We start from the raw sequence: 57,671 nt of genomic DNA on the forward strand, positions 1-57,671 counted from the left end.
GCCGTTCGCCGGGCGATGGAAGTGCTGGAGGCCGAAGGAATCGTCTGGCGGAGGCAAGGCAAGGGAACCTTCATCGGACGTCGTCCCGCCATCCAGCCTTTGCTCGTCGGCAATCTCGCTGACCGAACCAATCCGCTTGAAGTGATGGAAGCGAGGCTTCAGATCGAACCGGCGCTCGCGCGTATGGCGGCGATCCGATGCTCTGCGGAAGACATCGACGCACTGCGCCGCCTCGCACAGAAAACATCGTCCGCGCTCGACGATGACGGCTGGGAGCTGTGGGACAGCGCCTTCCATCGACGCATCGCCGAATGCGCCCGCAACGGCCTGCTGCTGTCGCTGTTCGATGTCGTGCAGACCATCCGCCGCGAGCCGGATTGGCGGGCCCTGCGTGCGCGGGCGCGCAACGATGAACGCCGCGACAGCTCCTTCCGCGAGCATCTGGTGATCGTCGAGGCGATCGCCGACCGGGATGCTCCGGCCTCCGAGCGTGCGATGCGGCGCCATCTCAACGCCATCAACGCCAACCTTCAGTCGATAGCGCTGGGTGACGACGAGGAAGGTCGGGCGGAAGCGCAGATCGACGAAGCCGAGGAACTGAACGTGAGGACGAGAGCATGAGCCGGCCGCAAGCCCTGGATAACGGCACTACGCCGTCAGTCTCGCCGGTCATGGAGCCTGTTCTTGCCGTCAAGGACTTCTCGTTAACGTTCAAGGCGGGCGCCGAGACCAATCTTGTCGAAAGCGTTTCCTTTTCCGTGTCACCTGGCAAGACGCTCTGCATCGTCGGGGAGTCCGGTTGCGGCAAGAGCGTGACTTCGCTGGCGCTGATGGGGCTGCTGCCGTCGCCGCCGGCGCGGATTGTCTCGGGCACTGCCGAGTTCAACGGCCGGAACCTGTTCGCCATGCCGGAGCGGGCCCGCGCGGACCTGCGCGGCAACGAAATGGCGATGATTTTCCAGGAGCCGATGACGTCGCTCAATCCGGCGTTTACGGTCGGGCAGCAGATCGCCGAGGGCATCATGCGCCATCGCGACGTCTCGAAGGCAGAAGCGCGAGCCGAGGCGCTGAAGATGCTCGAATGGGTGCGCATCCCCGCGCCCGAGAAACGGCTCGATGCTTATCCGCACCAGCTTTCCGGAGGCATGCGGCAGCGGGTCATGATCGCGATGGCGCTCGCCAACCGGCCGAAGCTCCTCATTGCCGACGAGCCGACGACGGCGCTGGACGTGACGATCCAGGCGCAGATCCTCGCTCTCGTGCGTCAGATCCAGGCCGAGACCGGCACGGCGATGATCCTCATCACCCACGACCTTGGCGTTGTCGCGGAGGTGGCCGACGATGTGGCTGTCATGTATGCCGGGCGCATCGTCGAAAGCGGCCCGGTCGAGGCGATCTTCGGCGATCCCCAGCATCCATACACGATCGGGCTTTTCGGTTCGGTGCCGTCGCTCGGGCGCAGACAGGGCAGGCTCGCAACCATCAAGGGCGCCGTGCCGCCTTTGGACCTTATGCCGAAAGGTTGCCGCTTCGCACCGCGTTGCCCCCTTGCCGACAGCCGCTGCCACGATGAGGTCCCACCGACCGTGCCGTTCGGCGACGGGCATAGCGCGGCCTGCTGGTATGCGCCCATCGAGCAGACCATGGAGGCGCGGCAATGAGCGCTGCGACGGCAGAAGCGCCGATCCTCGAGGCGCGTGGCCTCGTCAAGCGCTTCGGCGGGCGGCGCGGGTTGTTTGAGTCCTCGCCGACAGTGCATGCCGTGAACGATGTCTCGCTGCAGATACGCCGCGGTGAGACCTTCGCCATCGTCGGCGAATCCGGCTGCGGAAAATCGACACTCGGCCGCCTTCTTCTGCGGCTGATCGAGCCCAGCGAGGGTGACGTACTTTACGAGGGGCAGTCGATCACGTCGCTGCCGTCGCGGGACATGCGCCGCCTGCGGCGCGACCTGCAGATCATCTTTCAGGACCCGTTCGCGTCCCTCAATCCGCGAATGACGGTCGGAGACATCGTCGCAGAACCGATCCGCCTGCACGGGCTGGCGCGCGGCGCGGCGGTGCGTGCCCGCGTTTCCGAGCTTCTCGGTATTGTGGGACTGCGGCCCGAATATGCCGATCGTTACCCGCATGAGTTCTCCGGCGGACAGCGCCAGCGCATCGGGATTGCCCGCGCACTGGCGGGCGAGCCGAAGCTCATCATTGGCGACGAGCCGGTGTCGGCGCTCGATGTCTCTATCCAGGCGCAGGTGATCAACCTGCTGGAGGACCTGAAGGAACGCTTCGGTCTGACACTGGTGATCGTCGCGCACGATCTGGCGGTCATCCGCCATATGAGCGATCGCGTCGCCGTGATGTATCTCGGCGAGATCGTCGAAATGTCGCCCGTCGACCCGCTCTACGAAAAGCCGCTGCATCCCTATACGCAGGCGCTGCTTCGGGCCATCCCGGCACCCGATCCGAAGGACAGGGTCGCGCCTCAATTGCTGCAGGGCGACGTGCCCAATCCGACGGACCTTCCTTCCGGCTGCCGCTTCCACACGCGTTGCCCGCATGCGCAGCCGCGCTGCGCGCAGGAGCACCCGGCGCTCGAGGACGCCGGCGACGGGCGGCTGGTCGCCTGCCATTTCTGGCGCGAGATCGGTGAGGCCGAACCCGGCATCGGGGTCGACGACAGCGCGGACACCGCGCTCAGCCGTCGCCTCGAAGTTTATCGCGCATTCCAGGCCCGCCGCGAGGCGGAGCCGTCGACACCGGAGATCAACCAACAAGGAGGCCAGACATGAAAAGACTGCTGACACTGACACTGGGTGCGATGCTGATGGCGAGCGCCGCATCGGCTGCCGATCTGCGGATCGCGCTGCAGGACGATCCGGACGTGCTCGATCCACATCGCGCGCGCACTTTCGTTGGCCGCATCGTCTTCACCTCGCTTTGCGACAAGCTGGTCGACATCGACGAGAAGCTCGCCATCGTGCCGCAGATCGCGACCGAATGGTCGTGGAACGATGACAGCACCGTGCTGACCATGTCGTTGCGCGAGGGTGCCACGTTCCACGATGGCGCGCCGATCGACGCGGAGGCCGTGAAGGCCAATCTGGACCGCGCCCGTACGGACGAGGAGAGCCTGCGCAAGAGCGAGGTCGCGTCCATCTCGGATATCGCGGTGGTCGACGCTCAGACCCTCCAGATCACGCTGTCGCAGCCGGACGCCGGGTTCCTTGCGCAGTTGACCGACCGCGCCGGCATGCTGATGTCGCCCGCTTCGTTCGAAAACGATCCCGGCCAGAACCCGGTCTGCTCCGGCCCCTACAAGTTCGTCGAGCGGGTGCAGAACGACCGCATCGTGCTGGAGAAGTTCGCCGAGCACTGGAACGCGGATGCCTATGCCTTCGACAAGGTCACCTTCGTGCCGATTCCGGACACGACAGTGCGCCTTGCCAATCTGCGCTCGGGCGACGTCGACATCATCGAGCGCGTCGCACCGTCGGATCTCGCAACCGTCGAAGGCGACGACAGCATCAAGCTCGCCTCCGTCACAGGTCTCGGCTTCCAGGCGATCGAGGTCAACATGGCCAATGGCGACCGGGCCGATAATCCGCTCGGTCAGGACAAGCTGGTCCGTCAGGCCCTCGACCTTGCCATCGACCGCAACGTGATCAACGAGGTCGTCGGCGCCGGCACCTATCAGCCGGCCTATCAGGCATTCCCACCGGCAAGCTTTGCCTACAACCCCGAGACTGGCGGTGACGGCCGCAATGTCGAGCGGGCCAAGGAACTGCTTGCCGAGGCGGGACACGAGCGTGTCGCCTTCGAGCTGACCTTCGGCAACAACACCGTCATGCAGCAGGTCTTCGAACTGGTGCAGGCCATGGGTGCGGAAGCCGGTTTCGACATCACGCTGCGCCCGACCGAGTTCGCGGCACTTCAGTCCGCGCTCAAGGCCGGCGACTTCGAGGTTGGTCAGTCGGGCTGGTCCGGCCGCGTCGATCCGGATGGCAACATTCACCAGTATGTCACCTGCGAGGGCAGCCTCAACGATGCGAAATACTGCAACGAGGAGGTCGATCGGCTGCTTAACGAAGCGCGTACGGTGACAGGCGAGGCGGAACGCAAGGCGCTCTACGATCAGGCGCAGGAAATCCTGCGTGACGAGATGCCGATCATCTACCTCTTCTATCTGCCCTGGCCGTTCGTGCACCAGGCTTCGATCGAGGGCTTCACCGCATATCCCGACGGGATGATCCGGCTCGCCGGCGTCACCATGGCCGAATAGGCCTCTTTGGGAGCCGGCCCGGCCGGCTCCCCGAACTTCTGACAAAAAAACACACAACAGGGGAACGTCATCATGAAACTGCTATTATCATCCTTGCTGACGACAACGATGCTGCTGGCCGCGGGTGCTGCCTCGGCGCAGGAGTTCCGCATCGGGCTTCAGGAAGACCCCGACGTGCTCGACCCGCACAAGTCGCGCACTTTCGTCGGCCGTCTCGTCTACGCATCGCTTTGCGACAAGTTGATCGATGTCGATGCCGAGCTGAAATTCGTTCCGCGCGTCGCCACCGACTGGAGCTGGAACGAAGACAATACCAAGCTCACCTTCACCATCCGCGACGACATGACCTTCCATGACGGCACGAAGCTGGACGCTGCTGCCGTGGTTGCAAATCTCGAACGGGCGCGGACGCTGCCGGACAGCCTGCGCAAGAGCGAGCTCACTTCGGTAACGGGTGTCGAGGCGCCCGATGCCACGACCGTAGTGCTGACGCTGGCGCAGCCCGACGCGACGCTGCTCGCGCAGCTTTCGGATCGTGCCGGCATGCTTCTGTCTCCGGCCACTTTCGAGAGCGACATCGGCACGAACCCGGTTTGCTCCGGCCCATACAAGTTCGTCAGCCGTGTTCAGAACGACCGCATCGTGCTGGAAAAATTCGCCGATCATCCGGATGCGGACGACTATCATTTCGAGCGGCTTGTCTTCCAGCCGATCCCCGATTCGACCGTGCGGCTCGCCAACCTCCGCGCCGGCGACCTCGACATGCTCGAGCGGCTGAACCCGTCTGATGCGGCTGCAGTGCGCGAGGATGCGAACCTGCAGTTCATGCCCATCGCCGGGCTCGGCTATCAGGGCATCACCATCAACACCAGCGGTGAAGGCGATGGCGACAATCCGCTCGGCACGGACAAGCGCGTGCGTCAGGCGCTTCAGCTCGCAATCGGCCGCGACATCATCAACGAGGTGGTGGGCAATGGCCTGTTCGAGCCCGCGCAGCAGCCGTTCCCGCCGGCGAGCCCCTACAACAGCGACGACTATCCGGTCGTCGCCCGCGACGTCGAGGCGGCCAAGGCGCTGCTTGCGGAGGCCGGCCATGAGCGCGTCGCCTTCACGCTCAGCTTCGGCAACAACACGACAGCCACGGCGATCAATGAGCTGATTCAGGCTATGGCGACCGAAGCCGGTTTCGACATCAGCCTTCAGCCGACCGAGTTCGCCGCCATGCAGCAGGAAATGCAGGCCGGCAACTACCAGGCGGCGCAGATCGGCTGGTCCGGTCGCGTCGACCCGGACGGCAACCTGCATCAGTTCGTCACCTGCGAGGGAACCCTCAACGATTCCAACTACTGCAACGAGGAGGTCGATCGCCTTCTCAACGAAGCGCGCGAAACGCCGGACCCGGAGGCGCGCCTGCCGCTTTACAACCAGGCACAGGCGATCCTGCAGGACGATCTGCCGATCATCTATGTCTACCACCAGCCCTGGCCGTTCGTGCTCGCCTCGAACGTCGAGGGCTTCCAGCCCTATCCGGACGGCATGTTGCGCCTCAAGGGCGTGACGATGGCCGAATAGTCGAAACCGGGCGACGGCGGCCTCTGCGCCGTCGCCCCTGCATTGCGTGAGCCAAACCGGATGCTGAAGATCATCGCCAGGCGCGTTTTCGTCGCGATCCCCACGCTGGTGCTCGTGACACTGATCGTGTTCGGGCTTCAGAAGATACTGCCGGGCGATCCGCTGCTGACCATGGCAGGCGAGGAGCGGGACCCCCAGGTGCTTGCCTTCCTGCGCGAAAAGTATCGCCTCGACGATCCGTTCCACGTCCAGTACCTCGCCTGGCTCGGCAACGTCCTCACCGGCGATTTCGGCAATTCGCTGCGCACCGGCGTCCCGGTTTCGACGCTGATCGCGCAGAAGCTGCCGGTGACGCTGCAGCTTGCGGTTATGGCGATCATCATGGCGATGCTGATCGGCATTCCAGCCGGCATCATCGCGGCGGTGCGGAAGGGGACGGTAACGGACTATGCCGCCAACGCCGTCGCATTATCCGGCATGTCCATTCCGAATTTTTGGCTCGGCATCATCCTCATCATGATCGTCTCGGTGCAGTGGCGGCTGCTGCCCGCGTCCGGCTACGTGCCGCTGACTGAAGACCCGCTGCAATCGCTGCGCACGATGCTGATGCCGTCTTTCGTGCTTGGTACGGCGCTGGCTGCATATCTGATGCGGCATACGCGCTCGGCGATGCTCGGCGTGCTGACCTCCGATTACATCAGGACAGCGCGGGCGAAGGGCCTGCTGCCGAAGACGGTGATCCTCAAGCATGCGCTGCGCAATGCACTGATGCCCATTGTGACCCTCTCGACGCTGCTGTTCGGCGAGTTGCTGGCCGGCGCCGTGCTGACCGAACAGGTCTTCACCATTCCCGGTTTCGGCAAGCTCATCGTGGACGCCGTGTTTACCCGCGACTATGCCGTGGTGCAGGGCGTCGTCTTGTGCACGGCCGTCGGCTTCATCTTCATGAACCTGATTGCCGACGTCCTCTACATCCTCATCAATCCGCGTCTGAGGCATCCGCAATGAGCGTCCAGGCAGAAGCCATCGCGCCGCGCCGCAAGCTTGGGCGTACGGCGACCAAGTTCCTCTCCAACCGCAGCGCCGTATTCGGCGGTGTGCTCGTTGCAACCTTCATCCTGCTCGCGTTGTTCGCGCCGCTGCTTGCCGGGTACGATCCGTTTGCGACCTCGTTCACATCTATCCGCAAGCCGCCTTCGGCCGAGTTCTGGCTGGGTACTGACGAACTGGGTCGCGACATCTACACGCGCATGCTCTATGGCGCGCGCGCCTCGCTCATGGCGGGCGTGGTTTCGGTCGCCATCGCGGTTGCCGTCGGCGTGCCGTTCGGTCTGCTTGCGGGTTATTATGGCGGCTGGGTGGATGCCACCATCTCGCGCGTTACCGAGGCGCTGCTGGCGATCCCGTTCCTTATCCTGGCCATCGCGCTTGCCGCGTTCCTGGGCCCGAGCCTCACCAATGCGATGATCGCCATCGGTCTGTCTGCCACCCCCATCTTCGTGCGCTTGACGCGTGGCCAGACGCTTGCGGTCAAGACGGAGGATTATGTCGAGGGCGCGCGCGCCATCGGCCTGCCGAACGTACTCATCATCATCCGCTACATCTTCCCCAACGTGCTGCCGCCGATCGTGGTGCAGGCGACGATCACGATCGCGACCGCGATTATCGCGGAGGCGAGCCTCTCCTTCCTCGGCCTCGGGCAGCAGCCGCCGAACCCGTCCTGGGGTTCGATGCTCAACACTGCAAAGAACTTCATGACCCAGGCCCCCTGGATGTCAATATTCCCCGGCGGCGCGATCTTCCTGGTCGTGCTCGGCTTCAATCTTCTCGGCGACGGGCTGCGCGATGCGCTCGACCCACGCGACAACTGACCAGACCACGGAGCAGCATCCATGTTCACTACAAGGCCCGAGATCCTCGGCACGTTCGGCGTCGTCACCACCACCCATTGGCTCGCCTCGCAATCCGGCATGGCGATGCTGGAGCGTGGCGGCAACGCCTTCGACGCCGCGGTGGCAGCCGGGTTCGTGCTGCAGGTGGTTGAACCACACCTCGTCGGCCCCGGCGGCGAAGTTCCGATCGTCTTCCACTCGGCAAGAACCGGAAAGACCGAAGTGCTGTGCGGGCAGGGCACGACGCCGGCAGGCGCTACCATGGAACACTACAAGGGGCAGGGGTTGACGCTGATCCCCGGTAACGGGCTGCTGGCGACCGTGATCCCGGGTGCTTTCGACGCCTGGATGCAGCTTCTGCGCGATCATGGCTCGCTGCCGCTGGCCGATGTCATGGCGCCTGCGATCCACTATGCCGAGAACGGTCATCCGATGCTGCCGCGCGTTGCCAACACCATTGCGGGGCTGAAGGACTTCTTCACCCGCGAATGGCCGACCTCGGCGGCCTTCTTCACGCCCGGCGGCCGGTTGCCGGAAGCGAAGAAGCTGTTCCGCAACGAGGCGCTGGCGAACACCTGGAAGCGCGTCATCTCGGAATCGCAGGCGGGCGGCGGCGGCCGCGAAAAGCAGATCGAGCGCGCCCGCGACGCGTTCTATCGCGGCTTCGTTGCCGAGGCGATCGACCGGTTCGCGCGCGAGAACGAGGTGATGGACGAAAGCGGCTCCCGCCATCGCGGCGTGATCACCGCCGACGACATGGCCGGCTGGCAGGCGACCTACGAAAAGCCTCTGACCTATGACTATCATGGCTATCGCCTGAACAAGATCGGCCCGTGGGGGCAGGGGCCGGTGTTCCTGCAAACGCTCGCGCTGTTGAAGGGTTTTGACATCGGCGCAATGGATACGCGCGGGCCGGATTTCGTCCACACGCTGACGGAGGCGATGAAGCTCGCCTTCGCCGACCGCGAATATTACTACAGCGATCCGAATTTCATCGACGTTCCGATCGAGACGCTGCTGTCGGATGCCTATAGCGACGAGCGGCGCAAACTGATCGCCGAGACGGCGTCGCATGAGCTGCGGCCGGGCCGGATTGCCGGCTACGAGGACCAGATCGCGCGCATGGATGCCGCCCTCGAGCGCCTGTCGCGGGTGGCCAATCCCGACGCGGCGTCGGCCGAGCCGACCATGGCGGACATGCGCTCGGTGCGCCGTGGCGACACCGTCCATCTCGACGCCATCGACAGGGACGGCAACATGGTCGCGGCGATGCCTTCCGGCGGCTGGCTGCAGTCCTCGCCCTACATTCCCGAGCTCGGCTTCATGCTCAACACGCGCGCCCAGATGTTCTGGTTGGAGGAGGGGCTGCCGGCGAGCCTGGCACCCGGCAAGCGCCCACGCACGACGCTGACGCCAAGCCTCGCCGAGAAGGACGGCCGCCCCTACATGGTGTTCGGCACGCCGGGCGGCGACCAGCAGGAGCAGTGGCAGCTCCAGTTCTTCCTGCGCCATGTCCATCACGGCATGAACCTGCAGGAGGCAATCGACCTGCCAATGTCGCATACGGCGCACTTCCCGAACTCGTTCTATCCGCGTGATCGCAAGCCCGGAAACCTTGCGATCGAGGAAACATTCGGCGCGGAGACAATCGAGGCGCTCAAGGCGCGTGGCCACCGTGTCGACGTGACGCCGGAATGGTCGATCGGCCGCATGGTCGCTGCCGCGCGCGACGAGGATGGGATGCTGCGGGCTGCTGCAACGCCACGTTTGATGCAGGCCTACGCTGTCGGTCGGTAGCGTCAACGGCTTTGCGTTCGCGCGCGCCTGCGGCTAACGTTCCCGTTCGATAAGCATGGGGGAGGACATGCGATGGCGGTGCAGGCGGCACGCAAGCTGCGGGAACCTGTTGGCGATCCGGAATTCGGCCCCTGGCTGGCGCAGGCATCGATCCTGATCATCGATGACGAGCCGGGCATGCGCAATTTCCTGATGCGCACGCTCGGCCCGCGCTGCAAGCGCATAGAGGAGGCCGCCGATACGGACGAGGCGACCCGCAAGCTCGACGAGCATCACTTCGACGTTGTCATTCTCGACAACATCATGCCGGGAAAGAACGGCGTCGACTGGTTGGCCGAACAGCGCGCAATCGGCCTCTTCGCCGACGCCATCCTTATCACCGCATTCGCCGACCTTGAAACCGCGATCCAGGCGCTGCGGGCAGGGGCCGCGGATTTCGTGCTCAAGCCGTTCCGGTCCAACCAGATCCTCAACGCGGTGGCGCGGTGTCTCGACCGGGTGCGCCTGCAGCGTGAGAACTACGTGCTGCGCTACGAACTGCGCGCGGCCTCGGACCACATGTTGCTTCGAGACCGGCTGATCGGGGAGTCCGGGGCCATCCGCCAGGTTCGCGAGACCATAGCGCGCGTTGCGCCGCTTCCCACGTCGGTGCTGCTCACAGGCGAATCGGGAACGGGCAAGGAGGTGGCGGCGCGATCGCTGCATTCGCTGTCCGAGCGTGTCGACAAGCCCTTCGTGCCCGTAAACTGCGCGGCGATCCCGCCCGACATGATCGAGAGCGAACTTTTCGGTCATGTCAAAGGCGCCTTCACCGGTGCCGAAGGATCGCGCGAAGGCATTTTCATGCACGCGCAGGGCGGCACGCTGTTCCTTGACGAGATGGGCGACCTGCCGCTTGCCCTGCAAGGCAAGCTTCTGCGGGTGCTGGAAGACCGTCGGGTGCGGCCCGTCGGATCGGAGCGCGAGGTCCCGGTCGATCTGCGGTTCGTTTTTGCGACCAATGCCGATCTTGCACGCGCTGTCGAGGAGGGGCGGTTTCGGGCCGATCTCTACTTCCGCATCAATGTGATGCAGATCCATCTTCCGCCGCTGAACGAGCGCGACCACGACGTTCAGGAACTCGCCGACCTGTTCATGCGCAAGCTCTCTCAGCAGCTCGGCATGCCGCCGGTACATCTCGAGGAGGAGGCGCGGGCCGCGCTGGCGCGGTACGACTGGCCGGGCAATGTGCGCGAACTGCGCAACGTCATCGAGCGTACCCTGATCCTTGGGCGCTTCCCGCTGGAGCAGCTCGGTGCAAGCCGCTCACCGCAGCGCGGGGCTGACGAGAGTGACGGCAGCCTTGCCGACCTCGAACGCCGCCACATCCTCTCCGTGCTGAGGGACAGCGGCGGCAACCGGGAGGAGGCCGCCCGGCGGCTGGGCGTCTCGCGCAAGACGATCGACCGCAAATGCGCGGCATGGAATGTCTGAGACGACAGCCGCTGCAACTGCAAAGACGAGGGAACGCGGCCGCTCGGTCCGCTTCAGGCTGCTCGCCATCGCGCTTCTGCCGACGCTCGTGCTGCTGCCGCTGTTGCTGGGCGTCACCGTCTTCCGCTGGAACGCCAAGTTTGATGCAACGCTGATTTCCAAGGTCAATGGCGACCTCACTATCGCCCATCAATATCTGGCGCGCATCCTTGAAAACACCGGCGAGCAGATCGCTGCGCTGGGCGCTTCCGCCCGCTATCGCGACACCGTCGAATTGCAGCGGACCGCGCCGGACTCGCTCGAGCAGCTTCTGGAGGAAACCCGCCGCGCGCTTGCGTTCGACTTTCTGTACCTGACCGACGAGGCAGGCGATGTGGTTGCGTCGGCGCGCTCGCTGACTGACGGGCGAAGACGGACCGACTGGCCGATTATCGTGTCCGCTCTGGCAGGAAACCCTGAAACAGCCATCGATATTTTCAGCGGCGAAGATCTGGCTGCGATCTCGCCCGACCTCGCCGCGCAGGCGCGCGTCGAGTTGGTGCCGACGGCTAATGCCGTGCCGACCGATCGCAGCGAGGAGACACGCGGTATGGTCGTGCATTCGGCCAGCCCGGCCGCACTCGGAAACGGCGAGACAGGGGCGCTCGTCGGCGGTGTGCTGCTGAACCGCAACCTCGAATTCATCGATACCATCAACGACCTCGTCTATCGTGAGGCGAGCCTGCCGGAAGGAAGCCAGGGAACCGCCACGCTGTTCGTCGACGACGTTCGCATCAGCACGAATGTGCGCCTGTTCGAAGGACGGCGTGCGCTGGGGACCCGCGTTTCGGCGATCGTGCGCTCCGCCGTGCTCGACAAGGGCCGGACCTGGCTCGACAGCGCGTTCGTGGTCAACGACTGGTACGTCTCCGCCTACGAACCGGTCATCGACAGCTACGGCAAGCGGGTCGGCATGCTCTATGTAGGCTTCCTCGAGGCGCCGTTCACAGAAGCCAAGCGCGAGACGTTGCTGACGATCCTGCTGGCGTTCCTGGCCATTGCGATGGTCAGCGTGCCGATCTTCCTGCGCTGGGCGGGGTCGATCTTCCTGCCGCTGGAGCGCATGACCGGGACCATCGCCAGGGTCGAGAGCGGTGATCTCGGTGCGCGAACGGACGTGGCCGAGGCTCGCGACGAGATCGGACGGGTGGCTGTCCACCTCGACCATTTGCTGGACCAGTTGCAGGAGCGCGACCGGCAATTGCGTGCCTGGAACGAGGAACTGAATGACCGGGTGGACGAGCGAACCCGCGAACTGCAGCTTGCCAACCGACAGCTCGAGGCAACGACCAAGCAGCTCATCATGTCCGAGAAGCTCGCAGCGATCGGCGAGATCACGGCGGGCGTGGCGCATGAGATCAACAACCCGATCGCCGTGATGCAAGGCAATCTCGAAGTCGTGCGGGCAGTCATGGGCGACAGGGCGGACGAGGCGAAAACCGAATTCCGCCTCCTCGACGAGCAGATCCATCGCATCAGCCAGATCGTCACCAAGCTGCTGCAATTCGCCAAGCCCGAAGAGTATGCCGGCTATGTCGAGCGGCATGCCCCGGACAACGTCATCGACGATTGCCTGCCACTGGTGCAGCATCTGCTCAATAAGGCCGAGATCGACATCGTCCGCGAGAAGAGCGCGAAGCGCCTCCTGCTGATGAACCGCACGGAACTGCAGCAGGTGCTGGTCAACCTTATCGTCAATGCCATCCATGCGATGCCGGACGGCGGAAAGCTCACCTTCGTTACACGCGACGAGGACGTCGACGGGCGGCCGGGCCTGGCAATCGTCATTGCCGATACTGGCGTGGGCATGAGCGATGAACTGATCCGCAAGGTCTTCGACCCGTTCTTTACCACCAAGCGCAGCGAGGGCACGGGGCTCGGCCTTTCCATCAGCCAGACCCTGATAAAGCGCCAGGGTGGGCGGATTGCGGTCGAGAGCGAAGAGGGCAGGGGCACCACCTTCACGATCTGGCTGCCTGAAGCTGCCTGAGACCTTCGGACATTTTGTCCATGCCCTCCGGACAAAATGTCCATAGGGCTTTTCTCTTAATCGATAAGTCTCTGAAATCGTTGAGCCGCGCAACTGGCACGCCCGTTGCTTATCGTTAAAGGCAACCAAACGGGAGGAGTGCGGATGAGGCGGGGACGCCGCAAGCCATAGACGTTCGGGCGGCCGCTGCCACGGAGGACGGCGCGGCAGCCGACAATCACCAGACGTAACCAGCAGGACGACCCGCGCGGATGCACTTCGGCGGGCGGAGGAGAATTCATGTCCACAGCAAGTGAAACCTACACGGGCGGCAGTGTCGGTGTCGGCATACTCGACAAAGAGCGCATCATCGCGCGGCCGGGCTTCAACCGCTGGCTCGTGCCGCCGGCAGCCCTCGCCATTCATCTCTGCATCGGCATGGCGTACGGCTTCAGCGTGTTCTGGCTGCCGCTCTCGCGCGCCATCGGCATCGATCAGCCGGTCGTCTGCGCTGATCTCAACGTGTTCACGGCACTTTTCACCACCACCTGCGACTGGCGCGTCTCCGATCTCGGCTGGATGTACACGCTGTTCTTCGTCTTCCTCGGTTCGGCGGCTGCCATCTGGGGTGGCTGGCTCGAGCGCGCGGGTCCCCGCAAGGCGGGCCTGGCGTCCATGGTCTGCTGGTGCGGTGGCATGATCATCGCCGCGATCGGCATCATCACCCACCAGTTGTGGCTCATGTGGCTGGGCGCCGGCGTCATCGGCGGTATCGGCCTCGGGCTCGGCTACATCTCGCCGGTTTCCACGCTCATCAAATGGTTCCCCGACCGGCGCGGCATGGCCACCGGCATGGCGATCATGGGCTTCGGCGGCGGTGCTATGATTGGTGCGCCTCTGGCGAATTTCCTGATGAACACCTTCCGCACGGAAGATTCCGTCGGTGTGTGGCAGACCTTCGTCGTGATGGCCCTGCTTTATGCCGTTGCCATGACGCTCGGTGCGTTCGGCTATCGCATTCCGCCATCGGGCTGGCGGCCGGAAGGCTGGACCCCGCCGGCAAACACCAACAAGGCTATGATCACGACCCGGCATGTCCACCTGCGCGACGCCCACAAGACGACGCAGTTCTGGCTGATCTGGGCTGTGCTCATGCTCAACGTCTCGGCCGGTATCGGCGTCATCGGCATGGCCTCGCCGATGCTGCAGGAAATCTTCGCCGGCGACCTGATAGGCCTGCCCGATCTTTCCTTCAACGAACTCGACGCCAGCCAGAAGACCGCCATCGCCGGCATTGCCGCGGGCTTCGCGGGGCTCCTGTCGCTGTTCAATATCGTCGGGCGCTTCTTCTGGGCGTCGCTTTCCGACTATATCGGCCGCAAGAACACCTACTATACGTTCCTGCTGCTCGGCATCGTGCTCTACGCGCTCGCGCCGACCGCGGCGCATATGGGCAGCCAGCTTCTGTTCGTGCTGATGTTCGGCATCATCCTGTCGATGTATGGCGGCGGCTTCGCGACGATCCCCGCCTATCTCGCTGACATCTTCGGCACCCAGTTCGTGGGCGCGATCCACGGCCGGCTGCTGACCGCATGGTCGACGGCGGGCATCGTCGGGCCGGTGGTGGTCAACTACATCCGCGAATTCCAGCTTGCAGCCGGCATTCCACGGGCGCAGGTCTACGACTTCACGATGTACATCCTGGCCGGCATGCTCGCGCTCGGCGTCGTGGCCAACTTCTTCGTGCGGCCCCTCGCGGACAAATGGTTCAAGTCCGACGCCGAGGTTGCCAGCCTGCAGGCCAAGACGGCCGCTTCCCAGACCGAGCAGACCGGCTCGTTCGGCATCGGCAAGGGTGGCCTCGACGCCAAGGCAGCCATCGCCTGGACGGCTGTCGGTGTTCCGATCCTCTGGGGCATCTGGGTGACGCTCGAAAAGACGGCCGCGCTCTTCGGCTGATCAACGCGCTTACCATCCCCGGCGCGGTTCGCGCGCCGGGGACCATGCGACGGTCACGCACTGCTCAAGGGTTGCGTGTCATGCTGATCGAACGGCTCGAACTCTTCATCGCGTTGGCCAAGGAAGGCCATTTCGGCCGCGCCGCCGAGGAATGCGGCGTGACGCAGCCAACCTTGTCTTCGGCCATCAAGCAGCTCGAGACCATGCTGGGCGTGATGCTGGTGGAGCGGGGCTCGCGTTTCCGCGGTCTCACGCCGGAGGGCCGGCAGGTGCTGACGTGGGCGCGCCGCATCGTCTCCGACACCCGCACGATGCGCGAGGAGATGCGCGCCGCGCGGCTCGGCCTCTCGGGCCGCATACGCATCGCGGCCATTCCGACGGCGCTGGCCATGGTCGCCGGCATCACCACACCTTTTCGCGAGCGGCATCCTGGCGTCGGTTTCTCCGTTCTGTCGCGTACCTCGGTGGAAATCCTGTCGATGCTCGGCAATTTCGACATCGATGTCGGCATCACCTATCTCGATCATGAACCCTTGGGAAACGTTGCCGCCGTGCCGCTCTACAGCGAGCGCTATCATCTGATCGTCGGTGCGGGCGGGCCATTCGCCGACCGCGAGGAAGTGACGTGGTCGGAGGTCGCGCAGGTGCCGCTCTGCCTGCTGACGCCCGACATGCAGAACCGGCGGATCATCGACCGGCATCTGGCCGCTGCCGGCGCAACAGTGCGGCCGACGCTGGAGTCCAACTCGATGGTCGTCCTGTTCTCGCATGTGCGTACGGGCGAATGGTCGTCGATCATGCCGCTCAACCTTCCGGCGGCTCTCGATTTCGCCGAGCCCATACGCCGCATTCCGATCGTCGCGCCGGCTGTAAGCCATATGGTGGGGCTCGTGGCAGCGCGGCGCGAACCGCACACGCCGCTCGTGTCGGCATTGTTGGCGGAGGTTGCGGGGCTGAACGAGACGGCTCTGGGCGTGCAACACCTTCACCGCTGACAAAGAAGACCTTCAGGGCCGAAGCGCGGCGATAAAAACGGCCGCCATTGCGGGTGCGATGGCGGCCGTCAGGTTGTTTAAGCTGCGTCGCCTCAGGCGGCGAGGGTCACCAGTTTCGGCACGAGATAGGCGTTGATCGCTTCCGACCCACCTTCGCTGCCATATCCGGAATCCCGGACACCGCCGAAGTGGATTTCCGGGAGGGCGAGGCCGTTGTGGTTGATCGAGGTCATGCCTGCCACGATGCGCTTGCCGAGCTGATCCGCCGTCTCGGTCGAGCGCGTGAACGCATAGCTTGCGAGGCCGTAGGGCAGGCGGTTTGCTTCCGCGATCGCATCCTCGGTGGTGGCGAAGCGGTTGATGATGGCGACAGGCCCGAACGGCTCCTCGTTCATGATGCGCGCGTCCGTTGGCACATTGGCCAGCACGGTCGGCTCGAAGAAGTTGCCCTTGTTGCCGATGCGCCGGCCGCCGGTTCGCAACTCGCCACCCTGCTCAACGGCATCGGCAATCAGGGATTCGAGCACGGGGATGCGCCGCTCGTTGGCGAGCGGCCCCATGGCGGTACCTTCCTCGAAGCCGTTACCGACCTTTACTGCCTTCGCGGCCGCCGTGAAGGCGTCCACGAAACCGTCGAACGACTTTTCCTGCACGAGAAAGCGTGTCGGGGACACGCAAACCTGGCCGGCATTGCGGTATTTGGACGCCGACAGAACCTTCACCGCCTTGTCGATATCCGCGTCGTCGAAGACGATCGCCGGAGCGTGGCCGCCGAGCTCCATCGTGGCGAGCTTCATGTGCTGCCCGGCAAGGGCCGCCAGATGCTTGCCTACCGGAGTCGATCCGGTGAAGGAGATCTTGCGGATCGTTGGGTGCGGGATGAGGTATTCCGAAATCTCGGCGGGAACGCCGTAGACCAGCCCGATCACGCCAGCCGGGATGCCGGCATCGGCAAAGGCACGCACCAGTGCCGCCGGTGCTGCGGGGGTTTCTTCCGGAGCCTTGACGATGATCGAACAGCCTGCGGCAAGCGCAGCAGAAAGCTTGCGCACGACCTGGTTGATGGGGAAGTTCCAAGGCGTGAAAGCGGCGACTGGACCGACCGGCAGCTTGACGATCATCTGGGTAACGTCCGGCGCGCGTGCCGGCACGACCTGTCCGTAGGTGCGGCGGGCCTCCTCGGCGAACCAGTCGATGATGTCGGCGCCTGCAAGGGTTTCCATGCGCGCTTCGCCCACGGGCTTGCCCTGTTCCAGTGTCATCGCCTGTGCGATCTCGTCGGCGCGCTGCCTGAGTATGTCGGCAGCCTTGCGCATCAGCTTGTAGCGCTCGAATGGCGAGGTTTCGCTCCAGGTGGCAAAGCCACGCTCGGCCGCTTCCAGGGCCGCGTCGAGATCCACGCGCGTTGCGTGGGCGACCGTGCCGATCGCCTCGCCGGTTGCCGGATCGACCACGTCGATCGTCTTGCCTTCTCTTCCGGGTCGCCATTCACCGTCGATGAAGAGCTGTGTCGATGGGTAATTTGGCGTCGTCCGTGTCACTGATAAATGCTCCTTACGCTGCCTTGAGGACCGGCTGGCTGACAAGCTGATCCTCGTCCAGCGCGATGCGCGCCGGAATGCGTCCTTTTGTCAGCCGGTCGTGATAGAGCGACACGCCGTCGGCGGGTGTCAACTCATCATCGGCAACGCGGCGAAGAATTTCGATCAGGTCGAGCGGCGATTCCGCCTGATTGATCTTGCGTCCGAAGAGCGCAAGCCGCGCTCCATGTCGTTTTGACTGAGCGAGCAGTTCGAATGTGTCGCGGGTGGTGCCGCCGGCACCGCCAAGCACGCCGACGATCATCTCGTCATCATACGCCACCAGTTCTTCCATCGCGCGCGGCCCGTTATAGGCGACCTTGAGGAAAATGGGTGCTGCATCGCGATCGACGCCCGCCAGGCATCGCACGATGCAGTCGTTGACGAACTGGCCGACTTCTTCGCCGGCAAGCGTGCCGACATTCGGGTTGAAGACTTCGAGGAAGTGCCTGAACCCAAGCGCGTTGCACTCCGCGCGAAACGCATTGTAGGCGGACAACGTGCGATGGTCGGCATCGACGTCGTTGGTGAAGGTCAGGCTGTAGAGGCCGAGATCGGCACCTGCCACACCCTTCGTCAACGGAGGACGGCCGCCATGCATGACGCGCGACAGGTCGGCGGTGCGGAACGGCTGAGACGGAGAGGCGCGATAAGCGCCGTGGCGCGGCAGCCAGATTTCGCTTGTGTCGTTGACGCGAGCCGCCCGGGCCATGTTGCTGTTTGCGAAAAGGTCCTCCTCCATCGCCAGCTTATGCAGATTGTACGCGGAGAGCAGCATCAGGTCGACGATGTCCTGCTTCACGACCGCCCGGACAATGTCGAGGAATTCCCGGCGATTGCGCGGCCTTTCCTTGCCGTTCTCGTCGCGGACCATGCCCAGCGCGGCAATGCCGCGCGCCATGTCAGGGTCCTTGGCGTCGCAGATCAGAAATTCCTTCGAACCGGACGGGTCGCGCCTGATCGCGGCCAGCTTCTCGTCAAGCCTGGTGTTGCGTTCCATCGGGGTCGGGGTGAAACCTTCAGTCATCTTGCAGCAATCCAATTCAGATCGAGTTCAGGGTCGAAGCGCTGGAGCGCCTGCGGTGTCGGGAGCCCGGCACGACCGCCGGGGACAGTGCATTTGAGGGCGGCAACGCTGTTGGCGAAGCGGATCGTCTCTTCGAGCTCTCGTTCGTGGGAGAGAGCCAATGCAAAGGCACCGTGAAAGGCGTCGCCGGCGCCAACGGTATCGACAACCTCGACACGTGGCGGACGGACATTTCGCAGCGCATCGCCGTCGAGCCAGTAGAGGCCGTCCGCACCGTCGGTAACGCCCACGACCTTGTGGCCGGGACGGCGGGCGCGCCTCAAACCCTCTTCTATCGAATCCGTTTCCGTGAACTGGGCGAGGCCCGGTCGGGAGAATATGACATGGTCGCAGCCGGCGATGACGGGTTCGACCACCTCGCGCGGGTGACGTGTAATCTCGGCGTCCAGCACCGATGGAATGCCTTCCCGTTTCGCCTGCTGCAGACAGGCAAGCGCGCCCTGCGGCCACGACAGATCGCAAAGCAGCGCGCCGCCTAGCGTTTCCGGGCGCAACCAATCGGTTTCGGTCGGCGTATCGGGATCGACATAGGCGACAATCAGCCGCTCGCCGTGCCTGTCCACCAGAATTACGGCCCCGGGCGACCGGTTGTTATCGAATGCGCGCAGCCAGGTGGTGTCGATGCCTTCGCCGCCAAGCTCATCGGTAATCGCATTTCCGGTGGCGTCCGCGCCTATGCGCGCTGCAATCGCCGCGCGCCCGCCAAGCCGGGCGATCGCAACGGCTGCCGTCGCGGCCGGCCCGCCGCCGACTTCTCGGCGTTCCCGCGCATAGATCTTCACTGGTTCGCGGGGAATCTCGTCGACCGAGAAAATCGTATCCTGGATGGCAAGGCCGACGCAGAAGACCTCGCCGCGACGCCGGTCAGACAAGGCGCACACCTGTATCCGGATGGAAAAGGTGGATGGCTTCGCTGTCGATGCGGAAGCGCATGCCCTTGTCGCCGGTGTCCGCCGCGCCGGGGCGGATGCGGGCCATGACCTCGCGCCGCCCGAGAGTGACTACGGCAATCGAGTCGGCGCCATGTTCCTCGACAAGCACAACGTCGGATTCGAATTCATCCGACCCTTTCGCACCGTCTGCGATAGACAGGTGTTCCGCACGCATGCCGACATCCACATGTTCGACACCGGCACGCTCGATGCTCTCGTTGCGCGAGACCGGCAGTCGGATCGTCTGGTCCTTGCCGAAATCGAGAAGGAAGGCATCGCCATCCCGCCGCAGCGTGGCGGGCACGAGGCTCATCGGCGGCGAGCCGATGAAGGTGCCGACGAAGCTGTTGACGGGGCGCTGATAGATGTCGCCCGGCGTTCCGATCTGCTGCACCTCGCCCAGCTTCAGAACAACGATCCGGTCGGCCATGGTCATGGCCTCGATCTGGTCGTGCGTAACATAAATGCTCGTCGTGCCGAGCGCGTTCTGGAGCTTGCGTATCTCCATGCGCATGCCGACGCGCAGCTTTGCATCGAGGTTGGAAAGCGGTTCGTCGAACAGGAACACCTTGGGGTCGCGGATCAGGGCGCGTCCAAGCGCGACGCGCTGACGCTGCCCGCCGGACAACGCGCGCGGCTTGCGCTCGAGCAGGGCGTCGAGTTCCAGCATCTTCGCGACCTCGGAAACCTTCGCGTCGATCTGTTCGGGGGAGAGCGCGCGCATCTTGAGCGCGAAGCCGAGGTTTTCCGCGACCGTCATGTGCGGGTAGAGCGCGTAGTCCTGGAACACCATGGCCATGTCGCGGTCGCGGGGCGCCACTTGGTTCAGGCTGTGTCCGTCAAGCTTGATTTCGCCGGAGGTGATTTCTTCCAGACCGGCGATCATGCGCAGCAGCGTACTCTTGCCGCAGCCGGAGGGTCCTACCAGCACGATGAATTCGCCATGATCGACGTCGAGGTCTACGGCCTTCACCGCCTCCACCCCGCCGAACTGCTTTTGCACCGCCCGCAGTGTCAACTCTGCCACTTTGTTCTCGCTCCCTGTTGACAAGTCGCTCCCATAAAGCAGAATAATTACACAGTGTAAACATGGCGGAGAGCCGATGTCCGGACGATTTGTCCCCCGTAGCAGAAAGCAGACGAGAGCGACCGTTCTCGAAAGCCTTTTGCGCACGAAAGGCGCGTTTCGTACTGATTTGGCTCGGGAAACAAGCCTCACCGAGGCGAGTGTTTCACGCATCGTAGCGGATTTGCGTAGTGAAAAGCTGGTCGAAGAGAGGAAGGAATCTGCCCCTCACGCCGGTGGGCCGACCGCCCTCGTTACATTGAGTAATAATATCAACGTGCTCGGTATCGAGCTGTCGAACAGTCGTTTGTCGCTGGGTGTCGGCAATCTTGGCGGTACGCTCGATTACGTCGAGCGAATGCCGGCGTCGCCGAACCTTGATCAGGACGAGTTCGAAAGGCTGTTCTCGGCAAGCGCCGTGGCGTTGCGCGAGTGGGTTGATGCCCGCGGCATCGACCTGCGCCAGGCAGCAATGTCCATCCCGGGCTACGGGCGCGAGGCCGGCAACCCGATCTTTCCGTGGGACATGGCGCGCCTGGAAGGGTTCCTGGGCAAAGTGCTTCCGGGTCTGCCGCTCGCGCTGACGAACTCGGTCGTCGCTCAGGCCGCCTTCAACCGATATGCGATGCCATCCACCTATGCTGTCGAAGGCGATCACCTGTTCCTGTTCGTTGGCCATGGCGTGGCGGGTGTCATCGTCAACGAGGCCGAGCCCATCGATGCCTTTTCCCCGTTCGAGATGGGGCACATGGTGATCGAGCGCGACGGTCTCGTATGCCGCTGCGGCCATCGCGGCTGCGTTGAGGCCTACACCTCCCTGCGCGCGGTTTCGACGATCATCGGCGTGCCGGGCAACGAAATTCTCGCGCGGGGAGACCGGTTCCTCGATGCGCTCGAAGTCGACAACGTTGCGCGCGAGATGCTGCGCGAGCGCCAATTCCTGCTCGGCCTGGCGCTGGGGAACGCGCTCAACCTGCATCCGGTCCCGGCAGTCGTGATCAGCGGCTGGCCGTCGCTGACGCCCGAGTCGGACCGCAGCGCAATTTTTGACGGACTGAACCAGAGCCTGCTTGGCGGCTATGACGAAGGGCGGCTTTCGCTCTCCTTCATAGCGCCGTCGATCGGGAACGACCCCAAAGCCGCGCTCAGCTATGCGGCCTATTGTTTTGTAAGCGGCGGCGGGCTCGAGGCGGCTTCCGATGCGCGCGCGATGGAGGAGACTGCCTGAAATGCTGACCAGAACCAAGCCGGCCGATACGGACGGGCGCCATATCGGTGTGCTCTTCGTGGCTTCGCCGCTCTTTTCGGAAGCCGCCGCGGCTGAGCTGATCACGCGCACTAGCCGGCTGATGGGCGAGGGCGGGCTGCAAGGGCGGTTCACGCTGGCAGGCAAGCTCGCCCGCGACGGCGAGAGCTGCCGTGAAGCGCTTTCGTCGCTCGATTTCGACGCCCTCGACGGGCTGGTTGTCCAGCTTTCTACGTTCTGCACTGCCGAACTCCTGCATGATGTGCTCGACGCCGTCGGCGACCGGCCGATCCCGATTGCGATCTGGGCGCTCGAGGAGGCCGAGGAGATCGTCACCAATTCGCTTTGCGGTGCGCAGCTCTGGGCATCGACACTGAGCCGCTTCGGTCACGGTTTCACCTTGCTGCTCGGCAACCCGGAAGATCCGGCCCTTGCCGGAGAACTCACCGCATTCGCCGCGGCATCGCGTGCGCACAGCCGCCTGCGCGGCGCACGGATCGCGTTGATCGGCTCGCATGCCGACTGGTTCACGAACCTCGCGGTAGACCCCTGGATGCTGCGCCAGCGTCTCGGTATCACCATCCAGCAGACGACGCTGGTGCGTTTCCTGGAAGCGTGCAAGGCAGATGACGATGCCGTGCGGCTTGGTGCCAGCCGCTGGGCGGAGGCCTCCTTCGACGGAGGCGATGAGGAGGCGGGCCGCCTCGCGCTGGGGCGCACCTATGCGCAGCTTGCCGCGGGTCTCGACCGGATCGAAGCTGATGCCGTCGCAATCCGCGACTGGCCGGAAATTCTCTACGCCGAGAACTTCAAGGGTACCTGGGGCGCGTTGGGCGAGCTTTCCGACCGCGCAGTGCCGATCGCGCCGGAGGGCGATGTGATGGGTGCTGCGACCGCTCTCGTGGCGCGCGCGTTCGATCCGGCGTCGCTGCCGTTCCTTACCGACATTTCCGGGCTCGACCGGGCAAGAAACCGGCTGGTCCTTTGGCACTATGGCGTCAGCCCGCGCCTTGCCGACGGCCCGCGCTCGCTCGATCCTGTGCTGAAGCAGGAAACCTTCCCGCTCAAGGCCGGCTCGATGACGCTGATACGGCTGTCGCTGCGCGACGATGGCACGCTGCGCATTTTTGTCTGCGAAGGCGAGATCGAGGCAGAAAAGTCGCGTGCCAATCGCGCGGCGGGCTATTTCCGCCCCGCCGATGCAGGCGCGGAGGAACTTGTTCGTCGGTTCATCGATGAAGGCTACGAGCATCACGTGACCGCTGTCTATGGGCGCTGGGCCGATGCCGTGCTTCATCTCGGACGGCAGCTTGGCGTGCAGGTCGATCATGTCTGACGCGCCGATGGTCATAGGTCTCGACAAGGTCGCCGCTGATGCCGCATGGCGGCCGGTGTCCATTGGCTGGAGGGCCGATGGCGGCTCCTGGACGCATCTGCCGGCTGACCGTGCCGACGGCGTGCGAATGACGGTGAGCGCCGAAGCCGATGGCCGGCGCTTGCTCATCACGCTCGAAAAGGACGATGCGGCGGCGCTCGACGTCGCCTTCGCCGTGCCGCGCAAGTTTCAGGCCTTCGGCGGCGGCGAGCGTTTCGAGACGCTGGACCTGCGCGGCCAGTCGGTGCGCTACTACCTGGAGAATTTCGGCCTCGGAAACGGCACCTATCTTCCGTCGCCCTGGATCGCGACGACGCTCGGCTATGGCCTTTACCTGCCTGAAGAAGCGCCGGCGGTGTTCCACATCGCGGCACCTTTCGATCCGAACATGCTGCGCATCCAGGTCGAAGGCGGCCGCCTCGACCTCGAAATCCATCTCGGGGACCTCGGCGACCTCTACGCTGCGCTGATCGAGAGGATCGGTCCGCCGCTTATGCCGGAAGCGAGCTTCTTCGATCTCTGGAAGGCTGGCGACTGGCGGATCGAAAATGCGAAGACCGTGCAGGCCGACATCGATGGCCACGCCGCGCTCGGCCTGCCGATGGGCGTCAAGCTGATCGACGCCTATTGGGCGAGCGAAGTGCATTCTTTTGCCTTTGACACACAGAAATACCCCGATGCCGACGCCATGATCCAGCGGATGGCGGAAGACGGCACCGAAATCTATCTGTGGCTCTGCCCCTGGGTCGTGGTCGGCACCAAATCCTTCGAGTTCGCGCGGGCGAAGGGATACACGATCGTCGACGCGGAGGGCGAACTGATCACGCGCAGGCCGGGCGCCAACCCCAATATCGTGGCGGCGCTGATCGACTTCTCGAACCCGGAAGCTGCCGCATGGTGGTCGGACAGTCTGCGCGGCCTGCTGCGGCAGGGCATCAAGGGCTTCAAGGCCGACTTCGGCGAACAGTTGCCCGAACATGCCGTGCTCCATTCCGGGGAGACAGGCGGCAAGGCGCACAACGCCTTCGTGCGCTATTATCTCGAGGCGACGATCGCCGCCTTTGACGGCAAGGTACCCGCCATCATCAGCCGATCCGGTTCGCCGCGCGTGCGGGCGCCGATCTGGACGGGTGACCAGACGTCGGATTTCTGCCCCAAGACCGGTCTGCCGTCTTCCGTGCGTGCGGTTCAGAGCGCTGCATTCTGCGGCTGGTCCTTTGTGGGCAGCGACCTCGGCGGCTATTTCGGCACGCCGACGCCGCAGGTCTTTGCGCGCTGGACGCAGTTCTCCTGCTTCACGCCGCTGATGATGCTGCACGGCCTCGGCTGCCGCGAACCCTGGGACATGGATGAGCAATCCGCCGCCGTTTACCAGACCTACGGCCAACTGCATCTGGCGCTGCGGCCGATCTTCGAGCGCTACGGGCAGGAAGCTGCGCAGGGCGGCGCGCCGATGATGCGGATGATGCCGCTCGCCTTCCCCGAGATCGACTGGTCGGCCGTCAACGACTGGGATCAGCAGTACATGCTCGGCGACGACATCCTGGTCGCTCCCGTGGCGTTCTACGGCAACACGCGCGCGATCTACCTGCCGGAGGGCGAATGGTTCGACGTGCTGACGGGCGAGTACGTGTCCGGCTTGGCGTGGCGCATCCACGACGTTCCGCTCGACCGGATGCCGATCTTCATACGCAAGGGCGCGCGGCTGACGCTGGCCAGCGACATAGATGCTCGCCGCGCGGTTCAGCTTGTCTTCGGCGATGCGGGAGATTCGGTTCAGCCTGAACCGGAGGGTGGCTGGTCGATCGATGCCATCGGCGTCGCCGGCAGTTCGACCGGAAGCCCAGCGACGCTACCGATGGGCGAGGACCTGGAGGCGTGGTTTGGAACCGGGTTTGCCTGGACACGCTCAACAGACGAGGCAGGCAGCTCAACTTGATAACAGCAGCAGCGCCGAAGGGCGCACAGTGGAGGAGAATACCTATGCAACATTTTCTGAAATACAGCACAGCCGCGGCAGCACTCGCCGCCACGCTCGGCGCGACGCCGGCCTTTGCCGACAACGTCGTTCTGTGGGTGAACGCACCGCTCGCCTCTGCGCCGGATGCGCCGATCTACGCCGAATTGAAGGCCTTTGAGGCCGAGACCGGCCACACGGTCGAAATCCAGGCAGTTCCGCACATGGAGATGGAGCGCAACCTCTTCGTCGCCATGTCTGGCGGTGCTGGACCGGACGTCATGGCGCTCGACATCGCCTGGGTTGCGGGTCTGGCCGATGCTGGCCTGCTTGCCGATGTGACCGAGAAAAGCGACCCGATCGCCGATCAATATCAGCCCGGACCTCTGTCGGCCGGCCGGTTCAAGCAGCGCCAGTATGCAATGCCGCTCTACACCAACAACGTCGCGCTCTACGTCAACAACAAGATGCTGGCGGAAGCGGGCATCGACGCGGCGCCGAAGACCTGGGACGAATTCCAGGCAGCGGCCATCGCCATGACCGACAAGGACGCAGGCACGTTCGGCCTTACGTTCGGCGGAAGCCGCGTCGGCGCGTTCCAGCTCTACCCGTTCATCTGGCAGAGCGGCGCCGAGATCATTGCCGACGATGGGACGGTCGGCGTCGATTCTCCGGAAGCCATCGAGGCGGTACAGTTCATTTCCGGTCTCTACACCGAACATCAAGCCATGCCCGCATCGGTATTGACCGCCAATTCGTGGGACGAGGTCAACGCGCCCTTCATCCAGGAACGCGCTGGCATGCTGATCAGCGGCGACTGGGCGATCGGTGCGCTCAACAACGGCAATCCCGATCTCGATTATTCGATCGTGCCGCTGCCTGCCGGCAAGGAGGCCGCGACGGTAATCGGTGGCTACAACCTCGCGATCAACGCCAACTCCGGTGTGTCCGATGCGAGCTGGGAGCTGGTGGAGTGGCTGACCGGTCCGCGCAGCGTCGAACTCATGGCGCAGTACAATCGTCTCTCCGCTCAGGCGGCGGCTGCAACCGACGAGGCTATCGCCAAGCTGCCTGAAGAGCTGCAGCCGTTCATGATGCAGGCAAGTGCCGGCCACGCCCGTCCAGTGGTTGCGCAATGGAGCCAGATCCATTCCGACGTGTTCGGCACGGTCTGGGATTCGGCACTGCGCGGCGAGCCCATCGACGAGGTGATGACGCAGGCTGCAACGCAGATCAGACAGATACTGGGTCAGTAACGCCATGAATGCGCGCGCTCCAAGAAACCAGCAGCTGCGGCGAACCTGGTCGTCCGTCTTCGAGACGGGCACGGGCGCGCGCATCTATCCCTATCTCATGGTGCTTCCCGCCATCATCATCGTGGTCGGCGTGGTGGTCTATCCCCTTGTGTCCGGCGTTATGTCGGCCTTTTACGACGTCACCTTGCGCACGCTCAACAGCGGCGACATGGCCTTCGTTGGCCTGCGCAACTTCGAGCGCGTCTTTGCCGATCCGAGCTTCGGCATTGCGTCGTTCAACACCCTTGTCTGGGTGGTGCTGAACGTCGTCGTGCAGCTTTCTCTCGGCCTTGGCCTGGCGTTGCTGCTTCATCGGGCAATCCCCGGGATCGGCTTCTTCCGGTCGGGCATCCTGGTTCCGTGGGTGGTTCCCAGCGTTGTCGCCGTGCTGACATGGCGCTGGATGTACGACCCCAGCGTCGGCATCGTTAACGAGCTTCTTGTTCGCTGGGGCATCATCGAGGACTACCATCCTTGGCTCGGCGATACGGCGACCTCGCTCTACGCGGTCACCGTGGAGAGCATCTGGAAGGGAACGCCGTTCGTCATGCTGTTGCTGCTGGCCGCGCTGCAGCTCGTCCCGCGCTCGATCCTGGAGGCAGCGTCCATGGACGGCGCGTCCGGCTGGCGCAAATTGTGGCATGTGATCCTGCCGCAAATCCGGGTCTCGTTCGCGATCGCGGCGGTGCTGACCTTCATCCTGACGGTCAACAACTTCAACGCCATCTGGCTGATGACCGAAGGTGGGCCGCTGAACTCGTCCGAAATCCTGTTCACGCTCGCCTACAAATACGGCTTCCAGCGCTACGATCTCGGCATGGCCTCGGCCGTGGCCACAATGCTGTTCGTCGGTCTGGTGATCGCCACAACGCTCTATCTCAAGCTTATCCAGGCAAAGGAGGGCGAGTGACCATGAGCAGCGCCGCCATCACCGCCACTCCAGCCGGGACGACCGTCTCTGTACCGCCGCTGCGCCGGAGCTGGACGCCGAAATGGCTCCGTGTCGGCTTCCTCTATGTCGGCCTTTGGGTCGCCTTCGTCTGGTGCGTCTTTCCGTTCTACTGGATGATCGCGACGTCGCTGCGCGCCAAGGACGAGCTTTTCGCAAGGCCGCCCAGCCTCGTGCCGCATTCGTTCACGTTCCAGAGCTATGTCGATCTGCTTGTCGGCGCCGAATTCTGGCGGTTCGCCCTCAACAGCCTCATCCTGACGGCCAGTGTCACAATCATCAGCGTCGCGATCTCGGTGACGGCCGGCTATGCAATGGCGCGGCACCGCTTCAAGGGATCGGTGGCCCTGCCGCTGTTCATGCTCTATGGACAGATGTTCCCACCGGTGCTGCTGCTCATTCCTTTCTACATACAGCTTCGCTGGCTGGGCTGGCTCGACAGCCTCTACGGCCTGATCCCCGTCTATCTCAGCTACATGCTGCCGCTCTGCGTGTGGCTCATGCGCGGGTTCTTCTCGCAGGTCCCGCACTCGCTGGAGGATGCGGCAAGGCTCGACGGCTGCACGCGCTGGCAGGCGTTCTGGCGCGTCATCCTGCCGATGGCCCGGCCAGGCATCGTCGCGGTCGCGACCTGGGTGATGATCCACACCTGGAACGAGTTCCTGTATGCCAGCACTTTCATCCTCTCGGACAAGAACCGCACGTTGCCGCTCGGTCTCTCAGGTCTGATCGGTCAGTACACCACAGACTGGGGAATGCTGATGGCCGGCGGTGTCATCACCTCGGCGCCGATCCTGCTCGTCTTCTTCTTCCTGCAGAAGCATCTGGTTTCCGGTGTCGGTGGCGGCGCGGTGAAGGGCTAAAGCACATGACCAAGATCAAGCGTATCCAGGCCTTCGCATTGTCCTGCCCGACTCCGGGCGGAGCGGTTTTCGCCGTCGGCCGGTCCGCCAAGCGCGACATGGTGCTGGTGCGGATCGAGACCGAGTGCGGCATCGTCGGCTACGGCGAGGCGCACCACGCGCAGACGCCGAGCACGATTGCCGCATTCATCAACGATGCGCTCGGCCCATCGCTCAGCGGCATGGACGCGCACGAGACGGAAGCGATCTGGGACAAGTCTTACCGGCATTACATAGCGACGCACGGACCGGGAGCTGCTGCCGTGATCGGGCTGAGCGGCGTCGACCTTGCACTGTGGGACATCAAGGGCAAGGACCTCGGCCAGCCGGTCTATCGGCTGCTCGGCGGCAAGAGGAGGCCGATCCGCGCCTATGCCGGCGGCATCAGCCTTGGCTTCCAGCCGGTGGACGATCTCAAGCGTGAGATAGAGGGGTTCATCGCGCGCGGCTACGACTTCATGAAGCTGCGCGTCGGCGATACGCTTGAGAAGGACCTCGAGCGCGTGAGCGCAGTCAGGGCGGCATTCGGTCCCGAGATCACGCTTGCGGCGGACGCCGGCACCCGCTACCGCACCGCCGACGTCGCCCGCATCGCCGAGGTCTGCGAGGCAGGTCGCCTTGCCTGGCTGGAGGAGCCGTTCACGCCGGACAACTTGCCGGGCTACCGGCGTCTGCGCGACCTGACGGCGACGCCGCTGGCGGCCGGCGAGAACCATTTCACACGGCATGAACTGAGAACACTCATCAGCGAGGAGGTCATTCAGTTCGTGCAGGCGGATTGCTGCAAGACGGGCGGTATCACCGAGATCCTGAAAATTGCTGCCCTGGCAGGCGCATGGCACCTTCAGTTCGCGCCGCACACGAGCGCATCGGTGCTGAGCACGGCTGCGTCCACCCATGTGCTTTCGGTGGCGCCGAATGCCTTTATCTACGAGGCGGATGTCTCCGCCATCAACGCGTTCCGCGATGAGCTCGGCACCCCGTTCGAAATCGTCGACGGGACCATTCTCGCGCCGGATGCGCCGGGGCTCGGGGTCGAGATAGACGAGACGGTGATCGAGAAATATCCGTTCATTCCAGGCGCATCTTACCAGTAGGCGGCGTCAGGGCTGGCGCGCGGCGACCACCTCGACCTCGACCACGAATTCGGGTCGCGAGAAGCCGGATACGATCACGAGGGTGGATGCGGGATATGGCTCGGCAAAGAGCCGGTTGCGGACCTCCATATAGGGAGCCATATGCTCGCGCGCGGTGACATAGGCGTTGATGCGCACGACATCCGAAAGCCCCATACCGGCCGCGCGCAGGATCGCTTCGGCATTGGCGAAGCACTGCTCCGCCTGCGCGGCACAACCTTCCGGAACGCTGCCATCGGGCGCGTTGCCAAGCTGGCCGGAACAGAACAGCACATCGCTTTCCGCCGACACCAGCATGCCGTGACTGTAGTTGGAGAAGGGGGCAGCTATGTCGCCTGCGTTGACGGATTTGGGCAATGTCGAATCTCCCTGCCGGGTTCTTTGATGCTGCTTAAGTCTGTAGGACAGAAGTGCCGGTTGCGGAACCGTTTCTCCCGTGGCGGGCACGGGTATCCGGCGCTTGACAGTGCCGTCGCCTTCGATGACATTGCGCTACCCCATGGCACAGGGCTTTTACGGAACGAGCCGCAATTCGACCGGTCGCATGGCGATCAGCGGAAAAGCGAGATGTTCGGAAAGAGCCTCATGAATATCCCCCACCATCGAATCGATCGGCGACGCTTCTCGCGCCTCAGCCGCCCCTTGCCATCAATCTATGGGAGCATGCCGTCATGACGCGTCATCTCGCCCGATGGGCCGATCTTTCACGCGCGCAGTTCGCAGCCATCGATCGAAGCCGCACGATTGCTGTGCTGCCGGTTGGCGCCATCGAGCAGCATGGCCCGCATCTGCCGGTGTCGGTCGACCGCGATCTGGCGGAAGCCGTGCTGGAGCGCTCGCTCGCGCATCTGCCGGCAGAGCTGCCGGTGCTGGCCATGCCGGGCTTTGCCTATGGCAAGAGCAACGAGCATGGCGCGATACCCGGCACGATAAGCCTCTCCGCCGAAACGATGCTGCGGCTTCTGGCGGACATTGCCGCGAGCCTCGCGCGGACCGGCTTTCGCCGGCTGGTGCTGCTCAATGCTCATGGCGGCAACGCGCCGGTGCTCGACATCGCTGCGCGCGACCTGAAGGTGGAGTACGGCCTGCATGTCGCGACCTGCAACTGGTACAACTTCAACGAGGCCGACCGGCATGGAGACGCGCGCGAGCGTTCCTTTGGCATCCACGCCGGCCTGGTCGAGACCAGCGCGATGCTGGCGCTGAAGCCGGACCTCGTCGCCATGGATGCCGCCGCCGATTTCGGCAACGCGGCCGAAGGTTGGCAGCAAGAGTTCCGCCATATCGGACTCACCCCCGGCCGCGCCCGGCCGGCGTGGACCATCGAAGATCTCAGCGAGACAGGTGCCTGCGGCAACGCCTCAGCGGCGACTGCCGAACTGGGCGAGGAACTGCTCGCGACCGCCGCGCGCAACTTCGCTGCATTCCTGTCCGAATTCGACCGGTTCTGCGATCAGCAGGACCGGCAAAACCGCGCCCGCTGAAGAAGAACGCCGGAGGAAATACATGTCCATTTCAGGCAAGAACGACATCGACTGGAGCGCCTTTGCATCGGCGCTGGGCGATGTGGAAACGTTCGACACGCCGTCCATCGTGAAGAAGCGTTCGCGCGACTTCTTCTGGTACAGCCCGATCCTCAACCGGGAACTCGCCTCCTGCTTCGGCGATCTGGTCGCCGCGCCGAAGTCGGTCGAGGAGCTCAAACGCTGCATCGCCGTGGCTGTCGAGTGGAATGTGCCGATGGTCGTTCGTGGCGGCGGCACCGGCAATTACGGGCAGGCCGTGCCCATGGAGGGTGGCCTTATCATCGACATGACCGGCGTCGGCCAGGTCCTCGAGATCGGACCGGCCACCGTGCATGTCGAGGCCGGCGCGAAGATCGGCGCGATCAACGAAGCGCTCGCCGATCACGGGCGCGCACTGCCCCTGTTCCCGTCGACCGAGGCAATCGCGACCATTGGCGGCTTCATCGCCGGCGGTTCGGGTGGTATCGGCTCGATCCGGCATGGCATGCTGCGCGATGGCGGCAATGTGGAAAGTATCGGCGTCCTGTCGATCGAGAAGGAGCCGCAGCGTCATGTGTTCTCTGGCAAGGACATCTCCGCGATCCACCACGCGTGGGGGCTGAACGGCATCATCACCGATCTGGTCCTGCGCACTGTGCCGTCGCCGCGCTGGATCAACGTGATCGCGTCGTTCGACACCTACAAGCAGGCTTTCGAGGCCGGCATTGCGCTGGGTTCGGCGCGGGAACTGAACCTGAAGCTCCTGACCACTGTCGACGGACGTATCGCCTCGTCGATCAGGCAACTCGGTGACATCTCCAGCCGTGGGCGCGACCTCCTTCTGGTGATGGTCGCCGACGAGCATCTCGCGGACGCCCTGCGCCTGATCGAAGAGCATGGCGGGACGACAGAACTTGAGCTGGACGATGCGGCGATGAAGGCCTCCGGCCTGCCGGCCCTGTCCGAATTCTCCTACAATCACACGACACTGCAGGTGCTGAAGCAGGATCGCTCGGTGACCAATCTACAGGTCACCTTCCGCGCGCCGCTCGACAGCGCGAAGCTCGATCCGCTCCGGCGCATTTTCGGCGACGAGGTTCTCATGCACCACGAGTTCGCACTGCTCAACGGCGAGCTCGTCGCCTTCGACCTGCCGGTGGTGCGCTACACGAGCGACGAGCGACTGTTCGAGCTCGCGCGCGTTTACGACGAGCATGGCTGCCCGACATCCAATCCGCACGTGCCCTATGTCGAGGGCGGGTCGATGAAGCCAGACTTCAGGCATCTCGCATGGAAAAAGCGGCTCGACCCGCACGGCCTGCTCAATTCGCCGAAGTCGCGCTTCTGGGATGAGGTTAAGCATCTGACGCCCGACGAGATCGAGGCGCTGCCGCCTCACCAGCCCGTGCGGAAGGCTTCGTGATGGGGGGCGTCGTCATCGTCGGGGCCGGGCATGGCGGATCGCAGCTCGCCGTCTCGTTGCGTCAGGAAGGCTACGAAAATCCGATCGTGCTGATCTGCGACGAGCCTGAGTATCCCTATCACCGCCCACCGCTCTCAAAGGCGTTTCTCAAGGGTGCCGACGACAGTCTCCAGCCGCTTCGGGGCGAAGCGATCTATGTCAACAACGCCATCGACTACCGCCCTGGCAAGCGGGTGGAGCGGATCGATGCCGCGGCTCGCTTCTGCATCGTGGATGGGGAGGCGATTGCGTTCGACAAGCTCGTCCTGGCAACCGGAGCGGTCCCGCGGCGCCCGACCGTAAAGGGCGATGACCTCGATGGCGTCTTTGCGCTGCGCACGGCGACAGATGCTCGTCGGATCAAATCGGCCATGGCGACGGCGCGCAATGTCGTCATCGTCGGTGGCGGTTTCATCGGTCTCGAGATCGCGGCCACGATGGCGGCTGCCGGCAAAGGCGTGACCGTTCTCGAAATCGGCGAGAGATTGCTTGCGCGGGCAGTCTCGCCGTTGATCTCGACACACGTTCTCGCGCGGCTGGCGGGGGCAGGGGTGGATGTTTGGTTCGGTACTGCGTCTGCCGAATTCCTGGGCGAAGGCACCGTGAATGCGGTGCGGACGCATTCCGGTGACGAAATTTCGGCAGACATGGTCGTGGTCGGCATCGGCGCCGATCCAGATGTCGCATTGGCCGTTGAGGCCGGCATTGCCGTCGACGGGGGCATTGTCGTCGATGCACAGATGCAAACCTCGGCAGAAGGCGTCTTCGCGATTGGCGATTGCGCGCGTTTCCCGCACTGGCAGCTTGATCGGTCCATAAGGCTCGAATCGGTGCAGAACGCCACGGATCAGGCGAGGCATCTGGCCGGCGTGATCGCGGGCAAGCATCAGGAGCCTTACACGGCGGTGCCGTGGTTCTGGTCCGACATCGCCGACATGAAACTGCAGATGGTCGGGCTCTCCATGGATGCGGACGATCATGTGGTTGCAGGCGATCCGGTCGAGGGGGCGTTCGCCGTCTACCATTTCCGGCAGGGAAGACTGATTGCCATCGACAGCGTCAACCGGCCCGCCGACCACATGCTGGGCCGCAAGATGATTGCTGCCGGCTATACTCCGGCCCCGCAGGAGATTTCAGACGGCACCGTGGGTGCTTCGTTCAAACGGTGGTCAGCGGCGGCTTCGGCGGCACCCAAGGGGCAGCGGGTCGCCTGATGACGGCGCGGCTGGATGCGGTGCTGGGCAATGCGCGGGTGCCGGCGTCGCTTGTCGCCGACGCGCAGCGTTTCGGAGGCCGGCGCGACCGCGATTGTTTCGCCGGCAATCTGGTCGTCCGCGGTGGATCGGTCGCCGGCATGTCGCAGGATGGCCCGGTCGATACCGATCTCGGGGGGCGTCTCGTGACAACGCCTTTCGTCGAGCCGCATTGCCATCTCGACAAATGCTTCACGATCGAACGCCTCGATTTCGCCGGCGGGAGCCTGCTCGACGCCATCACGGCGCAATCGGCGGACAAGGCGAACTGGACATATGGCGACCTGCGCGGACGCGCGGAGCGCGGTATCCGAGAGATGGTTGCCGCGGGCACGCGCATGGTGCGCACCCATGTCGACTGGGAGGTCGATATGCGTGACCCTGACCGCCTGCCTTTGGCGTGGCGTGTGATCGGGGATCTTGCTGAGGAATGGCGCGGCCGGATCACTATCCAGCGTGCCGCGTTGCTGCCCATCGCATCAATGGCAGATGCCGGCTATTCGCAGGCCGTTGGCCGGGTGATCGCTCAATCCGGAGGTGCCTTGGGCGCCTTCGTCTTCGATCAGCCTGAAAGAGCTGCCGGTATCCACAATATGTTCAGCGTTGCGGCCAGGCATGGCCTCGCGCTCGACTTTCATGTCGACGAAGGCCTTTCGCCGGAGCTCGACGGGCTCGAACTCATCGCCCGCGAAGCAGCCAGGACCGCTCATGCCGAGCCGGTGCTGTGCGGCCACGCCTGCAATCTTGCAGTCATCGAGCAGGATGTGCGGAAGCAGCGGATCGAGCTGACGGCGCGCGCTGGCCTTTCTGTGGTCGCGCTGCCGTCGAGCAATCTCTATCTGCAGGATCGGGACAGAACGATTCCGCGCGAGCGTGGGCTGACGGCCGTCTCCGAGCTTCTAGCTGCCGGCGTCAACGTGGCGTTCGGTACCGACAACGTCCAGGATGCGTTCTGCCCGGTGGGCATCCACGATCCAAAACGTACGCTCGCCATGGGCGTCCTGGCCGCTCACCTTCCGCCGCCTCTGGGTGACCGGCTGCCGCTCGTCATGCAAAACGCGGCGAAGGCCCTTGGGCAGCCCCTGGCGCCCGTCGACCGCAGTCCGGCCGATGCGCTGCTGATCTGGGAAACCGGTGACGTGGCTGAACTCGTCAGCGGCGGAACATACGCCAGGTGCCGATCCCTTCACGACGCCATGCCCTCGCACTAGCGCCACGACTGCGCCGCCTGCCGGATGCAAAGCTGGCGCGAGCAATCATCAAGGTCGGATATTTCAGGAATCCTTAGGCGTCGACACGCCGGCTATGGTATGCGGCGCGCTCACAGAGGTTTCCCCAAGATGACCGCAGCCCACGACGCCCATTCCTCCCCGCCATCCATCCATCCATCCCTTGCTTCAGCGCTCGAGGCGAAGGGCTACAAAAATCTCACGCCGGTCCAGCTGGAGATGGCGAGCCAGCGCTACATTGAAGCCGATCTGCTGGTTTCGGCCCAAACCGGTTCGGGCAAGACGGTCGCCTTCGGCATCGCCATTGCCTCGAGCCTGCTGGGGAGCGCTGACCACTTCGGTCCCGCGGAGCGGCCGTTGGGTCTCGTTATCGCGCCGACTCGCGAGCTGGCGCTTCAGGTGCAGCGGGAACTCGACTGGCTCTACGGGGCGGCGCACATTCACACTGCGACCTGCGTCGGTGGCATGGACATGCGCAAGGAACGCCGGGCGCTTGAGCGCGGCGCGCATCTAGTCGTCGGCACGCCCGGGCGCCTGCGCGACCACATCGCAAAAGGCGCGCTGGACCTTGGGGGGCTGCACGTCGTGGTGCTCGACGAGGCCGATGAAATGCTCGATCTCGGCTTCCGCGAAGATCTCGAATACATCCTCGGCGCGGCTCCGGTGGAACGCCGGACGCTGATGTTCTCGGCAACTGTGCCGCGTGGCATCGCGGACCTGGCGAAAACCTTCCAGAGGGATGCGCAACGCGTCGCGGTGACCGCCTCGACCGAACAACACGCCGACATCGAATATCAATTGATGCTGGTGAGGCGTGACGAGCGCGAACACGCCGTCATCAACACGTTGCTCAACTCCGACAGCACGAGCGCGCTGGTGTTCTGCCACACACGCGAGGCAGTGCGCCACCTGACCGCACGCCTTTCCAACCGTGGCTTCTCCGTGGTTTCGCTTTCGGGCGAAATGGCCCAGTCGGAGCGATCCAACGCGCTACAGGCAATGCGAGACGGCAGGGCACATGTTTGCGTGGCAACCGACGTCGCGGCCCGAGGCATCGACCTGCCGAATCTGGACCTCGTCATCCATGCCGACGTGCCGAGCAACCCCGCAACGCTTCTGCACCGCTCCGGGCGGACGGGACGTGCAGGCCGCAAGGGCGTGTGTGTCCTCATCGTGCCGCAACACAGGCGCGGCGCGGCGCAGCGCGTTCTTGCGCTGGCCAAATTGACGGCTGTCGAACGCACCGCGCCCGGCATCGCTGAAATCGAGGCGCGGTATCGCAAAGACATAACCGACGCCGCGCTTGCCACTGCCGAGCCGGACGAAGCAGAAGCCGCGTTCGTGGCGGACCTGCTTGCGAAGGTCGCTCCGGAGCGCATCGCCGCGGCCTTCCTGCGCCTGCAGCTCGCATCGCGCCCTGTGCCGGAAGACCTCACCCCTCTGCCTGCGGCCGAGCTTCACGCGAAAAAGTCTAAGTATGACAAAAAGAACGGGCAAGAGCGCGGCCCAGCCGCCGCGCGAGAGCCCCGGGGGCCAGACATGGAGGGTGGCGTCTGGTTCACGCTATCGCTTGGTCGCAAGCAGCGCGCCGACCCGAAGTGGCTGCTGCCGATGATCTGCAAGGCAGGCAGTGTGACCAAACGCGACGTCGGCGCGATCAGGATCGAGGATGCACAAACCCGGTTCGAGATCGCCGCCGACAAGGCAGCCGCGTTTGCGGAGCAGATCAATCGGCCTGGTAGCACCGAACGCGGTATCATCATCGCGCCGGCTGGTCAGGTGCGCGAGAGAGCGTGGCAGGCCAAACCGAAAGCCCGCAAGGACGCAACGACGCGGAAGAAGCCTCCGCACCGTGGCAAGGCGGCCGCTGCCGATTCCGGCAATGCCCGGAAAAACAAGGGCAAACCGAAGCGCCCCGGCTGAACGGGCCTATGGGCGCGCCTCGTTCATGAAGACATGAGCGTGACTGCCCCTTAAGCACAACCTGGTTTTCCTTACAGATGAAGACATAGCATGCTGGCGTGGAAGCAAGTGGATCGAGCCCCTGTGCCCGGCGGGAGCGAACTCAGGCTCATGCAACGGGGCGGCGAGTTTTCCATCATGTCGGGCACGATCGAGTTGATGAACAGCCGCCGGGGCCGCTCTGAGGAACAGCTGGCGATCCTGGCGGCAAAGCGGATCGGTAAGCGTGACGGGACCCGGATCCTGATCGGCGGTCTCGGCATGGGCTTTACGCTACGGGCAGCGCTCGCGCATTTTTCCGAGCAGTGTGAGATCATTGTTGCCGAACTGGTGCCGAGCGTCATTGCCTGGGCGAAGGGTCCGCTCGCCGGCGTTCATGGCGCAAGTCTGACGTGTCCGCGTGTCATCCTTCACGAGGGCGACGTTGCGCCGGTGATCCGCCACAACGGGCCGTTCGACGCCATATTGCTCGATGTCGACAATGGCCCGGATGGGCTGTCCCGCTCGGAGAACGACCAGCTCTATGACGCAACGGGACTGGCTGCCGCGCACGCGGCGCTCAATCCCGGCGGTGTTTTGGCCATTTGGTCCGCCGCCCCCGATCAACGGTTTGCAAAACGTCTGCGGCAAGCCGGTCTGGAGGTCGAGGAGGTGCGCGTGCGTGCTGGTGGTGCGAGGCACCTCGTGTGGCTCGCTACGAAACGCTAGGAGCGGATCCACGACAGTCATCCCTTTGGGTTTACGCGGGTTGATGTTTCTTTCTCGGATTCCCTAGGCTTTCCCAACCTTGCGAGCTATTCGACCGGCACCCCAAACATCGAAATCGGCGGCCACGGGTTTGAGCGCCGCCAGCGTTTCCCTGAAGACACTGCAGATCCCGTCTCGTCCCCGGCAAGCCCTTGTGCCGCGGAACGACTGATCCCTTGGAGCATTCATCTCCCATTGAAACGCGCGCCAGCAGGAGAGCGTCGTGGCCAATGAGGTGAAGAGCTGGTTCCGACTGTTCGCTCGCGCGGGCTATGCAGCTAGAGGACTGATCTACGCGGTAATTGGTTTCTTCGCCGCGTTGGCTGCTGTCGGGAGCGGCAGAACCATGGGCTCACGCGACGCGCTGTCGGTGCTTTTTTCCGGCGTCGGCGGGAGTGTCATTGCCTATCTGCTGGTCGCCGGGTTGGTCTTCTATTCCCTCTGGCGCTTCATTCAGGCTGGATTCGACACCGACAACCACGGCACAGGAGCCAAGGGCCTTGCAATCCGTGGCGGACTGCTGGTCAGCGGTATCACCTACGGCGTCCTTGCCTCCTACAGTCTGTCGCTTGCGGGTGTTGGCGGCTTCGGGAGCGGAGGAGGTGAGGGCGGCTGGGCCGACACCCTTGCCGGCTTCGTGGGCGCACGCTGGGTTGCTGCCGCCCTGGCCATAGCGCTAGCGGGCGTGGGTGTGGCTCATCTCATCAAGGCGGTCGGCAAGCGCTACGCCCGATACATAAATGCCGATGACGAAACGATGCTTGTCCTACACCCGATCGCCAGGGCAGGTTTGATCGCGCGGGGGATCATCTTCCTGGTGCTGGCCTTCCTCCTCGCAACGCGCTCGGTGCGCGGTGGGGAACAGGCGAGCTCGAAAGCTGCGCTTGAGTTCGTGCAGGGGCTTCCGCTGGGCTGGCTGTTGCTCTCCCTGATGGGTGTCGGCCTCATTGCTTTCGCGGCATACTCGTTTGCCGAAGCGATCTACCGACGTGTCGACCTTGACGATGTCCGTATCTGACACCGTCAGCTCGCGGTCCGTATGCGGCGGTACGATGCGTGCAGTATGATTACTGAGCAAATCGACGCCGCGCAGGGGCCGGCGCGATGTTTGTCCCGTTCGGTATCTAGATCGGGAACGATCAGGCAAGTTTTCGGACCATCGTCATCGATCCTGACTGCTGTGCCGCCCATGTCGAACAAGACGACACGGCCGCCCTTCACATCGCGTGGGTTAAGATAGCCAAGCCTGACGAGCCTATCCCAATCGGGTCAAGCGGGTGTGGGGCTTGATGGTAGCGGAGGAGGGATTCGAACCCCCGACACAAGGATTATGATTCCTCTGCTCTAACCTACTGAGCTACTCCGCCCCGCTGCGCTCGCTTTGAAATCTGTCGCCCGTCGGTTTCCGGGGCGGCAGGGCGATTGCCAAGGTCGGGCGGATATAAGGGGGCGGTGGCGGCGCTGTCAAGCATTGTGCGTGTGCGAAAAGTTGCGGTGCGCATTGCCGCTTTTCATGCGTGGCGGGGTTGAGTTCGGCTGGCCGCGCGACTATGTCTCGGCGTCGACATTTTCCAGCTACAGGGTTCATGAAACCGCGTATCGCCGTCCTCGGATGCGGCTATTGGGGCTCCAACCACATCCGCACCCTCAAATCGCTTGGGGCGTTGCATGCCGTTTCGGATGCGAACGCTGCACGGGCGGAGGGATTCGCGAGCGAGCAGGACTGCATCGCGGTCGACCCGGACGAGCTTTACGGCCGCGACGACGTCGATGCGATCGTGATGGCGCTGCCTCCGCAGCACCATGCCGCCGCCGCGATCCGCGCCGTGGAAGCTGGCAAGGATGTGCTGGTGGAAAAGCCGATCGCCCTGACGGTGCCGGACGCGGAGCGCGCCGTTGCCGCCGCCAAGGCCAATGAACGCGTCTTCATGGTTGGCCATGTGCTGCGCTTTCACCCCGCCTTCGAGCAGCTCAAGCAGCTCATCGATGCCGGCGAGCTCGGCACGGTCAAATACATCCACTCCCACCGGCTGGGTCTCGGCAAGTTCCACACCGAGAACGACGCCCTGTGGGACCTGGCGCCGCACGACCTGTCGATGATCCTAGCCATCACCGGTGCACCGCCGACGGAAATCCGCGGCGAGGGCGCCGCGCTGCTCGATCATCTGAGCGATTTCGCGCACCTTCACATGCGCTTTCCCGGTGGCTTGCGCAGCCATCTCTTCACGTCCAGGCTCAATCCCTATCGTGAGCGCCGGCTGACCGTGGTGGGCACCAAGGCGATGGCCGTCTTCGACGACGTCGAACCCTGGGACCGCAAGCTCGCCGTCTATCGCCACGCCGTCTGGCAGGACAGCGGCCATTGGGCGTTCACGACCAACGAGCCGTCCTACGTGCCGGTCACGTCGGGCATGCCGCTGACACGCGAACTGGAGCATTTCATCGACTGCATCCAGACCCGCGCCAACCCGCGCACCGACGGCGAAGAAGCGATCGGCGTGCTGCGCATCCTGACGGCGGGAACCGTCACCCACGATTGATTCAAGAATTTTTCGGCCGGAAGCAGATGCCGCTGCCTGTTAGGCTCAGGCGCTCTGGCGTGCCGGCTGGGCAGCGAGACGCGACAGCATCGCCTCGGCCTCGGCGCCGCGCTCCGAACGCTCGATGAAGCCGCCGCCGAATACGCGGGCGTCGTCGCCATCGTCCGAATAGAGCACGCAGGCCTGACCGGGCGCGATGCCGGATTCACCATCGACAAGCTCGACCCAGCTCGCGCCGTCGCGATGGTGCAGCACGGCCGGCCGTGGCGGACGGGTTGAACGCACCTTGGCAAACAGCTCCAGCCCGCCTGTAGGCAGCGAGGAGAGCGCTTCGTCTCCCAGCCAGTTCAGGTCGCGCAGATATATCTTGTGCGTTTCCAGCGCTTCGCGCGGGCCGACGATCACGCGCGCGCGATCCGCGTCGAGATGGACGACATAAAGAGGCTCGCCGGAGGCGACGCCGATGCCGCGCCGCTGGCCGATCGTATAGCGCAGGATGCCTTCGTGGCTGCCGAGCACGCGGCCATCGATGTGGACGATGTCGCCGGGCGTTGCCGCGGTCGGCTTCAGCTTCGCGATTATGTCGGAATACTTGCCCTGCGGCACAAAGCAGATGTCCTGGCTGTCCTGCTTGTTGGCGACGACCAGCCCCATGGCCTCGGCCTCGGCGCGAACCTGGGGCTTGGACAAATGGCCGAGAGGAAACCGCAGAAAATCGATCTGCGCCTGCGTGGTGGCGAACAGGAAATAGCTCTGATCGCGGTCGGCATCCACGGGGCGATAAAGCGCGCGATGGGCACCATTGGCCCTGCTGCGAATATAGTGGCCGGTGGCGAGCGCGTCGGCGCCGAGCTCGCGCGCGGTTTCCAGCAGGTCGGCGAACTTTACAGTCTGGTTGCACGAGACGCACGGGATCGGGGTTTCGCCGGCGACGTAGCTTTCGGCGAATGGATCGATCACCGCTTCCTTGAAGCGCTTCTCGTAATCGAGGACGTAATGCGGGATGCCCAGCGTCTCCGACACACGCCGCGCATCGTCAATATCCTGGCCCGCACAGCAGGAACCGGCGCGGTGTGTTGCGGCGCCATGATCGTAAAGCTGCAGCGTGACGCCGACGACGTCGTAGCCTCCACGCTTGAGAAGGCCGGCGACGACTGAGGAATCTACACCGCCCGACATCGCGACGACGATGCGCGTCTCTTCCGGGCGGCCGGGGAGATCGAGGCTGTTCATGGCGCGTTCGTTCCGCTTCGGTCTGGTTTCGGCGGCTTCATGCCCCCGCGCGCAATATAGGTCAAGGCTCGTGCCGCCGCCACGGCCGAGGCCGGGAAAAGCGTTGGTTCACATTCGACTTAAATGAGCCCGAAAAGCCTAACGCGGGATTCATAATCGTTACTTAAGCATTATGGCGTGCTTAGCCATTTTTTAAAACCACCGGGTTAGGCTCAGCGTGATTAGGTCCTAGAGTTTGCGTTAGAGAGTACGATGACCGATCTGGTTAGACCGCGGGTCAAATATGTGATTGGGCCGGATGGCAGCCCGCTTACCATTGCGGATTTGCCGCCCACCAATACAAGGCGCTGGGTCATCCGACGCAAGGCCGAAGTTGTTGCTGCGGTTCGCGGCGGCCTGCTCAGCCTTGAGGAGGCGTGCCAGCGCTATAAGCTGACCGTGGAGGAATTTCTCTCCTGGCAGGCTTCGATCGACGAATACGGCCTCGCCGGCCTTCGCACGACACGCATCCAGCAATATCGACATTAGTTTTCGCTCACGGGCTGCATTGCTCGCTGGCCCTCTGCGACGGCCTCGCATCAGCTCGGACGCCCGGTCGCGCTTGCGGCCTGCGGCCGATTGGTTGGATCGCTGGCACTTCGCGAGGGCGCCGGACGACGGGCGACCCGCTGTCGCCGGCACGCGAGCAGCTTCTCGCTCACGCGACTTTTCAGTGCATCCAGCGAATAGCGCTCACCCTGCTGCCGTCAGCCCGGCCAGGGAAGCTTAGCGACCACTACACCTGACCCTTGTCCGCGCGATCCGATGGTGCGGCCGGTTAACGGAAATGGCGCACCCTTCGACACTTCCGTTCTACGAGCTCAGCGTCGCCTCGAAGGATGTACCGTGCCGACAACCCGGCCGTGCTGCTGAATGGAGGTTCGGATAGCCTGCGCTAAGATCCGGCTGCGGGATGTGCCAGCCGTGACCTTGAGGGAGGAAACGTTAGCAGGTGTCCCAAGCACCAACCTCAACCACGGGGTGGCGACAGGCGCTGCCAGGCGCTGTCATCTCGGGTAAGGCCGGGAGTGATAGGGAGGGGCGCACACTGTATAATTGTCAGCCCCGTCCGTTTCGCGCGGCGCTGAAGCGCGCCGGCTGCATTTGATGGTCGTGCCGCCCAGCGGGCGGGACGACCTAGCCGATCATCGCACTGCGACCACCGCTGTCTACATCGCGGCCGCGTCCGTCGCGGGATTCCAGCATCTCGGCCTTGGAAAGCTCGGCCTCGGCTTCATTCAGTGCCGACTCGGCGGCTTCGCGCTGCTGCTGGAGGTCAGCCTGCGAATTCTTGAGATTGTCGCGGCGCTGCCGTGCCGCCTTGGCGAAGGTCGGATAGGCGAAATGACCTGTATCGGTGATCCCCGCCTTCTTTTCTTCCGCCACGATCTGCAAATCCAGCTCAGTCGCCATACGATCGAACTCGGCAATCATCATGTCGAGCTGCAAGAGCTGCTTGCGCTTCTCGTTGACCTGAAACTGCTTGAGCCGCACCAGGTTCTCACGTGACTTCATCACTCGCTACTCCCGAAACGCATACTACGCACCGTCAAACGCGGCGCCTGTCTCCCGCTACGCGCCCCGTCCGTCACTATCGGGGCAATCTGGAAACAAATTACTAACCCTGCGCTCTTGGTAACCATTCGTTTACGCGCATTGTTAATCATAGCGCAGAGGACTTAAGGGCGGGTAAAGATGCTCAACCGAGGGTCGAGCCGACAAAATGACTCCTATTGAGTCACTTGCCGGAATTTGCTCAACCATCACATGAGCTCACGACTCATGGGATTAACATTTAGATTCAAGAAGGTACGGGCAGTAGCTGAAAAGGGTTAATATCGCTTGCCATGCGGAATCATATTTTGTTAACCATTGCGTGGCAGGTTCCGATTCAGAAAATCACTGTTCCGGTGCCGGAAGCATGCCGAACCCGGTCTGGCGGCGGGAAAGGGGACATTAATGCGCGTTCTGCTCATTGAAGACGATAGTGCGACCGCACAAAGCATCGAGCTGATGCTCAAATCGGAGAGCTTCAACGTCTATACGACCGATCTCGGCGAAGAAGGCGTGGATCTGGGCAAGCTCTACGACTACGATATCATCCTGCTGGATCTCAATCTGCCCGACATGTCGGGTTACGAGGTGCTGCGGACGCTGCGGCTTTCCAAGGTTAAGACACCGATCCTGATCCTCTCCGGCATGGCCGGCATCGAGGACAAGGTGCGCGGCCTCGGTTTCGGAGCCGACGACTACATGACCAAGCCGTTCCACAAGGACGAACTGGTTGCGCGCATCCATGCCATCGTGCGTCGCTCTAAGGGCCATGCACAGTCGGTCATCAACACCGGCGATCTCCTGGTCAATCTCGACGCGAAGACCGTCGAGGTCGGTGGTCAGCGCGTGCACCTGACCGGCAAGGAATACCAGATGCTGGAGTTGCTCTCGCTGCGCAAGGGCACGACGCTCACCAAGGAAATGTTCCTGAACCACCTTTATGGCGGCATGGACGAGCCGGAACTGAAAATCATCGACGTCTTCATCTGCAAGCTGCGCAAGAAGCTCGATGCCGCATCCGGCGGACAGAACTACATCGAAACGGTCTGGGGCCGCGGCTATGTGCTGCGTGAGCCCGAGGAAATCCGCGAAAGCGCGTAAAGCGACTAGCGCTTCACAGAATCTCAGGGCCGTTGACGTCGTCAGCGGCCCTGTTTCATTAGGCTGTTCGCTACGCTGCGACCTGCATCTCGCGAAAACGCTCGAGAAGCTGCGGGCGATTGAATGGCTTCAGGATATAGCCTTTTGCACCGGCCCGCTTGGCACGCATGATCGTGCCGACATCGAATTCGGTCATGCAGATGACTATATACGGGGTGTAGAGTTCACTGATCGACATTGCCTGGCGAATGAACTCGTCGGTCATCATGTCGGGGAGGCTTGAATCCACCACGATGATGTCGGGCATGTCGCTTGCGCAGATGGCCAGTGCTTCCACCGCCAGCCCAGCCTCAGTCACGGTCATCTCCGGACCGCTCAGGATACGCTTGGCGACCTTCCTGATGACGCTCGAGTCATCGACGATCATGCAGCGCTTCATAGTCCACCCCTTTCATGCACACCGACTTGCATTGCGGGCAGACTAGGGGCTTTGGGTAAAAATCACCGTAACTGGCTAGCTAAAAAATGCGTTAAACGCTGCGCATAGAGGCCTGGTGCTAAATCGGCCGCAACGGCCTTGCACGCAAGCCCGGCAAACCTGTCTCCGCGTGGACTGGAAGCAGCTCTCAGGCTGCCGTCAGCACGATCTCTTCGGGGCTGGCCCGCATGGAAATCGTCATGCTTGCCTCATGTGCCAGAAGCAGGGTGTAATAGGGCTGAACGGCATGCGCGTCGATCGGCTCGTCCGACTTGACGCCCGAATGGAGTTCCAGGAAACGGGCCGGCACACGCACCATCGGTCCGTTGGCCGTCAGCGTGAAGCGCGGCGCGGTATCCAGATCGTGAAGCTGAACCGTCAGCTTGCCGCCGCGCGGAATTGCGGCGTTGGCGACCAGTATCAGGTTGAGCAGCAACTTAACCTTGTTCTTGGGCAAGAGCGCGCGGGCACCCTGCCACTCGAATTCAGGTTTCTCGTTGGCGAGGAAGGCGGTCGCCACGCTCTCCGCGTCGCCAGTGTCGATCTGCATGCCCGCTGAGCCAGCCGCGCCGAAGGCGATGCGGGCAAACTGCAGCCGCGCCGAGGCGTTGCGCGCGCTGGTGCGGATGAGGCGCATGGCGTCTTCGTCGGCGCCGCCTTCATCGAGTAGTTCGAGGCCGTTGTTGATCGCACCCACCGGGGAGATGATGTCGTGACAGACCCTGCTGCAAAGAAGGGCCGCGAGATCCGGTGCGGAAAGGGTCAAAATATCGGCCATTCGGAAAGCGTCCCTGTCGTCTGTCTTTCGGTTCATACAAAACACCAGCGTTGCGCCGTGCGCCGCTGGCGAATCACCCCTTCAATTGCCGGATATTGGTTACACAAGGAAGGCAGCGCGACAAGGAAACCCGAACGACCACCGCTGGCAAGCCGCTCCAATACGCTTCGGTAAAGCAACGGTTTACGCGTTTCGGCGGCCGGCAGGCCAATGGTTAATGATTGGATAAGGTTTCGGTCATAGTTTGAATGATATTGGCGTGTCGATGCGGTCCCGAAGGTCCGCATGCGCCGCGACGCGGTGGGGCAGTTCGATACGGAGATAGAAGGCATGTTCTGCAGGCTCTTTCCTCGAAACGTGATCAGCGTGGTAGCTGCGATGCTGTTTGCCGTGGCTGCCGCGACATCGACGGCGCTGCCGGCCCGGGCTGCGGCCGGCGAGGCTTATACGGCCCAGGAGGTGCTCGATTCCGGGCACCAGTTCTTCGGCACAACATCGGGCGGGCTCGCCTCGGTGGTCGAACAGATTTTTTCATCCTACGGCATGCCGAATGGCTATATCCTCGGTGAGGAAGGCTCCGGCGCGCTGATCGGCGGCCTGACGTTTGGCGAAGGCACCCTTTACACCAAGAATGTGGGTGACCATTCCGTCTTCTGGCAGGGCCCTTCGCTAGGATGGGATTTCGGCGGGCAGGGCTCGCGCACGATGATCCTGGTCTACAACCTCGACAGCATTCCTGCGCTTTATCGCCGCTATGCCGGCGTTGCGGGTTCTGCCTATGTGGTGGCGGGGCTCGGGTTCACCGTGCTCAAGAACGGCCCGGTCCTGCTGGTGCCGGTGCGTACCGGCGTAGGCGCAAGGCTCGGGCTGAACGTCGGCTATCTGAAGCTGACGCAGTCGCCGACCTGGAATCCCTTCTGAGCGTGCGCCCGCTCATTTAACCTTACCGTGCGCAACGGCGCGCACGGCACTGGATTCCTGCTGTCCCGCCGTGGCACATAGAGCCTGGGTTCCGCGCGCCGCGCGGCGTGGATTGGACGAAACGCAGTGATCCAGACGACGCTCTTCTTCATTCTCGGTTTCCTGTGCGCGGCATTCCTCGCGCTGATGGTGGCACCAGCCATCTGGCGACGGGCGGTCGCCTTGACGCGCAAGCGCATCGAGGCGTCTGTGCCGCTGACCATGGATGAGATCCAGGCCGACAAGGACCGGCTGCGGGCAGAGTTCGCGATGTCGACGCGGCGGCTCGAAATGAGCCTCAAATCGTTTCGCGAGAAAGCGTCGGAACAGATCGTCGAGATCAACAGAAACCGTGACGAGCTGAAGCGTATCGCCGAGGAGCGCGACGAGAAGAACGCCGCTGTCACCCAGATGGAAACGCGCGCTGCGGAACTGCGCACAGAGTTGCGTCAGCGCGAGGAGCAACTCCAGCGGCTTACCGATCGGCTCGGCGAGCACGAGCGTATGCTGGGCGAACGGGCGATCGAGCTAGAAAAGCTCGGTCGCATGTATGACGAGGCAAGCTTCAGCGCGTCGAGCCGCCAGATCGAGATCGTGGCGCAGGAATCGAAGCTGGAAAAGCTCACCGACGATGTCGCGACGCTGCGCAACGAACGCAAGGAAGCCGACAGGCGAGTTCGCGAGGTCGTTGCCGAGCACAAGGCAGCGCGCGATGCGCTGCGCGAGGAGCAGAAGAAACATGCCGCGCTTGAAAAGAAGGTGGAACGCCTGACGACCACGCTTTCTGACCGGGACGACAAGCTGGAGCGGCGCGAGCGGGAACTGGCGCGGCTGCGTGACCAGGTCAAGGGCGGCGGCGCGACCGAGCACGACCTTCAGCAGGCACTGGCCGAAGAACAGGAACAACGCGCCAAGCTCGAGGCGGAAGTGGCGGAGCTGACGGTGCGGCTCTCGACACTGGTTGCCGGTGCAACCGGCGGCGACGTCGACAAGGCTACATCAAAACTGGAAAGCGACCGGAAGCGGCTGGAAGAGCGGCTGACCGTGCTGACACGTGAGAACAAGAAGCTGCGGGCTTCGCTCGACAGTGTGGAGCGCGCCAGTTCCGACGGATGGGACGAAGAGCGGCGCGAGAGCGCGGTGCTTCGCGAGCAGATCAACGATCTGGCGGCCGAGGTGGTTAACCTGACGGCGATGCTGGATGAGCCGGATTCGCCGATACACAAGGCGCTGGCGGCCGACACGGGTGAGAGCAAGAGCGGCACGCCGAGCCTTGCAGAGCGCATTCGTGCATTGCAGAAAGCCGCAGCCACGCCACGCTGACGGTTATCCCTACCGTTCCCGCCACAGTCGGTGCAGCGCGACGGCGGAGGCGGCGGCGACGTTGAGGCTGTCGAAGTCCTGAGACATCGCAATGCGCACCGTTTCCATGCGCGCCATCAGGGCAGGCGGCAGGCCGGCCCCTTCCGTGCCGAGATAAAGCGCCGTGCGGCCGTCGCGGTTTACGGTATCGACGGCGCGACTGCCGGATGGGGACAGTGCGAACTGGCGAAAGCCGTGGCGGGCAAGCATGTCGACCAGCGCCGCTTCGTCGGCGATACGGGCGAAAGGCACCTTGAGTGCCGCCCCGACGGAAACGCGGATCGCCTTGCGATAGAGCGGATCGCAACAGCTTGGATCGATAAGTACCGCATCTGCCTCGAAAGCCGCGGCGTTGCGGAAGATTGCGCCCATATTGTCGTGGTTGGAAATGCCGACAAGTGCGACGACCAGCGCGTCGGCGGGCAGGCCGGCGAGCATCTCCTCGGGATCGTCTTCGGCGCGACAACGGCCCAGCGCCAGCACGCCGCGGTGGATATGGAAGCCCGCGATCGCATCCATGACGGCTTGCGAGGCGACGTAGACCGGCATCGCGGCGGGAGCCAGCGCCAGCGTTTCAGCCATGCCGGGAAGGCGCTGTTCCAGGATCAGCGCCGATTCGACCGCGAAGCGGCGGGCGGAAAACAGCACGTTCAGGACAACCTTGCCCTCGGCGATGAAACGGCCCTCCCGGCCGACAAGGTCGCGCTCGCGGATGGCGTGGTAGGCGGCAATGCGCGGATCGTCCGGAGTTTCGATGCGGATCGCGATTGCCGGGTCGTAGCCGCCTTGCGTCACGCGGCGTCTCCCGCGCCCCTGGCGTAACGCTTCAGGCGCTCTTCCAGGGTTCCGGTGTGCAGCTCGAACATGTGGTTGTCGTCGTCGTAGAAATAGATCGACCGGCCTTCGCCCACGACCCTCGGCCGGCTCTCGCGTATCTCCAGGCCTAGCCCTGTCACGCGAGCGAGGCAGGCATCGTAGTCGGCATCGTCGATCTTGAAGGCGACATGATTGTACGTGCGCGAAGGTAGCGCATCGCCCTCCATCGTTGCGATCCACACGGCGTTGTCGCCGTCGCCGACCAGAAAGAAGCGCTCACGGGACAGGGAGAAGGTATCGTCGCCGGAATCGTAAACCTTGCGGGCACCGAGCACGGACAACAGTATCGTTTCCATGCGATCGAGATCGCGGACGATGAAGGTGATGTGGCTGAGGCCCTGCGCCAAAGTGGCTCTCCCGGATTCGCGAGCGGATACCGGCAGAGGTAAACTCGGGTCGGCGCAGTGGCAATCCTACTCGGCTGCGGCCCTTGCGCCAAAAATGCCGTCGAGCGTCACCAGCACCTCGCGCACCTTTGCCGAGGAGCAGGAATAGAAGATCATCTGCCGCTCGCGACGGGTCTCCACGAGGCCCATTGCGCGAAGCTTCGCCAGATGTTGCGACAGCGCAGACTGGCTCAAGTCCACTTTTTCCGCAATTTCACCGACTGACATTTCGCCGCTCAGGAGGTGGCACATGATCGCCAGCCTTTTTCCGTTGCCGATGGCAGACAGAAACTCGGCAACCATGTCGGCGTTGTCGACAAGCTGATCAGAAACCATCGTATCCCCGTTGCCGCATCTTTCGAAGACGTTGTGGGGGCAACAACATCGAACGAAAGGCAGGTTGTAAATCGGCCCAGTTATTACCTGCCTGCAACCTAACGTAGCGCAAACTTCCAAGATAACAAGCGTTTATGAGACAGTTTCATCATTGCGCACCGCTTGGTTCAAACTGGACCAATCGCGGTTAGCGCCTGGCGAGCCTCGACAGCCATGGCGACAAGTGTCTTGTGCATATCCTGGGCGTCGACGAGAGGTTTTTGGAAAAAAATCCGCATCGTGCGGTCGCCAGAGGCAAGATCGAAGCCATCGGCGTCGATGCCCGTCATGATCCAGTCGGCGGGCTCTCGCACCTTGCCGAAATAGATCGCGTAGCGGCCTATGGCGTCGCCATGGTCCTCGTTCATGTGTTTGACCGCGCCCGGCTCGGCTGCCGCGATCGCGTCGAGAGATGACCCGGTGATCATCAGGTCATCGACGGTCAGCGCATAAGCCCTGCCAAACCCGCCGTTGAGGCTGGCGCGCTGTGGAACGAGGCGGAAGAAGGCGAAGTCGCCCAGCCCAGCATAAAGCTTCGATTTCGGATTGTGCGAGAGGAAACGCCACTCAATACGTCCGTGTCGCGGGTCGTCTTTCGCGATCTTCTCCGCGTTGCAGGCAATGGTGATGCGCGGATGAGCGAGCGGATCGCCCTTGCCGGGCTCGCCCAACATCAGCGAGCAGCGCGGATCGGCAACAATGCCGCCAGTGTGGGCGGAAAGAGCGGAGATCAGGATGATGGGGGCGCCGTCATGGTCGGTTGCAACCGCGACCCGGCTGGCCATCGGTGCCCCCGTTTCAGGATCGAGTACCGCAAGCGCGCCATAGCGCGAGGACCGCAACAGCGTGCGCGCGAGGCGAATCGCCTCATCGTCGGTTTCGCGCAGGACGTCCTTCTTCTTTTCTGACAACGGATCGCTTCCAATAAGTTGACTGTGAAAGTCTTATTATCGGCCGACGATACCCTCGCTGGCAAGATGCTCCGCTTCCGATTCGTCGATGCCGAACGCCCGGAGCGTGGCTGCGCTGTCGCGGAGGGCCTGCGGCGAAACGGTCGTGATGGTCCGGGAAAAGCGGGGTGCCGGGGCAGGGCGCGTGAGGCCGTCGGCCTCGACGTGCGTGCTGCGCGCTTTGTTGTGCGGATGCTCCGGCGCTTCACCAAGCGATAGCACCGGGGCGACACAGGCGTCGGTCGGCTCGAACAGCGCTGCCCAGTCGTCGCGTGGACGCTCGGCGATCCGTGACGCGATCGCAGCCCGCATGTCCGGCCATAGCGACTGGTCGTATTGCGCGCGCGCGAAGCGCCCGTCCAGCGGCAGCAGGCGGCAGAACTCGGCGAAGAACTGCGGCTCCAGGCAGGCGACGGCGACATGGCGGCCATCGGCGCAGGTGTAGGTGTCGTAGAAGGGCGTACCGGAATCCAGGAGGTTCACTCCGCGTCGGTCCTGCCAGATGCCCGCAGCCATGAAAGCGAAGAAGGGCGCCGCCAGCATGGACGCGCCATCGATCATCGCGGCGTCGACCACCTGACCCTTGCCCGAGCGCGACGCCTCGAGCAGGGCGGCGAGCACGCCCATGATGATGAACATGGTGCCGCCGCCATAGTCCGCCGCCAGGTTGAGTGGCGGCACGGGTTTGCCGTCCTTCGGACCGATCGCATGCAGCACGCCGGACAGCGCCAGATAGGTCAGGTCATGTCCGGCCCGCGCAGCAAGTGGGCCGTCCTGGCCGAACCCGGTCATCCGCCCGTAGACGAGGCGTGGGTTTGAGACGAGCAGCGCCTCGGGACCGAGCCCCAGCCGCTCCATGACTCCGGGGCGAAAGCCTTCCAGGATCGCATCGGCGCCGGCTGCCAGCCGCAGCATTAACGCGGTGCCTTCGGCACGCTTCAGGTCGATGCGGATGATCTCGCGGCCGTGCCTGTCGAGGTCGTATTGCGGCGGCAGGTTGAGGAAGGCTTGCTCCCGGGCCAGCCGCTCGACGCGCACCACACGCGCGCCAAGCTCGGCCAGCATCAGGCCGGCATGCGGCACAGGACCCAGTCCCGCCATCTCGATAACGGTGAAGCCGGTCAATGGGCCGGTCTTGCGGGTTGCCTCCTCCATCGCCGCCGGTTCCGCGCTTATTTCGGCGCCATGCGGATCGCGCCGTCGAGGCGGATCACCTCACCGTTGAGCATCTGGTTTTCGACGATGTGGCTGGCAAGCGCGCCATATTCCGCAGGGTCGCCGAGACGGGAAGGGAAGGGCACCTGCTGGCCGAGCGACTTCTGCGCATCCTCCGGCAGGCCGGCGAGCATCGGCGTGCGGAAGATGCCAGGCGCAATCGTCATCACGCGGATGCCGGAGCGGGCAAGGTCGCGGGCGATCGGAAGCGTCATGCCGACGACGCCGCCCTTGGAGGAGGAATAGGCTGCCTGGCCGATCTGGCCGTCATAGGCGGCGACCGACGCCGTGTTGACGATGACGCCGCGCTCGCCGCCCTCAAGCGGTTCGGCCTGCTCGACGCGAGCGGCGAAGAGCCGGATCATGTTGAACGTGCCGATGAGATTGACCTCGATAACCTTGCGGTAAAGGTCGAGCGGGTGGGCGCCGTCCTTGCCCGTGGTCTTCATGGCGATCGCGATGCCGGCGCAATTGACCAGAATCCGCGGCGTGCCGAGCTTGTCTGCGACCTCGGCGATGGCGGCTTCCGCTGCCTCGGCACTGGAGACGTCGCACTTGACCGCGATGCCGCCGAGTTCGGCGGCCACAGCCTCGGCGCGCTCGATGCCGATGTCCAACAGCGCGACCTTCGCGCCTTTCGCAGCAAGCGCACGTGCCGTCGCTTCACCGAGACCGGAGCCGCCGCCGGTGACGATCGCGACCTGACCTGATGGGTTCATGGAAATTCCTCCGCAAATATTGTTATGAAATAGAACAATTTGACACCATCTTAGCGGTGCCCTGCCGGGCGATGCAAGATGCGAGCATGGCCCTTTCACCTGTGTTCCGGAACGCGCAAGTGGTCGGTCGCGGCAGGCGTGCCGCCGCGACCGGGTATCGCTAGCTGCTGCGCATCGCGACCAGTTCGAGCGGCATGCCGTGCTCGTCGCTGATGCGTCTGCCGGTCTCCACGAAGCCGATGTGGCGGTAGAAGCCGATGGCGCTTGTGTTGAGGGCGAACACTTCCAGCGACAACTCACCCTTCAGCGACAATGCGTACTCGACAAGGTGCCGACCTGCGCCTGTTCCATGACGAGCAGGATTGACGAACAATCCGCCGATGAAGGTGTCCAGAAGGCCGATGAAGCCGATGGGCTCGTCGGCAAGCGCGGCAACCCAGTTTTCAGCCTTGGGCAGGTAGGCTTCACCGACAAGCTTGGCCTGTTCGCGAAGCTGATCGGCGGTGAAGAAGGGATGCCCCTTCAGAGATGCGGCATGCCAGATGGCAAGCAGCCGCTGCCTGTCGTCCGGACCATAGGCCCGGATGCGTAGTTTTTCGGTCATGTAAGATATTCCGTCAGTAAGGCGCCTGCGGCGCACAACGTGTCATTCGGCCCTTGGGCCGTTCACTCCCCGCGGGGAAAACCGGTGATGACGTTGCTGCGCATAAGGCTCCTTGTGCTGACGGTCGACCTGATAGCCGCCCGGCCGACGGGATGCAAACCCGCCGGTCAGGCCGCGTCGGCGGCGATGAGACTGTCGGGCGGCGGGTTGGTGTGACCGCCGGCAGTTTCAAGGTCGTTGAGGAACGTCGCCAGCCACCGCTGCGTGTCCTGATGAAGGATATGATCGAGAAGCGCCTTGTGGCGAGCCTTGCGCTCGTCCAGTGGCATCATAAGCGCCTGGTGGATCGCTTCGGCCATCGTGTCCGTGTCATATGGGTTGACGATCAGCGCTTCCGTCATGTCCTCGGCGGCACCCGCAAATTGCGAAAGAACCAGGACGCCAGGGTCTTCGTCGTCCTGCGCGGCAACGAATTCCTTGGCGACGAGGTTCATTCCGTCGCGCAATGGCGTCACCAAGCCAACGTGGCTGGCGCGGAAGAGGGCTGCCAGCGTCTCACGCGGGACGGGGCGGTGAATGTAGCGCAGCGGCGTCCAGTTGAAGTCCGAGAAGCGTCCGTTGATCGAGCCCGTCAGGCCCTCCAGCTCGTCGCGTATGTCTGAATAGGCATTGACGTCCTCTCGGGTGGGCGGCGCGACCTGCAGGAAGGTCACCTGCTTTTCCAGCTCGGGATGCTGCGCCAGCAGCTTGCCGAAAGCCTGGAAGCGGTCCGGCAGGCCCTTGGAATAGTCGAGCCTGTCGACACCGATGATCTGCTTGCGTCCGAGCTTTTCGCGGCGCGCGCTGTCGATACGCACGTCGTCGGGCGCATTACGAGCCATATCCCGGAAGGTCTCGACGTCGATGCCGATCGGATAGCGGTCGATGGCGATGGTGCGGCCCTTGTAGCGGATCGTGCGCTCGTCGAGCACTTCGCCCACGCCCCATTCCTCCAGGTAATGGCGGAAGTTGATCGTGTCCGCTGTCGTCTGGAAGCCGAGCACGTCGTAGTCGAGCAGCGCCTCTACGAGATAACGGTGGTTCGGGGAGGCGGCCAGCAGGTCCGGCGGCGGGAACGGGATGTGCAGGAAGAAGCCCATGCGCTGGCGGCAGCCGAGACGGCGCAGGCAGTTGGCCATGGGAATGAAGTGATAATCGTGGACCCAGATCAGGTCGTCGTCCTGCAGGTAGGGTGCGACCAGCCCGGCGAAGTTGGCATTGACCCGCTGATAGGCGTCGAAATAGGGCGCGTGGAAGTCGACGAGGTCGAGCCGGTAGTGAAACAGCGGCCACAGGACGCTGTTCGCGTAGCCGACATAGTAGTTCATGTAGTCCTCGACCGTCATCGCGGCCGAGATCATGCGCACGTTGCCGACCTGCTCCACGGTGGCCTCGCGGGGCTGTGTCTGCAGCGTCTCGCCGTCCCAGCCGAACCAGACGCCGCCGCGCTGGCGCAGCGCATCGGCAAGGCCCACCGCGAGCCCGCCCGACTGGCTGGTCTTGCGCAGGTCAGCCACGCGGTTTGAAAGAATCACCAGTCTGCTCATGTCACGTTCCCCATGGTCCTGGCCGGGCGGATACCGGGTCTGGTTCCGCGAGCCTGATTGCCTCCCGTCACTTCGTCTTCCTCCATTGTCTTTGCCAGTGCTGCCCTTTCGGCGGCGCGCACCAGCCAGCGATGAAACGCGCCGATGCTTTCGAAGCTGTGACGAGCAGCCGTCGGGCCGGGCCCGATCCTCACCGATTGCCCGCCGAGTTCGTTGACGCGGCGAAATCCGTCTTCGTCGGTGACGTCGTCGCCGAAGAACCACGGCGTGCGGCCCGCAAAGGGTGATCGTTCCATGAAATGGGAAACCGCGTCGGCCTTGTTGCGGCCGCCCAGGCGAAGCTCGGCGACCATCTTGCCGTGCAGGATTTCCACGCCTGGCTCTGCCTGTGCGCAGTCATCGGCGAAGCTTTCTACTGCCTCGCCCAGCTCTGGCTCCTGGCGGTAGTGGATCGCTACGGAGCCTGCCTTCGTCTCGACCAGCAGGGCAGGATGGTCGGCCGCAAAGGCGCGCGCCGATGCGACGAGTCGATCCAGCGCTGCGCTATCGTAGCCGTGGCGCTGCACGTCGGTGGTGCCGTGGCGGACTTCGAGGCCATGAACGCCCGCGACTGGCAGGAACAGCGGGGCAAGGAAGCTGTCGAGTTCGGAAACGGGCCTGCCGGATACGACGGCCAGCGCGCCGTCCAGCGCATCGTGAAGCAGGTCGAGTGCGTCGCGGACTTCCGCGCGGAGGATCACCGCGTCAGGGCGATCGGCGATGTCGACGAGCGTGCCGTCGAAATCGAGAAACAGGGCGGTACTGTAAGGGTCGAGTTCGTCTTCTTCGGGCATCTTTAGCGGACTAGAAGTTCCACCAGGCGCCGCAGCCGACCGGGGTCGGGCCCAACCGGGCTTTGCTGGTGCGTTTATGTTCTTGCGCCGAGCCGTCCTCGACGATGGTGACGCACGAAGCGTCTTCACCCTCGCGCAACAGCGTGCGCGAAACCGAATCCTGAATCTTGCGCGCAAGGCGCTTTGCCGCGCCGTCGCTGCCGGACGGCAGCGAAATCTTGAGATCAACCGTGCGTTGACGCGCGTTGAGCGCTGTCTTGCGACGGGGGATGTTCTTGTTTGACGGGCCTGTGCCGAGCATCGTTGCCTCCTGGCTTTGCCAAGGTGAACGTCTCGCGCCTTCGACGGTTCCCGTTATGTGCCTCGAACGGGCCAAACACGAGATCGCAATGCAGCATAACCTTGCTGCGTTGCAAAATCCACCCTCGTGAGGATTTTCTTCCTGTGGCTGTGGGTAAAGCTTACCGGCGCAGCACGGCGCGCAACACGTCGCGGATGCCGATTGCGCCGACGAAGCGCGAGCTTTCGTCGAAGAGAGCGACGGGCGCGGTCTGCGACTGGTGCATGGCCTGCATGACCGCCTTGAGCGGCGTGCCGGGTTTGGCCCAGTAGACCTGGTGGGCGTCTTCAGGCAGCGCTTCGAAAGGATCGCACGATGTCCATATCGCCGGCCGGCCGTTTCTTTCCGCGCCGGTGACGAGCCCGTTGGCGTCAAGCTGGAAGCGCGTCGTCTTGCGGCGGTCGAGCCATACCCAACCCTCGCCGGCATCGGAAAGATCGCGCCGGTCGCGCATGACGTTCCATGCCGTCAGGACGGAAAGCGGGTTCACGTTGGAGATGAAGTCGCGGACGTAGTCGTTGGCGGGAGAGAGCACGATCTCTTCGGGTGCGCCGGTCTGGACGATGTGGCCGCCCTCCATGATGGTGATGCGGTTCCCGATCTTCAGCGCTTCCTCGAGATCGTGGCTAACGAAGATGATGGTCTTGTGGAGGCGCTCCTGCAGTGCCAGCAACTCGTCCTGAAGCTTGGTTCGGATCAGCGGATCGAGCGCCGAGAAGGGTTCGTCCATCAGCAGGATCGGTGCTTCGGTGGCGAAGGCGCGCGCTAGCCCGACGCGCTGCTGCATGCCACCGGACAGCTCGTGCGCATATTTGTCGGCCCATTGCGACAGGCCGACCAGCTCAAGCTGCGCGGACACGCGCTCCTTGCGTTGCGCGGCGGGCACGCCTGACAACTCCAGCCCGAAGCCGACATTCTCGCGCACCGTGCGCCAGGGTAACAGCGCGAACTGCTGGAACACCATGGCAACACATTCGCGACGGATCTTGCGCAGTTCGGCGGGTGGGCAGGAGACGACGTCGGCCGCCCAGTCGTCGTCGTGCACGACTACTTCGCCGCGCGTGACCTTGTTCAAGCCGTTGACCGCGCGCAGCAGCGTAGACTTTCCGGAGCCGGAAAGCCCCATGAGCACGGAAATCTCGCCCTGCTCGACAGTGAGGCTTGCATTGGCGCAGCCCAGCACGGCGCCCGTTGCGTCGAGGATTTCGGCGCGGGAGGCGCCCGCGTCGATCATCTTCAACGCGGCCTGCTGCTCCTTGCCGAAGACGATGTCGACATTCTTGAACTCGACGGCGACGCTCATTTGCCGGTGCCCTGTTCGATGCGCGTCATGCGGTCGAGAATGATCGCGATGATGACGATGGCAAGCCCTGCCTCGATACCCTGCGGAATATTCAGCGTGTTCAGCGCGCGCACCACCGGCGTGCCTAGGCCGGACGCGCCGATCAGCGCGGCGATCACGACCATGGATAGCGAAAGCATGATGCACTGTGTGAGGCCCGCCATGATGGTCGGCAGGGCGGCCGGCAGCTCGACCTTCCACAAAAGCTGCCGCTTCGTCGCTCCGAATGCCTCGCCGGCCTCCAGCATCGGCGTCGGCACGGAGGTGATGCCCAGATAGGTGAGGCGAATGGGGGCAGGGCTGGCGAAGATGACCGTTACGATCAGGCCGGGCGCCATGCCGAGACCGAAGAGGATTAGTACCGGAATGAGATACACGAAGGTCGGCAGGGTCTGCATCAGGTCGAGGATCGGCTGCAGGACGCGATAGACGCGTTCGTTATGCGCCGCCCAGATGCCGATCGGTACGCCGATCGCCATCGACGCAGAGGCCGCGGCGATGACGAGTACCAGCGTTTCCACGGTGGCTCCCCACAAGCCCTGATTGATGATGAAGAGCAGCCCGAGCGCCACGCCGAGCGCCAGCTTCCAGGATCGTTGCAGGAGATAGGCGAGGCCAGCCATGGCCAGCACGATCGCGACGGGCGGCACCGCCAGAAGCAGGTCGACAAAAAAGTCGAGGACAGTGGTTATGCCCCTCGCCAGAGAATCGAAGAACCAGGCGAAATTGGTGGTCAGGAAGTCGAA

The 57,671-nt window shown here is 63.8% G+C and carries 52 protein-coding genes and 1 tRNA gene (2 of these 53 cut by a window edge); 31 read left to right on the forward strand and 22 right to left on the reverse strand.

The genetic code is table 11. From position 1 onward, the window contains the following. The 12 genes from V1479_RS17055 to V1479_RS17110 form a co-directional block, all read left to right on the forward strand. Window positions 1–621, forward strand: the 3' portion of a protein-coding gene (locus tag V1479_RS17055; RefSeq protein ID WP_368804002.1) for a FadR/GntR family transcriptional regulator. 141 nt of this gene lie to the left of the window's left edge; the window shows 621 of its 762 coding nt (coding positions 142–762); the start codon falls outside the window, past its left edge; the stop codon is at window positions 619–621. Beyond that, window positions 618–1,661: an ABC transporter ATP-binding protein gene (locus V1479_RS17060; RefSeq protein WP_438620640.1), complete on the forward strand. Its 1,044-nt coding sequence runs from the start codon at window positions 618–620 to the stop codon at window positions 1,659–1,661. Before V1479_RS17055 ends, V1479_RS17060 begins: the two co-directional genes overlap by 4 nt. Further along, entirely contained in the window at window positions 1,658–2,785 is a 1,128-nt protein-coding gene (locus V1479_RS17065; protein ID WP_368804003.1) for an ABC transporter ATP-binding protein, read from the forward strand. The genes V1479_RS17060 and V1479_RS17065 overlap by 4 nt, the downstream gene beginning before the upstream one ends. Next, a complete protein-coding gene (locus V1479_RS17070) occupies window positions 2,782–4,275 on the forward strand; it encodes an ABC transporter substrate-binding protein (RefSeq protein ID WP_368804004.1) in 1,494 nt (497 codons plus the stop codon). The genes V1479_RS17065 and V1479_RS17070 overlap by 4 nt, the downstream gene beginning before the upstream one ends. A 72-nt stretch (window positions 4,276–4,347) precedes the next feature. Next, the gene (locus tag V1479_RS17075) at window positions 4,348–5,847 is read left to right on the forward strand and encodes an ABC transporter substrate-binding protein (protein ID WP_368804005.1); all 1,500 of its coding nucleotides are present in this window, start codon (window positions 4,348–4,350) and stop codon (window positions 5,845–5,847) included. A 60-nt stretch (window positions 5,848–5,907) separates the two neighbouring features. Next, complete coding sequence (locus V1479_RS17080; RefSeq protein ID WP_173192893.1) at window positions 5,908–6,855, forward strand: ABC transporter permease; 948 nt, start codon at window positions 5,908–5,910, stop codon at window positions 6,853–6,855. Beyond that, window positions 6,852–7,718: an ABC transporter permease gene (locus tag V1479_RS17085; RefSeq protein ID WP_368804006.1), complete on the forward strand. Its 867-nt coding sequence runs from the start codon at window positions 6,852–6,854 to the stop codon at window positions 7,716–7,718. Before V1479_RS17080 ends, V1479_RS17085 begins: the two co-directional genes overlap by 4 nt. A gap of 21 nt (window positions 7,719–7,739) precedes the next feature. Continuing rightward, window positions 7,740–9,536 (forward strand): gamma-glutamyltransferase family protein, encoded by a 1,797-nt coding sequence (locus V1479_RS17090; protein WP_368804007.1) that lies wholly within the window; start codon window positions 7,740–7,742, stop codon window positions 9,534–9,536. Window positions 9,537–9,608: 72 nt separating this feature from the next. Beyond that, entirely contained in the window at window positions 9,609–11,009 is a 1,401-nt protein-coding gene (locus tag V1479_RS17095; protein WP_368804008.1) for a sigma-54-dependent transcriptional regulator, read from the forward strand. Next, complete coding sequence (locus tag V1479_RS17100) at window positions 11,002–13,038, forward strand: sensor histidine kinase (protein WP_368804009.1); 2,037 nt, start codon at window positions 11,002–11,004, stop codon at window positions 13,036–13,038. Before V1479_RS17095 ends, V1479_RS17100 begins: the two co-directional genes overlap by 8 nt. A gap of 279 nt (window positions 13,039–13,317) precedes the next feature. Further along, window positions 13,318–14,976 (forward strand): OFA family MFS transporter, encoded by a 1,659-nt coding sequence (locus V1479_RS17105; RefSeq protein WP_368804010.1) that lies wholly within the window; start codon window positions 13,318–13,320, stop codon window positions 14,974–14,976. An 83-nt stretch (window positions 14,977–15,059) separates the two neighbouring features. Further along, window positions 15,060–15,971: a LysR family transcriptional regulator gene (locus V1479_RS17110; RefSeq protein WP_368804571.1), complete on the forward strand. Its 912-nt coding sequence runs from the start codon at window positions 15,060–15,062 to the stop codon at window positions 15,969–15,971. A 92-nt stretch (window positions 15,972–16,063) separates the two neighbouring features. On the opposite strand, the gene V1479_RS17115 is transcribed toward V1479_RS17110, so the two are convergent. The 4 genes from V1479_RS17115 to V1479_RS17130 are packed head-to-tail and all read right to left on the reverse strand — an operon-like array spanning window position 16,064 to window position 20,597. Beyond that, the gene (locus V1479_RS17115; protein ID WP_368804011.1) at window positions 16,064–17,512 is read right to left on the reverse strand and encodes an NAD-dependent succinate-semialdehyde dehydrogenase; all 1,449 of its coding nucleotides are present in this window, start codon (window positions 17,510–17,512) and stop codon (window positions 16,064–16,066) included. 13 nt (window positions 17,513–17,525) lie between these two features. Continuing rightward, complete coding sequence (locus V1479_RS17120) at window positions 17,526–18,578, reverse strand: hypothetical protein (protein WP_368804012.1); 1,053 nt, start codon at window positions 18,576–18,578, stop codon at window positions 17,526–17,528. Then, on the reverse strand, window positions 18,575–19,510 hold the full coding sequence (locus V1479_RS17125; RefSeq protein WP_368804013.1) for a PfkB family carbohydrate kinase: 936 nt from the start codon (window positions 19,508–19,510) through the stop codon (window positions 18,575–18,577). The genes V1479_RS17120 and V1479_RS17125 overlap by 4 nt, the downstream gene beginning before the upstream one ends. After that, window positions 19,503–20,597, reverse strand: a complete 1,095-nt coding sequence (locus V1479_RS17130) for an ABC transporter ATP-binding protein (RefSeq protein ID WP_368804014.1) — start codon at window positions 20,595–20,597, stop codon at window positions 19,503–19,505. Before V1479_RS17130 ends, V1479_RS17125 begins: the two co-directional genes overlap by 8 nt. A gap of 316 nt (window positions 20,598–20,913) precedes the next feature. Between V1479_RS17130 and V1479_RS17135 the strand changes: the two genes are divergently transcribed. From V1479_RS17135 to V1479_RS17165, 7 genes are read left to right on the forward strand one after another with little or no spacing between them, the layout of a single operon-like run. Beyond that, window positions 20,914–21,864: an ROK family protein gene (locus tag V1479_RS17135; RefSeq protein WP_312860652.1), complete on the forward strand. Its 951-nt coding sequence runs from the start codon at window positions 20,914–20,916 to the stop codon at window positions 21,862–21,864. A gap of 1 nt (window position 21,865) precedes the next feature. Further along, window positions 21,866–23,218, forward strand: coding sequence for a hypothetical protein (locus tag V1479_RS17140; protein WP_368804015.1), 1,353 nt, complete (start codon window positions 21,866–21,868; stop codon window positions 23,216–23,218). Continuing rightward, window positions 23,211–25,196, forward strand: a complete 1,986-nt coding sequence (locus tag V1479_RS17145) for a TIM-barrel domain-containing protein (protein WP_368804016.1) — start codon at window positions 23,211–23,213, stop codon at window positions 25,194–25,196. Before V1479_RS17140 ends, V1479_RS17145 begins: the two co-directional genes overlap by 8 nt. A gap of 44 nt (window positions 25,197–25,240) precedes the next feature. Beyond that, window positions 25,241–26,470 carry an ABC transporter substrate-binding protein gene (locus V1479_RS17150; RefSeq protein WP_368804017.1) on the forward strand — a complete coding sequence of 410 codons (1,230 nt, stop codon included), beginning with the start codon at window positions 25,241–25,243 and terminating at the stop codon, window positions 26,468–26,470. Between the two features lie 4 nt (window positions 26,471–26,474). Beyond that, the gene (locus V1479_RS17155; RefSeq protein ID WP_173192871.1) at window positions 26,475–27,419 is read left to right on the forward strand and encodes a carbohydrate ABC transporter permease; all 945 of its coding nucleotides are present in this window, start codon (window positions 26,475–26,477) and stop codon (window positions 27,417–27,419) included. 2 nt (window positions 27,420–27,421) lie between these two features. Continuing rightward, window positions 27,422–28,321, forward strand: a complete 900-nt coding sequence (locus tag V1479_RS17160; protein ID WP_368804018.1) for a carbohydrate ABC transporter permease — start codon at window positions 27,422–27,424, stop codon at window positions 28,319–28,321. A gap of 5 nt (window positions 28,322–28,326) precedes the next feature. Continuing rightward, window positions 28,327–29,457, forward strand: a complete 1,131-nt coding sequence (locus V1479_RS17165) for a mandelate racemase/muconate lactonizing enzyme family protein (protein WP_368804019.1) — start codon at window positions 28,327–28,329, stop codon at window positions 29,455–29,457. A gap of 6 nt (window positions 29,458–29,463) precedes the next feature. Here V1479_RS17165 and V1479_RS17170 read toward each other — a convergent pair whose 3' ends face one another. Then, window positions 29,464–29,853, reverse strand: a complete 390-nt coding sequence (locus tag V1479_RS17170; RefSeq protein WP_368804020.1) for a RidA family protein — start codon at window positions 29,851–29,853, stop codon at window positions 29,464–29,466. A gap of 314 nt (window positions 29,854–30,167) precedes the next feature. Here V1479_RS17170 and V1479_RS17175 point away from each other — a divergent pair, with 314 nt between their 5' ends. From V1479_RS17175 to V1479_RS17205, 7 genes are all read left to right on the forward strand, one after another. After that, window positions 30,168–30,980, forward strand: coding sequence for a creatininase family protein (locus tag V1479_RS17175; RefSeq protein ID WP_368804021.1), 813 nt, complete (start codon window positions 30,168–30,170; stop codon window positions 30,978–30,980). A gap of 22 nt (window positions 30,981–31,002) precedes the next feature. Continuing rightward, window positions 31,003–32,424 carry an FAD-binding oxidoreductase gene (locus tag V1479_RS17180; protein ID WP_368804022.1) on the forward strand — a complete coding sequence of 474 codons (1,422 nt, stop codon included), beginning with the start codon at window positions 31,003–31,005 and terminating at the stop codon, window positions 32,422–32,424. Then, window positions 32,421–33,677 carry an NAD(P)/FAD-dependent oxidoreductase gene (locus V1479_RS17185; RefSeq protein ID WP_438620646.1) on the forward strand — a complete coding sequence of 419 codons (1,257 nt, stop codon included), beginning with the start codon at window positions 32,421–32,423 and terminating at the stop codon, window positions 33,675–33,677. The genes V1479_RS17180 and V1479_RS17185 overlap by 4 nt, the downstream gene beginning before the upstream one ends. Further along, window positions 33,677–34,927 (forward strand): amidohydrolase family protein, encoded by a 1,251-nt coding sequence (locus V1479_RS17190; protein ID WP_368804024.1) that lies wholly within the window; start codon window positions 33,677–33,679, stop codon window positions 34,925–34,927. Before V1479_RS17185 ends, V1479_RS17190 begins: the two co-directional genes overlap by 1 nt. A gap of 129 nt (window positions 34,928–35,056) precedes the next feature. After that, the gene (locus V1479_RS17195; protein ID WP_368804025.1) at window positions 35,057–36,868 is read left to right on the forward strand and encodes a DEAD/DEAH box helicase; all 1,812 of its coding nucleotides are present in this window, start codon (window positions 35,057–35,059) and stop codon (window positions 36,866–36,868) included. A gap of 90 nt (window positions 36,869–36,958) precedes the next feature. Then, window positions 36,959–37,615, forward strand: coding sequence for a polyamine aminopropyltransferase (locus V1479_RS17200; RefSeq protein WP_368804026.1), 657 nt, complete (start codon window positions 36,959–36,961; stop codon window positions 37,613–37,615). 262 nt (window positions 37,616–37,877) lie between these two features. After that, window positions 37,878–38,672: a DUF1206 domain-containing protein gene (locus V1479_RS17205; RefSeq protein ID WP_368804027.1), complete on the forward strand. Its 795-nt coding sequence runs from the start codon at window positions 37,878–37,880 to the stop codon at window positions 38,670–38,672. A gap of 272 nt (window positions 38,673–38,944) precedes the next feature. Here the strand turns inward: V1479_RS17205 and V1479_RS17210 are convergent. Then, window positions 38,945–39,021, reverse strand: a tRNA-Met gene (locus V1479_RS17210). A gap of 219 nt (window positions 39,022–39,240) precedes the next feature. On the opposite strand from V1479_RS17210, the gene V1479_RS17215 reads away from it, so the two are divergent. Continuing rightward, window positions 39,241–40,194: a Gfo/Idh/MocA family protein gene (locus V1479_RS17215; RefSeq protein ID WP_173192851.1), complete on the forward strand. Its 954-nt coding sequence runs from the start codon at window positions 39,241–39,243 to the stop codon at window positions 40,192–40,194. Window positions 40,195–40,239: 45 nt separating this feature from the next. Here the strand turns inward: V1479_RS17215 and mnmA are convergent, their stop codons facing one another. Continuing rightward, a complete protein-coding gene (gene mnmA, locus V1479_RS17220) occupies window positions 40,240–41,427 on the reverse strand; it encodes a tRNA 2-thiouridine(34) synthase MnmA (RefSeq protein WP_368804028.1) in 1,188 nt (395 codons plus the stop codon). Between the two features lie 252 nt (window positions 41,428–41,679). Between mnmA and sciP the strand changes: the two genes are divergently transcribed. After that, window positions 41,680–41,955, forward strand: a complete 276-nt coding sequence (sciP, locus tag V1479_RS17225; protein ID WP_148916391.1) for a CtrA inhibitor SciP — start codon at window positions 41,680–41,682, stop codon at window positions 41,953–41,955. Window positions 41,956–42,603: 648 nt separating this feature from the next. Here sciP and V1479_RS17230 read toward each other — a convergent pair. Then, window positions 42,604–42,981: a flagellar export protein FliJ gene (locus V1479_RS17230; RefSeq protein WP_173193700.1), complete on the reverse strand. Its 378-nt coding sequence runs from the start codon at window positions 42,979–42,981 to the stop codon at window positions 42,604–42,606. 444 nt (window positions 42,982–43,425) lie between these two features. Between V1479_RS17230 and ctrA the strand changes: the two genes are divergently transcribed. Next, window positions 43,426–44,121 carry a response regulator transcription factor CtrA gene (gene ctrA, locus V1479_RS17235; protein ID WP_173192847.1) on the forward strand — a complete coding sequence of 232 codons (696 nt, stop codon included), beginning with the start codon at window positions 43,426–43,428 and terminating at the stop codon, window positions 44,119–44,121. A gap of 70 nt (window positions 44,122–44,191) precedes the next feature. On the opposite strand, the gene V1479_RS17240 is transcribed toward ctrA, so the two are convergent. Further along, complete coding sequence (locus V1479_RS17240; RefSeq protein ID WP_173192845.1) at window positions 44,192–44,560, reverse strand: response regulator; 369 nt, start codon at window positions 44,558–44,560, stop codon at window positions 44,192–44,194. A gap of 187 nt (window positions 44,561–44,747) precedes the next feature. Next, the gene (gene chpT / locus V1479_RS17245; RefSeq protein ID WP_173193698.1) at window positions 44,748–45,377 is read right to left on the reverse strand and encodes a histidine phosphotransferase ChpT; all 630 of its coding nucleotides are present in this window, start codon (window positions 45,375–45,377) and stop codon (window positions 44,748–44,750) included. A 330-nt stretch (window positions 45,378–45,707) separates the two neighbouring features. Between chpT and V1479_RS17250 the strand changes: the two genes are divergently transcribed. Together V1479_RS17250 and V1479_RS17255 are read left to right on the forward strand one after the other, a co-directional pair. Then, window positions 45,708–46,298 (forward strand): DUF1134 domain-containing protein, encoded by a 591-nt coding sequence (locus tag V1479_RS17250; protein WP_173193696.1) that lies wholly within the window; start codon window positions 45,708–45,710, stop codon window positions 46,296–46,298. A gap of 126 nt (window positions 46,299–46,424) precedes the next feature. Next, entirely contained in the window at window positions 46,425–47,660 is a 1,236-nt protein-coding gene (locus V1479_RS17255) for a coiled-coil domain-containing protein (protein ID WP_368804029.1), read from the forward strand. Between the two features lie 9 nt (window positions 47,661–47,669). Here V1479_RS17255 and V1479_RS17260 read toward each other — a convergent pair whose 3' ends face one another. From V1479_RS17260 to choW, 12 genes are all read right to left on the reverse strand, one after another. After that, window positions 47,670–48,494 (reverse strand): TrmH family RNA methyltransferase, encoded by an 825-nt coding sequence (locus tag V1479_RS17260; protein WP_368804030.1) that lies wholly within the window; start codon window positions 48,492–48,494, stop codon window positions 47,670–47,672. Continuing rightward, the gene (gene fosX / locus V1479_RS17265; RefSeq protein ID WP_368804031.1) at window positions 48,491–48,922 is read right to left on the reverse strand and encodes a FosX/FosE/FosI family fosfomycin resistance hydrolase; all 432 of its coding nucleotides are present in this window, start codon (window positions 48,920–48,922) and stop codon (window positions 48,491–48,493) included. Before fosX ends, V1479_RS17260 begins: the two co-directional genes overlap by 4 nt. 66 nt (window positions 48,923–48,988) lie before the next feature. Further along, a complete protein-coding gene (locus V1479_RS17270; RefSeq protein WP_173192840.1) occupies window positions 48,989–49,297 on the reverse strand; it encodes an ArsR/SmtB family transcription factor in 309 nt (102 codons plus the stop codon). Between the two features lie 167 nt (window positions 49,298–49,464). Continuing rightward, entirely contained in the window at window positions 49,465–50,247 is a 783-nt protein-coding gene (locus V1479_RS17275) for a HugZ family pyridoxamine 5'-phosphate oxidase (protein ID WP_368804032.1), read from the reverse strand. A 36-nt stretch (window positions 50,248–50,283) separates the two neighbouring features. After that, a complete protein-coding gene (locus tag V1479_RS17280) occupies window positions 50,284–51,441 on the reverse strand; it encodes a CaiB/BaiF CoA transferase family protein (protein ID WP_368804033.1) in 1,158 nt (385 codons plus the stop codon). Window positions 51,442–51,458: 17 nt separating this feature from the next. Beyond that, window positions 51,459–52,220, reverse strand: a complete 762-nt coding sequence (locus V1479_RS17285) for a 3-hydroxyacyl-CoA dehydrogenase (protein ID WP_368804034.1) — start codon at window positions 52,218–52,220, stop codon at window positions 51,459–51,461. Between the two features lie 160 nt (window positions 52,221–52,380). Next, entirely contained in the window at window positions 52,381–52,824 is a 444-nt protein-coding gene (locus tag V1479_RS17290; protein ID WP_368804035.1) for a GNAT family N-acetyltransferase, read from the reverse strand. Window positions 52,825–52,991: 167 nt separating this feature from the next. Further along, window positions 52,992–54,410 (reverse strand): alpha,alpha-trehalose-phosphate synthase (UDP-forming), encoded by a 1,419-nt coding sequence (gene otsA, locus V1479_RS17295; RefSeq protein WP_368804037.1) that lies wholly within the window; start codon window positions 54,408–54,410, stop codon window positions 52,992–52,994. After that, window positions 54,407–55,243 carry a trehalose-phosphatase gene (gene otsB / locus V1479_RS17300; protein WP_368804038.1) on the reverse strand — a complete coding sequence of 279 codons (837 nt, stop codon included), beginning with the start codon at window positions 55,241–55,243 and terminating at the stop codon, window positions 54,407–54,409. The genes otsA and otsB overlap by 4 nt, the downstream gene beginning before the upstream one ends. 10 nt (window positions 55,244–55,253) lie before the next feature. Then, the gene (locus V1479_RS17305) at window positions 55,254–55,544 is read right to left on the reverse strand and encodes a hypothetical protein (protein ID WP_368804039.1); all 291 of its coding nucleotides are present in this window, start codon (window positions 55,542–55,544) and stop codon (window positions 55,254–55,256) included. Window positions 55,545–55,704: 160 nt separating this feature from the next. Further along, window positions 55,705–56,886: a choline ABC transporter ATP-binding protein gene (gene choV, locus V1479_RS17310; protein ID WP_368804040.1), complete on the reverse strand. Its 1,182-nt coding sequence runs from the start codon at window positions 56,884–56,886 to the stop codon at window positions 55,705–55,707. After that, a protein-coding gene (gene choW / locus V1479_RS17315; protein WP_368804041.1) for a choline ABC transporter permease subunit crosses the window boundary here: on the reverse strand, window positions 56,883–57,671 show its 3' portion. 72 nt of this gene lie beyond the right edge of the window; 789 of the gene's 861 nt are visible here — the last part of the coding sequence; its start codon lies off the right edge, out of view; its stop codon occupies window positions 56,883–56,885. Before choW ends, choV begins: the two co-directional genes overlap by 4 nt.

The organism is Neoaquamicrobium sediminum, assembly GCF_040970315.1.
In the GTDB taxonomy this organism is placed as follows: domain Bacteria; phylum Pseudomonadota; class Alphaproteobacteria; order Rhizobiales; family Rhizobiaceae; genus Aerobium; species Aerobium sediminum.

Coding starts and splice junctions, on each gene's coding strand:
- V1479_RS17085 (WP_368804006.1), top strand. CDS start 6,852: ATGAGCGTCCAGGCAGAAGCCATCGCGCCGCGCCGCAAGCTTGGGCGT.
- V1479_RS17155 (WP_173192871.1), top strand. CDS start 26,475: ATGAATGCGCGCGCTCCAAGAAACCAGCAGCTGCGGCGAACCTGGTCG.
- choV (WP_368804040.1), bottom strand. CDS start 56,886: ATGAGCGTCGCCGTCGAGTTCAAGAATGTCGACATCGTCTTCGGCAAG.
- V1479_RS17095 (WP_368804008.1), top strand. CDS start 9,609: ATGGCGGTGCAGGCGGCACGCAAGCTGCGGGAACCTGTTGGCGATCCG.
- V1479_RS17230 (WP_173193700.1), bottom strand. CDS start 42,981: ATGAAGTCACGTGAGAACCTGGTGCGGCTCAAGCAGTTTCAGGTCAAC.
- V1479_RS17195 (WP_368804025.1), top strand. CDS start 35,057: ATGACCGCAGCCCACGACGCCCATTCCTCCCCGCCATCCATCCATCCA.
- V1479_RS17250 (WP_173193696.1), top strand. CDS start 45,708: ATGTTCTGCAGGCTCTTTCCTCGAAACGTGATCAGCGTGGTAGCTGCG.
- V1479_RS17215 (WP_173192851.1), top strand. CDS start 39,241: ATGAAACCGCGTATCGCCGTCCTCGGATGCGGCTATTGGGGCTCCAAC.
- V1479_RS17165 (WP_368804019.1), top strand. CDS start 28,327: ATGACCAAGATCAAGCGTATCCAGGCCTTCGCATTGTCCTGCCCGACT.
- V1479_RS17090 (WP_368804007.1), top strand. CDS start 7,740: ATGTTCACTACAAGGCCCGAGATCCTCGGCACGTTCGGCGTCGTCACC.
- V1479_RS17060 (WP_438620640.1), top strand. CDS start 618: ATGAGCCGGCCGCAAGCCCTGGATAACGGCACTACGCCGTCAGTCTCG.
- V1479_RS17280 (WP_368804033.1), bottom strand. CDS start 51,441: ATGGAGGAGGCAACCCGCAAGACCGGCCCATTGACCGGCTTCACCGTT.
- V1479_RS17200 (WP_368804026.1), top strand. CDS start 36,959: ATGCTGGCGTGGAAGCAAGTGGATCGAGCCCCTGTGCCCGGCGGGAGC.
- V1479_RS17160 (WP_368804018.1), top strand. CDS start 27,422: ATGAGCAGCGCCGCCATCACCGCCACTCCAGCCGGGACGACCGTCTCT.
- V1479_RS17305 (WP_368804039.1), bottom strand. CDS start 55,544: ATGCTCGGCACAGGCCCGTCAAACAAGAACATCCCCCGTCGCAAGACA.
- V1479_RS17175 (WP_368804021.1), top strand. CDS start 30,168: ATGACGCGTCATCTCGCCCGATGGGCCGATCTTTCACGCGCGCAGTTC.
- V1479_RS17270 (WP_173192840.1), bottom strand. CDS start 49,297: ATGGTTTCTGATCAGCTTGTCGACAACGCCGACATGGTTGCCGAGTTT.
- V1479_RS17285 (WP_368804034.1), bottom strand. CDS start 52,220: ATGAACCCATCAGGTCAGGTCGCGATCGTCACCGGCGGCGGCTCCGGT.
- V1479_RS17190 (WP_368804024.1), top strand. CDS start 33,677: ATGACGGCGCGGCTGGATGCGGTGCTGGGCAATGCGCGGGTGCCGGCG.
- V1479_RS17105 (WP_368804010.1), top strand. CDS start 13,318: ATGTCCACAGCAAGTGAAACCTACACGGGCGGCAGTGTCGGTGTCGGC.
- V1479_RS17290 (WP_368804035.1), bottom strand. CDS start 52,824: ATGACCGAAAAACTACGCATCCGGGCCTATGGTCCGGACGACAGGCAG.
- V1479_RS17065 (WP_368804003.1), top strand. CDS start 1,658: ATGAGCGCTGCGACGGCAGAAGCGCCGATCCTCGAGGCGCGTGGCCTC.
- V1479_RS17120 (WP_368804012.1), bottom strand. CDS start 18,578: ATGACTGAAGGTTTCACCCCGACCCCGATGGAACGCAACACCAGGCTT.
- ctrA (WP_173192847.1), top strand. CDS start 43,426: ATGCGCGTTCTGCTCATTGAAGACGATAGTGCGACCGCACAAAGCATC.
- V1479_RS17080 (WP_173192893.1), top strand. CDS start 5,908: ATGCTGAAGATCATCGCCAGGCGCGTTTTCGTCGCGATCCCCACGCTG.
- V1479_RS17100 (WP_368804009.1), top strand. CDS start 11,002: ATGTCTGAGACGACAGCCGCTGCAACTGCAAAGACGAGGGAACGCGGC.
- V1479_RS17145 (WP_368804016.1), top strand. CDS start 23,211: ATGTCTGACGCGCCGATGGTCATAGGTCTCGACAAGGTCGCCGCTGAT.
- chpT (WP_173193698.1), bottom strand. CDS start 45,377: ATGGCCGATATTTTGACCCTTTCCGCACCGGATCTCGCGGCCCTTCTT.
- V1479_RS17180 (WP_368804022.1), top strand. CDS start 31,003: ATGTCCATTTCAGGCAAGAACGACATCGACTGGAGCGCCTTTGCATCG.
- sciP (WP_148916391.1), top strand. CDS start 41,680: ATGACCGATCTGGTTAGACCGCGGGTCAAATATGTGATTGGGCCGGAT.
- otsA (WP_368804037.1), bottom strand. CDS start 54,410: ATGAGCAGACTGGTGATTCTTTCAAACCGCGTGGCTGACCTGCGCAAG.
- V1479_RS17240 (WP_173192845.1), bottom strand. CDS start 44,560: ATGAAGCGCTGCATGATCGTCGATGACTCGAGCGTCATCAGGAAGGTC.
- otsB (WP_368804038.1), bottom strand. CDS start 55,243: ATGCCCGAAGAAGACGAACTCGACCCTTACAGTACCGCCCTGTTTCTC.
- V1479_RS17150 (WP_368804017.1), top strand. CDS start 25,241: ATGCAACATTTTCTGAAATACAGCACAGCCGCGGCAGCACTCGCCGCC.
- V1479_RS17140 (WP_368804015.1), top strand. CDS start 21,866: ATGCTGACCAGAACCAAGCCGGCCGATACGGACGGGCGCCATATCGGT.
- mnmA (WP_368804028.1), bottom strand. CDS start 41,427: ATGAACAGCCTCGATCTCCCCGGCCGCCCGGAAGAGACGCGCATCGTC.
- V1479_RS17070 (WP_368804004.1), top strand. CDS start 2,782: ATGAAAAGACTGCTGACACTGACACTGGGTGCGATGCTGATGGCGAGC.
- V1479_RS17075 (WP_368804005.1), top strand. CDS start 4,348: ATGAAACTGCTATTATCATCCTTGCTGACGACAACGATGCTGCTGGCC.